Annotated in this window: 45 protein-coding genes (2 of these 45 only partly in view); 26 read left to right on the plus strand and 19 right to left on the minus strand. The window is 43.3% G+C overall.

From position 1 onward, the window contains the following. On the minus strand, positions 1-2,041 hold the 5' portion of the coding sequence (locus BWD47_RS03720) for a DUF3427 domain-containing protein (protein WP_075593402.1). Its footprint begins 1,112 nt before the window's first position; the window shows 2,041 of its 3,153 coding nt (coding positions 1-2,041); its start codon is at positions 2,039-2,041; its stop codon lies beyond the left edge, outside the window. A 98-nt stretch (positions 2,042-2,139) separates the two neighbouring features. Beyond that, positions 2,140-2,619 carry a PD-(D/E)XK nuclease superfamily protein gene (locus BWD47_RS03725; RefSeq protein ID WP_075593403.1) on the minus strand — a complete coding sequence of 160 codons (480 nt, stop codon included), beginning with the start codon at positions 2,617-2,619 and terminating at the stop codon, positions 2,140-2,142. Positions 2,620-2,783: 164 nt separating this feature from the next. On the opposite strand from BWD47_RS03725, the gene BWD47_RS03730 reads away from it, so the two are divergent. After that, the gene (locus tag BWD47_RS03730; protein ID WP_075593404.1) at positions 2,784-3,488 is read left to right on the plus strand and encodes a hypothetical protein; all 705 of its coding nucleotides are present in this window, start codon (positions 2,784-2,786) and stop codon (positions 3,486-3,488) included. 919 nt (positions 3,489-4,407) lie between these two features. Here the strand turns inward: BWD47_RS03730 and BWD47_RS03735 are convergent. Continuing rightward, the gene (locus BWD47_RS03735) at positions 4,408-5,262 is read right to left on the minus strand and encodes a LysR family transcriptional regulator (protein WP_075593405.1); all 855 of its coding nucleotides are present in this window, start codon (positions 5,260-5,262) and stop codon (positions 4,408-4,410) included. A gap of 81 nt (positions 5,263-5,343) precedes the next feature. Between BWD47_RS03735 and BWD47_RS03740 the strand changes: the two genes are divergently transcribed. Beyond that, positions 5,344-5,565, plus strand: a complete 222-nt coding sequence (locus tag BWD47_RS03740; protein ID WP_065979259.1) for a DUF2798 domain-containing protein — start codon at positions 5,344-5,346, stop codon at positions 5,563-5,565. Further along, a complete protein-coding gene (locus BWD47_RS03745; protein WP_036972494.1) occupies positions 5,562-5,849 on the plus strand; it encodes a putative quinol monooxygenase in 288 nt (95 codons plus the stop codon). Before BWD47_RS03740 ends, BWD47_RS03745 begins: the two co-directional genes overlap by 4 nt. A gap of 120 nt (positions 5,850-5,969) precedes the next feature. On the opposite strand, the gene BWD47_RS03750 is transcribed toward BWD47_RS03745, so the two are convergent. Further along, positions 5,970-6,275 carry a hypothetical protein gene (locus BWD47_RS03750; RefSeq protein WP_075593406.1) on the minus strand — a complete coding sequence of 102 codons (306 nt, stop codon included), beginning with the start codon at positions 6,273-6,275 and terminating at the stop codon, positions 5,970-5,972. A gap of 113 nt (positions 6,276-6,388) precedes the next feature. Here BWD47_RS03750 and BWD47_RS03755 point away from each other — a divergent pair, with 113 nt between their 5' ends. Both BWD47_RS03755 and BWD47_RS03760 read left to right on the plus strand, forming a co-directional pair. After that, positions 6,389-7,303, plus strand: coding sequence for a LysR substrate-binding domain-containing protein (locus BWD47_RS03755; RefSeq protein ID WP_075593407.1), 915 nt, complete (start codon positions 6,389-6,391; stop codon positions 7,301-7,303). Positions 7,304-7,723: 420 nt separating this feature from the next. Continuing rightward, the gene (locus BWD47_RS03760; protein WP_143474470.1) at positions 7,724-8,413 is read left to right on the plus strand and encodes a hypothetical protein; all 690 of its coding nucleotides are present in this window, start codon (positions 7,724-7,726) and stop codon (positions 8,411-8,413) included. Positions 8,414-8,480: 67 nt separating this feature from the next. On the opposite strand, the gene BWD47_RS03765 is transcribed toward BWD47_RS03760, so the two are convergent. Together BWD47_RS03765 and dgt are read right to left on the minus strand one after the other, a co-directional pair. Continuing rightward, on the minus strand, positions 8,481-10,583 hold the full coding sequence (locus BWD47_RS03765) for a hypothetical protein (RefSeq protein WP_075593409.1): 2,103 nt from the start codon (positions 10,581-10,583) through the stop codon (positions 8,481-8,483). A gap of 113 nt (positions 10,584-10,696) precedes the next feature. Further along, a complete protein-coding gene (gene dgt, locus BWD47_RS03770; protein ID WP_065979264.1) occupies positions 10,697-12,154 on the minus strand; it encodes a dGTPase in 1,458 nt (485 codons plus the stop codon). Positions 12,155-12,359: 205 nt separating this feature from the next. On the opposite strand from dgt, the gene BWD47_RS03775 reads away from it, so the two are divergent. Genes BWD47_RS03775 through BWD47_RS03790 form a run of 4 tightly spaced genes read left to right on the plus strand, consistent with a single transcriptional unit; the run spans position 12,360 to position 19,098 of the window. After that, positions 12,360-13,787, plus strand: a complete 1,428-nt coding sequence (locus tag BWD47_RS03775) for a glycerophosphodiester phosphodiesterase family protein (RefSeq protein ID WP_230236217.1) — start codon at positions 12,360-12,362, stop codon at positions 13,785-13,787. An 11-nt stretch (positions 13,788-13,798) separates the two neighbouring features. Beyond that, positions 13,799-16,114 (plus strand): carboxypeptidase-like regulatory domain-containing protein, encoded by a 2,316-nt coding sequence (locus tag BWD47_RS03780; RefSeq protein WP_075593410.1) that lies wholly within the window; start codon positions 13,799-13,801, stop codon positions 16,112-16,114. Positions 16,115-16,131: 17 nt separating this feature from the next. Then, positions 16,132-17,892 carry a hypothetical protein gene (locus BWD47_RS03785; RefSeq protein ID WP_075593411.1) on the plus strand — a complete coding sequence of 587 codons (1,761 nt, stop codon included), beginning with the start codon at positions 16,132-16,134 and terminating at the stop codon, positions 17,890-17,892. A 12-nt stretch (positions 17,893-17,904) separates the two neighbouring features. Further along, the gene (locus BWD47_RS03790; RefSeq protein ID WP_075593412.1) at positions 17,905-19,098 is read left to right on the plus strand and encodes an alkaline phosphatase family protein; all 1,194 of its coding nucleotides are present in this window, start codon (positions 17,905-17,907) and stop codon (positions 19,096-19,098) included. 81 nt (positions 19,099-19,179) lie between these two features. Here the strand turns inward: BWD47_RS03790 and BWD47_RS03795 are convergent, their stop codons facing one another. Then, complete coding sequence (locus BWD47_RS03795; protein ID WP_065979268.1) at positions 19,180-19,716, minus strand: hypothetical protein; 537 nt, start codon at positions 19,714-19,716, stop codon at positions 19,180-19,182. Positions 19,717-19,911: 195 nt separating this feature from the next. Between BWD47_RS03795 and BWD47_RS03800 the strand changes: the two genes are divergently transcribed. From BWD47_RS03800 to BWD47_RS03810, 3 genes are all read left to right on the plus strand, one after another. Further along, positions 19,912-20,871 carry a RimK family alpha-L-glutamate ligase gene (locus tag BWD47_RS03800; protein ID WP_036972486.1) on the plus strand — a complete coding sequence of 320 codons (960 nt, stop codon included), beginning with the start codon at positions 19,912-19,914 and terminating at the stop codon, positions 20,869-20,871. Positions 20,872-21,033: 162 nt separating this feature from the next. After that, the gene (locus BWD47_RS03805; protein WP_075593413.1) at positions 21,034-22,182 is read left to right on the plus strand and encodes a benzoate/H(+) symporter BenE family transporter; all 1,149 of its coding nucleotides are present in this window, start codon (positions 21,034-21,036) and stop codon (positions 22,180-22,182) included. Positions 22,183-22,424: 242 nt separating this feature from the next. Beyond that, positions 22,425-22,736: a cupin domain-containing protein gene (locus BWD47_RS03810; RefSeq protein ID WP_036972483.1), complete on the plus strand. Its 312-nt coding sequence runs from the start codon at positions 22,425-22,427 to the stop codon at positions 22,734-22,736. 38 nt (positions 22,737-22,774) lie between these two features. Here BWD47_RS03810 and hemH read toward each other — a convergent pair whose 3' ends face one another. After that, positions 22,775-23,797 (minus strand): ferrochelatase, encoded by a 1,023-nt coding sequence (hemH, locus tag BWD47_RS03815; RefSeq protein ID WP_074988485.1) that lies wholly within the window; start codon positions 23,795-23,797, stop codon positions 22,775-22,777. 77 nt (positions 23,798-23,874) lie between these two features. Beyond that, entirely contained in the window at positions 23,875-25,182 is a 1,308-nt protein-coding gene (locus BWD47_RS03820; protein ID WP_074988578.1) for an HD domain-containing phosphohydrolase, read from the minus strand. 95 nt (positions 25,183-25,277) lie between these two features. Between BWD47_RS03820 and BWD47_RS03825 the strand changes: the two genes are divergently transcribed. The 3 genes from BWD47_RS03825 to BWD47_RS03835 all read left to right on the plus strand — a co-directional run bounded on the left by BWD47_RS03825 (position 25,278) and on the right by BWD47_RS03835 (position 29,822). After that, a complete protein-coding gene (locus tag BWD47_RS03825; protein ID WP_075593414.1) occupies positions 25,278-26,240 on the plus strand; it encodes a sensor histidine kinase in 963 nt (320 codons plus the stop codon). 72 nt (positions 26,241-26,312) lie between these two features. Next, positions 26,313-26,957, plus strand: coding sequence for a UPF0149 family protein (locus BWD47_RS03830; protein WP_075593415.1), 645 nt, complete (start codon positions 26,313-26,315; stop codon positions 26,955-26,957). A 321-nt stretch (positions 26,958-27,278) separates the two neighbouring features. Next, on the plus strand, positions 27,279-29,822 hold the full coding sequence (locus BWD47_RS03835) for a TonB-dependent siderophore receptor (RefSeq protein WP_075593416.1): 2,544 nt from the start codon (positions 27,279-27,281) through the stop codon (positions 29,820-29,822). Between the two features lie 207 nt (positions 29,823-30,029). On the opposite strand, the gene BWD47_RS03840 is transcribed toward BWD47_RS03835, so the two are convergent. After that, on the minus strand, positions 30,030-31,898 hold the full coding sequence (locus tag BWD47_RS03840) for a cation:proton antiporter (RefSeq protein ID WP_075593417.1): 1,869 nt from the start codon (positions 31,896-31,898) through the stop codon (positions 30,030-30,032). Positions 31,899-32,154: 256 nt separating this feature from the next. Between BWD47_RS03840 and BWD47_RS03845 the strand changes: the two genes are divergently transcribed. From BWD47_RS03845 to BWD47_RS03865, 5 genes are all read left to right on the plus strand, one after another. Then, positions 32,155-32,346: an alternative ribosome-rescue factor A gene (locus tag BWD47_RS03845; RefSeq protein ID WP_036972476.1), complete on the plus strand. Its 192-nt coding sequence runs from the start codon at positions 32,155-32,157 to the stop codon at positions 32,344-32,346. 472 nt (positions 32,347-32,818) lie between these two features. Beyond that, positions 32,819-35,986, plus strand: coding sequence for a glycosyl hydrolase family 18 protein (locus BWD47_RS03850; RefSeq protein ID WP_075593418.1), 3,168 nt, complete (start codon positions 32,819-32,821; stop codon positions 35,984-35,986). Positions 35,987-36,041: 55 nt separating this feature from the next. After that, on the plus strand, positions 36,042-37,640 hold the full coding sequence (locus BWD47_RS03855) for a lytic polysaccharide monooxygenase (protein ID WP_075593419.1): 1,599 nt from the start codon (positions 36,042-36,044) through the stop codon (positions 37,638-37,640). A gap of 65 nt (positions 37,641-37,705) precedes the next feature. Further along, positions 37,706-40,339, plus strand: a complete 2,634-nt coding sequence (locus BWD47_RS03860) for a glycosyl hydrolase family 18 protein (RefSeq protein ID WP_065979273.1) — start codon at positions 37,706-37,708, stop codon at positions 40,337-40,339. Positions 40,340-40,542: 203 nt separating this feature from the next. Then, positions 40,543-41,295 carry an ABC transporter substrate-binding protein gene (locus tag BWD47_RS03865; RefSeq protein WP_074988492.1) on the plus strand — a complete coding sequence of 251 codons (753 nt, stop codon included), beginning with the start codon at positions 40,543-40,545 and terminating at the stop codon, positions 41,293-41,295. Between the two features lies 1 nt (position 41,296). On the opposite strand, the gene BWD47_RS03870 is transcribed toward BWD47_RS03865, so the two are convergent. The 3 genes from BWD47_RS03870 to BWD47_RS03880 all read right to left on the minus strand — a co-directional run bounded on the left by BWD47_RS03870 (position 41,297) and on the right by BWD47_RS03880 (position 44,962). Then, complete coding sequence (locus BWD47_RS03870) at positions 41,297-42,802, minus strand: DUF2235 domain-containing protein (protein ID WP_075593420.1); 1,506 nt, start codon at positions 42,800-42,802, stop codon at positions 41,297-41,299. Between the two features lie 195 nt (positions 42,803-42,997). Next, positions 42,998-43,567: a manganese efflux pump MntP family protein gene (locus BWD47_RS03875; protein ID WP_036972950.1), complete on the minus strand. Its 570-nt coding sequence runs from the start codon at positions 43,565-43,567 to the stop codon at positions 42,998-43,000. Between the two features lie 90 nt (positions 43,568-43,657). After that, complete coding sequence (locus BWD47_RS03880; RefSeq protein ID WP_036972471.1) at positions 43,658-44,962, minus strand: NAD(P)/FAD-dependent oxidoreductase; 1,305 nt, start codon at positions 44,960-44,962, stop codon at positions 43,658-43,660. Between the two features lie 260 nt (positions 44,963-45,222). Here BWD47_RS03880 and BWD47_RS03885 point away from each other — a divergent pair, with 260 nt between their 5' ends. Further along, complete coding sequence (locus BWD47_RS03885) at positions 45,223-47,157, plus strand: ATP-dependent DNA helicase RecQ (protein ID WP_075593421.1); 1,935 nt, start codon at positions 45,223-45,225, stop codon at positions 47,155-47,157. A gap of 185 nt (positions 47,158-47,342) precedes the next feature. Here the strand turns inward: BWD47_RS03885 and BWD47_RS03890 are convergent, their stop codons facing one another. Continuing rightward, positions 47,343-48,797 carry a TrkH family potassium uptake protein gene (locus BWD47_RS03890; protein WP_036972469.1) on the minus strand — a complete coding sequence of 485 codons (1,455 nt, stop codon included), beginning with the start codon at positions 48,795-48,797 and terminating at the stop codon, positions 47,343-47,345. 186 nt (positions 48,798-48,983) lie between these two features. On the opposite strand from BWD47_RS03890, the gene BWD47_RS03895 reads away from it, so the two are divergent. From BWD47_RS03895 to BWD47_RS03905, 3 genes are all read left to right on the plus strand, one after another. Next, positions 48,984-50,288: a DUF4118 domain-containing protein gene (locus BWD47_RS03895; protein WP_036972468.1), complete on the plus strand. Its 1,305-nt coding sequence runs from the start codon at positions 48,984-48,986 to the stop codon at positions 50,286-50,288. Beyond that, positions 50,281-50,949 (plus strand): response regulator, encoded by a 669-nt coding sequence (locus BWD47_RS03900; RefSeq protein WP_075593422.1) that lies wholly within the window; start codon positions 50,281-50,283, stop codon positions 50,947-50,949. The genes BWD47_RS03895 and BWD47_RS03900 overlap by 8 nt, the downstream gene beginning before the upstream one ends. A gap of 80 nt (positions 50,950-51,029) precedes the next feature. Then, on the plus strand, positions 51,030-51,938 hold the full coding sequence (locus tag BWD47_RS03905; RefSeq protein ID WP_075593423.1) for a diguanylate cyclase: 909 nt from the start codon (positions 51,030-51,032) through the stop codon (positions 51,936-51,938). Positions 51,939-51,999: 61 nt separating this feature from the next. Here the strand turns inward: BWD47_RS03905 and BWD47_RS03910 are convergent, their stop codons facing one another. The 3 genes from BWD47_RS03910 to BWD47_RS03920 all read right to left on the minus strand — a co-directional run bounded on the left by BWD47_RS03910 (position 52,000) and on the right by BWD47_RS03920 (position 54,384). Further along, complete coding sequence (locus tag BWD47_RS03910; RefSeq protein WP_075593424.1) at positions 52,000-52,581, minus strand: hypothetical protein; 582 nt, start codon at positions 52,579-52,581, stop codon at positions 52,000-52,002. 105 nt (positions 52,582-52,686) lie between these two features. Beyond that, on the minus strand, positions 52,687-53,304 hold the full coding sequence (locus BWD47_RS03915) for a glutathione S-transferase family protein (RefSeq protein WP_075593425.1): 618 nt from the start codon (positions 53,302-53,304) through the stop codon (positions 52,687-52,689). 48 nt (positions 53,305-53,352) lie between these two features. Beyond that, on the minus strand, positions 53,353-54,384 hold the full coding sequence (locus tag BWD47_RS03920; RefSeq protein WP_065978549.1) for an NADP-dependent oxidoreductase: 1,032 nt from the start codon (positions 54,382-54,384) through the stop codon (positions 53,353-53,355). 185 nt (positions 54,385-54,569) lie between these two features. Here BWD47_RS03920 and BWD47_RS03925 point away from each other — a divergent pair, with 185 nt between their 5' ends. Together BWD47_RS03925 and BWD47_RS03930 are read left to right on the plus strand one after the other, a co-directional pair. Further along, positions 54,570-54,989 carry a hypothetical protein gene (locus BWD47_RS03925; RefSeq protein ID WP_065978548.1) on the plus strand — a complete coding sequence of 140 codons (420 nt, stop codon included), beginning with the start codon at positions 54,570-54,572 and terminating at the stop codon, positions 54,987-54,989. Between the two features lie 10 nt (positions 54,990-54,999). Beyond that, a complete protein-coding gene (locus tag BWD47_RS03930) occupies positions 55,000-55,842 on the plus strand; it encodes an SMP-30/gluconolactonase/LRE family protein (protein WP_065978547.1) in 843 nt (280 codons plus the stop codon). A 1-nt stretch (position 55,843) separates the two neighbouring features. Here BWD47_RS03930 and BWD47_RS03935 read toward each other — a convergent pair whose 3' ends face one another. Both BWD47_RS03935 and BWD47_RS03940 read right to left on the minus strand, forming a co-directional pair. Continuing rightward, entirely contained in the window at positions 55,844-56,077 is a 234-nt protein-coding gene (locus tag BWD47_RS03935) for a hypothetical protein (protein ID WP_036972450.1), read from the minus strand. A gap of 180 nt (positions 56,078-56,257) precedes the next feature. Further along, positions 56,258-57,671, minus strand: the 3' portion of a protein-coding gene (locus tag BWD47_RS03940) for a TonB-dependent receptor domain-containing protein (protein WP_075593426.1). It continues 1,322 nt past the right edge of the window; 1,414 of the gene's 2,736 nt are visible here — the last part of the coding sequence; its start codon lies beyond the right edge, outside the window; its stop codon occupies positions 56,258-56,260.

Below are 57,671 nucleotides of genomic sequence, written 5' to 3' on the forward strand. Positions count from 1 at the left end.
CGCGAAACTTATTGGCAAAGTCATATTCGGGGCGAGCGTTACCAACAAAGTCGAGTACGGTACAACATTGCTTTTGACTGTTGTCGGGTAAACGTAGGCCACGACCTAATTGCTGTAAAAATAGCGTTAGGCTCTCGGTTGGACGCAAAAATAGCAGGGTATCTACTTCTGGAATATCGACCCCTTCGTTAAAAATATCAACGACGCAGAGTATGTGTATTTCACCTCGTCTAAGCGCCTGCTGTTTGTGTTTTCGTTCACTAGTATTTTTACTGGTAAGTACGTCTGCACTTATACCTGCAAGGTTAAACTTACTGGCCATAAACTCAGCATGATCTTGGCTTACACAAAATGCTAATGCCTTAATAGCGTTAATATTTGTAACGATGTCGTTGAGACTCGATATGATTTTATTCGCGCGGTTATTCTCGCCTGTATATAGCTTACTAAGCTCACTAATATCGTAACGACCGCCTCGCCAAGTTACCGTGCTTAAATCTGTATCGTCATCAAGGCCAAAGTATTGGAACGGGCATAAATGGCGCTGATTTATGGCTTCTGGTAAGCGGATCTCTGCGGCAATAACACCACAGAAATCTTCTAATATATTTGCCCCATCTTGCCTTTCAGGTGTGGCCGTTAACCCTAATAAAATGTTTGGTTTGAAGTAATTAAGAATGCCACGGTAACTGTTAGCACTTACGTGATGCACTTCATCAATAACAATATAATCATAAAAATCAGCACTCAATTTTATGTTGTCGATTTGGTTGTTAAGGGTTTGAATTGAGGCAAATAATTGGTTGTATCTTTGAGGTTTGTAGTTGCCAACCCAAAGCTCGCCAAAATCATTATTTTTTAGCACTCCACGATATGCGCTTTGTGCTTGAGTGAGGATTTCTTCTCGGTGAGCAACAAATAAAAAGTTGGCATTTGGTTTTTTGTCGTACACGGTTTTAAAATCAAATGCAGATATGATTGTTTTACCTGTGCCTGTTGCTGCCACTACTAAGTTTTTAAAGCGATTGTGAACACTTCGTTCAACACTTAGTTTTTCTAAAATAGCTAATTGATGAGTTTTAGGGGTTATATCAAAATAGAACTGGTTACTTGCTTGTCCTTTACCACGCTGTTCATTCAGTGAGTTTATTAGCTTTTCTTTACATTCAACTTTACCACTAAACAGTTCAAAGTCTGGTGATTGCCAGTAGGTTTCAAAGGTGCTTTTGGTTTTAGCGATAATATGCGGAATTTCTTGCGCTGTAATTTTTAAATTCCATTCAAGGCCGCTGGTGAGTGCCGAATGCGATAAGTTAGACGAACCAATATAGCCAGTATGAAAACCGGTGTTACGCATAAATAAGTAAGATTTTGCGTGTAAACGTTCTTGCTGATTGTTATAGCTTAGTTTTACTTCAGTGTTTGGTAGGCTTGCCAAAAACTCAACCGCTTTAGCATCTGTTGCCCCCATGTAAGAGGTGGTGATAACTTTTAGTTTGTTACCACTTTTGGTAAAGGCTTCAAGTTCATTTTTAAATATTCTTAGCCCTGTCCACTTTATAAATGAAACTAACCAGTAAATAGTGTCGGCCGATTTTATCTCACGCTTTAATTCTGTCTCGAGCGATATACCCGCATTCGCGCCACTAAATAATTCGCTTTGGGTAAGCCCTGTTAATGGAAATATATTTTTGGTGTAGTCTTTGAGGTTTGCTGCAATTGGGTTTTCAGTATTGAATAGTGCAGTGAGGATTCTGCCTTGGCTATCTATTAGGTTTTCACTTATTAGCTCATCATCTCGAATATGATCTTTAAGCCAAAAAACTAAGTTATTTGCTAGATTGATTTGCTCTTGTAAGCGATTATTTGAACTAGGTATAGCATCAATCGCGTGAGCAATTAACTTACCTAAAAATCGAGACAGCCAAGTGGCAGCTTCTGCTGATTCAAGTTGGCGTTCTCCGACATAAAACTGTTCACGATCTAGGTGTTGCTCGATTACTTGCGTAATCAGCTGCTCGTAAATACCAACCTGTTCCATAACGACTCCCTGTTTTCGAACAGGCAGTTTACTAAAATGATTAATATAAACAAGCAGTAACTAAGACGTGTAGAGGGAATGCATCATGTTTTGATGCATTATTCGTTTAAAAGAAAATCAAGAAATAGTTCTTTACTCGGAAAAACGTTAAATGACTTTTTTCGATTTTGAGAAGTCTGATACATCAACCAATCGAAAGCTTCTTTTTTATATCCTTTCCCGTCGAAAACAATAATCACATTTTCCTCTGGGGCATTACTTAACGATTCATAAAAGAATGGAAACTTTTGATCAACAGAGCCACTCTGAACTTGTCTATGCGCTTCAACTCTTAGCAGTCCTTTTAACTTGTGATGAATTAAAAAAGTACTGTGTCTCGTGCCTCCATACATATCAGTGTATTCGGCTCTTTTAAGGTAGTGCATCGGGGAAGGTGATTTATCTTCACTTTCATTAAAACCCAACGAATTTAATTCTTCTTCCAACTCTGAGCAAAACCTTCTATTTGAATCTTGAGGTGAACTACTGTAGGCACCTGTTTCATTTATTTCTTTAAAGAGTGATAATTGGTTATCCATAACATTACCTTTTTAAAATTGAGTGTTTAATATACTAAATTATTATGTATAAATAAAAGCCACATCAAATAATTGTGCTACTAAAAATTTAATATGTTAGGTTACTTTTTCTAGGTTCTAAATTTGGTACAATGTAACTAACTTAATTACATTGATGTAACGTTATGAATAAATGGATTTTATTGCTCGCTATTTTACTCGTGGGCCAGAATGCGGTTGCTGTTGAGCAATATTATCAAAGCCAATGCGATAGAATTAAGGCTGAGCGCGAGGGCATTCGTAAAAGAATGAATAGAAGTTACACCGCTGAGCAAGGTGAGCGGTGGAATAAGCGCTCTGACGAGCTGTTTACCTTGCTTGCTAAGTATTGTAAAAACCCCAAAAGAACATCGGGTAATGGTGGCACCCATACCTATCAATCAAGCCCTACTGCACTTTTAAATACCAAAGTACATAACTCCACGGTTTACAGTAATTCGTTTAATGATGATAAAAAACGCATTGCATGGGGACAGTTTTATCAGTTACCTGAGCGATGCCGAGCTAAGAAAATAGAACAAGCTGATTTTGTATGGTGTAGTGAAAATAAATCGGAGCAAAAAGCCCTTTTTGAATCTATATGGGATGCAAAGCCTAAATCTGACTATAAAGATGTTGTCATTACAGTAAAGCCGACCATTACAGAAATAAACTCACCACAAAGCGCGGTTAAAACAACAGAAGAAAGTACACCCATTATTCAGCATAAAGTGCATGCTGTAACTCCTCAGTTAGATAAAATGAGCGAGACCAAAATTTGGCAGTTAATCGGGGTCGGTTTTGCGGCTTTACTGCTTGTATTTGGTTTTTATCGGTGGTTTAAGGATTAATTTTTCGCCGTTAAAACGGCTCCTAAGAGTGGCTTTTAGGTATGGCGGTGTTTTTGGATGTTGTGGCGATTGAAAAACGCGAGAAATAAATTTCACGCCTACAAGGGCGGAATAGCGCCGAGGTGCGAGATGCGAGCTTAGACTTAAAGATTCGAGCTTAAAGAGTAAAGCTTATAGCGAAGTTAAACCGCTGCGAAAGATTCACCGTTAAAGCGGCTCCTACGGGTGGCTGTTAGGTATGGCGGTGTGTTTTTGGGTATTTTGGCGATTGAAAAACGCGAGAAATAAATTTCACGCCTACAAGAGCGGAATAGCGCCGAGGTGCGAGATTTGAGATGCGATGTGCGAGCTTAGACTTAGAGATTCAATCTTAGAGAGTCAATATTAAAGAGCCAAGCCTAGAGCAAATACGCGCTATAAAATCGCTGCGACAGATTCACCGTTAAAACGGCTCCTACGGGTGGTGGCTGTTGGGTATGGCGGTGTTTTTGGATGTTGTGGCGATTGAAAACGCGCGAAATAAATTTCACGCCTACAAGGGCGGAATAGGCCAAGGTGCGAGATTTGAGATTTGAGATGCGAGATGCGAGATGCGAGATGCGATGTGCGAGCTTAGATATTCAATATTAAAGAGCAAAGCCTAGAGCGATACGCGCTATAAAATCGCTGCGAAAGATTCACCGTTAAAACGGCTCCTACGGGTGGTGGCTGTTGGGTATGGCGGTGTGTTTTTGTGTATTGTGGCGATTGAAAAACGCGCGAAATACATTTCACGCCTACAAGAGCGGAATAGCGCCAAGGTGCGATGTGCGAGCTTAGAGAGTCAATCTTAGATGTCGAGCTTAAAGAGCCAAGCCTAGAGCGAATACGCGATGTTAAACCGCTGCGACAGGCTCCCTCACAACATAAGCAGCAAGTGTTAAAGCGCTAATACTTCCCCTTGTAAGCTTGGTGACCCCGCAATACTGGTTTGTAGTTGCTCTATTAATAACTGCGCATTCGCAGAGGGGGTGCGCGAGTGAGCCCACAGAGCATAAATTGGCCTTGCTGGAATGCTGTGGGGCGTTTCTACATAACTAAAGTTGCGGGTGTCTTTTATACAGCCAATTTCACTCATGGGCAGTATGCCTACACCGTAGCCTGCTTCGATCATTTTTCTGGCGATTGTAATATCAAAACAAAAGCTTATTTGTTCAAATTCATTTTTTAATGCGGTTAATAATCCGCTAGGCAGCTGCGACTCTGAATAGGGCAGCACTAGGCGTGATGTTGGCGCCCCTTTCTTTACTATTAGCTTTATGGCAATTGCCCCTAGGCGTTTTTGAAAATAGCTTGAATCTTGTTGTTCGCCCACTCTAATCGCTAGGTCAAAACGCTTTTGGCTTAGTTGGCTATTGGCATTACTTGGGTAAATGTGGAGATTAAGCGCAGGGTTGGCTAAGGCAAACTGATTTATTGCGCTCATGAGTGGGCCTGCAATGATATTTTGTGGGCACAGGAGATAAAAGTCTTTTGCTCCCGACGAGTCATTTAATTGTTTTAATTGGCTATTAAGTGCAAGCACTTGCTGGCCGAGTTCATCGTAAAGGGTTTCACCTTTGGCTGTGAGTACAATGCCTCTGGCGGTGCGTTGCAGCAATGGTTCGCCAAGTTTGTCTTCTAATGCCTGTATGCGCCTAGAAAGGGTTGAAAGATTTAAGCCGAGATCTTTTGCTGTTTGGCTCATGCTTTTACGGCGTGCTATCTCAATAAACAAATGCAGATCATCCAGCATACGACTCCCTCAATCTTAGTTTGCATTTTCGTGACTGTTGTCACTTGCCCTGTGCAAATATAGTAACGCCAAGGAGGACATATGAAAATTCATTTTATTTTTACTGCGGCGTTTTCGTTCTTAATGTCGTTTTTATTATCGGCATGGGTTACATACGTGAATTTAGGCCTAAGCGATACGTTTATAGCAAGTTGGATGAAGGCCTTTGCGAATGCGTGGCCGGCTGCGTTTGTGGTGGCATTTACAGTGGCACCACCTATTAGAACATGGGTTTTAAAGTTATTTAGTAAGGAATCAGTATGATAAATATAGTTGCAAAAATCACCCCTAAAGCGGCGTTATTCGAAGAGTGTAAAGGGCGTTTACAGTGCATTTTAGCTGCCACTCGCGCAGAGCCTGGATGCAACCGATTCGAGTTGTTTGCAAGTAAGGAGCAGCGCTGTTTGTTTTTAGTGGAGCAGTTTGTATCGCAAGCTGCGCTTGATGCGCATTATGCTCAGCCTTATACCAAAGCGGTGTTCGCGTTTTATGAGAATGCGTTGGCAGAGCCGGTTGAAGTTGAGAAAGTGGAGGAAGTTATAAACTAGAAATTAGACGCTAGAAGTTAGACGTTAGAAATTAGACGTTAGAAATTTTGGGCGCTAAAAAAACTAGGCTACTGGGGAAGTACTGCTATTCGTAGCCTAGTTTTACAAGGTTGAAACAGGTTAAAGCATGGTTAAAATTTGTTTGGCTTTGTCACGTGTGAGGCAAGCGGCCATGGGGCGTTTGGCAAATAATTTTGCAGACACGGTGTGCTCTTTGCCATTGTATTGATTATGCAGTGTTTGCACATTCACGCGGCACGTTACGGTGTATTGGTTTTCAACGTATCTAATTTCAACGCGTTCTACTTTTTGAATTAAGTTTTTATAGGGGTAGCCTTCATCGGTATCAAGCTGTGTTACAGCGGGTTGGTTTGCATAGCTTGCACTCGAGAGGCAAATAAAGAGTAAAATGATGCAGTATTTCATAACAGTTATCCTTAATTGGTGGCGGTTGGCTGTATGAGTATTACGTGAGAGAACAATGCTGACAAACGATTAAAAATTGCCTATGCTTAAGTTTTTATTAACCATAAGCGCATATGAAACTTCCTCCTTTAAAGAGCCTTTGGTATTTTAAGCATGCTGCAAAGCTTGGCAGCTTTAAGCTGGCCGCTGAGCAGTTATATGTAAGCCAAGCTGCTGTGAGCCAACAAATTCGGCTACTCGAACAGCAACTGGGTTGTGCTTTATTTACCCGTCATACGCGTTACGTTGAACTAACGCGTCAGGGCGAGCAATTGTTGCCTCATGTACTCAAGGGGTTTGATCATTTGCATACGGGTGTGCAGTCATTAAGCCAAGACAGTCACCCAAATACGTTAAATTTATCGGTGCTGCCTTCGTTTGCTAGTGGCTGGTTACTGGGGCGTATCAGCGATTTTCAACACCAATACCCAAACATAAAAGTACGTATTGAGCCTAGCGATCAATTGGCCGACTTTTCAACGGGGCAAGTTGATTTAGGTATCCGCTTTGGTCTTGGTAATTACCCAGACTTACAAAGCGAGCTTTTAACCGACGACAGCTTATTTTTAGCTTATAAACCGGGTTTAATTGATGTAACTAAAACGCTTAAGCCGCAAGTAATGGCGCAAAAACTAATAAAAGATATTTGCCCCGATGCCGAACGAGGTTGGTTAACGTTTGCAGAACAACTAGGCATGAACGCCGATGCGTTACCTTCGCTCGAAATTGACAATGCGGCATTGGTTATACAAGCAACCCTTGCAGGGCAAGGTATTGCTATCGTTCGCCGACGCCTAATAGAAACACAATTACAACTTGGGCAGCTTGAAGTTTACCCCGACTTTGAATACCCATGCCAATTTAAATACTATTTAGCGGGGCCAGCAGAGCATTTTACATGGCACAAGGTGCAGGTTTTTAAAGACTGGTTAATGCGCCAATTTGAGCTTGACGACGAGCAATTTTATAAGCATCAGCAGTCACTTTAATGACTAAGCGGCATTATATTAATTCGCAAGAATACTTAATCGTTTTGAGGGATTAAACTTGTCGTTATCTTGCATTAAAAATGTTTGATTTACGACTGCATGGATGCAGGAGGTAGCGCAATGCAGGAGCAATTGCCGAGAACAACTCAATAACGACATGTTTGCCGTGTTATCAACGGGATTTTATTGCCTCAAGATTGCTCATTTAATTAAGTGAATAGGTAGTACAGTCTGTTGTAGCAAGAATGATTTAATAGTGGCAGTGCCCTGTGGGTAAATAATGAATACGAGGAGCGTATTCACCTTAGCCATTATTTAAAGAAGAGCGGATAAAGAAGCGCGGAGATTTAACGCAACCGTATTGAATTTTTAGCTAAAAATGGTACTCTGTTCCTCTCTATTTTACAGTGACGTAAATTAATGATTAAACGGATTTTATTCTCTCTGTTATTGTCGCCGTGTGTGTCATGGGCGCAAACAACAGCACCTTCAGTTGAATGCCACGCTATGGATGCTGAACGCAGTGAACTGCAATCGGCACTGCGTAAAACTCACCTGCTCGACGAAGTTGATGATTACAAACAGCGCATTCAAAACTTATCTGATCGCATTGCATCGAATTGTTTAACCGAAGAGCAAATAGCTGAGCGCAAGTTCGCATTTTATAACCATGATATTGCTTACCTTGAAAATTCGTTAGCTAAACCCTTGTCAGAACAAGCATATATTAGCAAGCAGGCCGCATGGGACCGTTTTTATGTGATCCCGTCTCGTTGCCTTAATAAGCCATTGTCAGTGCAATATTTAGAGTGGTGTATTGAGAATAAGCAAGTGCAGTTTCAGCAGTTTGATATGCTATGGCAGCAAAAGAGCACCCAAACGGTGCGTTCAGAAGTAACATCTAACGACTCATTTCATGAGTTTAAATTACCCAGTAAAGCCGAAAGAACAAAGTTAAGTGCTGAGCGCGAAATAAAGCGCCACACCTACAAGAGTGACTCGTTTTTGCCAAAAAACATTATTCTTTTGTGTGTGCTGGCCGTGGCTGTTTTCTTTTCGTTGATATTTGTTTTTCATTGGTTAATGCGCCCGCGCACCACACTGAAATAAAAAGGGAAAGCACGGTGCTTTCCCTTTTTTTATTTTAAAAAAACCTTTATTTAAAAAACCTTAGTCGCTAGTCGTCGGTTTTGAGTTGTTTGGCGCGTTCTTCGGCGTCGATCAAGGCTTGAGATTTAGGCTGTTTAGCTTTGCTCTCTAACGAGGGTTTTTCTGATGAGTTTGGATCCCACGCAGGGTCTAGCGACAAGTTAGCAAACGGATTGTGTGGCTTACTGTCGGTATGCTCGTCGTTATCATCTTGTTGTGCTGGTTCTTGCTCTTGCTCGGTTTCTGTTAGTGTTTCATCATCGTTTTGCTCTGTATATTCAACCTGAGTGTGCTTAGGCTCTTCGTACAGTTCTTGCTCAAGTGCTTGTAACGCTTTTGCCAAATCGTCGTCGCTAATATCGTCGTCGGTGTTTGATGGCTTAGGTTCAGTGACTAGCGATGGCTGGTCGTTAAATTGATCGGCAAATGATAAATCGTCACCCATTAACGATGATAAGTCGTACTCTGGTACGTCATCTTTTACAGGCTCGTCGTCTGCAAGTGGTTCTTGCTTTGCGTACTCGTCGAAGCCAAATGATGAACTGCTAGTAAAAGCCGGCGCTTGTTCGAGCTCGTCATTTTCAAGCTCGTCATTTGAAAGCTCGTCATTTTTAAAATCGCTGCTTTCAAAACGGTTACTTTCAAGCTCGTCATTAATAAGCTCATTGGTTAATGGCTCGTCGTCTGTAAGCGGTTCTTGTTTTGCGTACTCGTCGAAGCCAAATGATGAACTGCTGGTAAAGGCAGGCGCTTGTTCGAGCTCGTTATTTGAAAGCTCGTTACCTTCAAGATCACTGCTTTCAAGGTTGTCTCTTTCAAGAGCATCGCTTTCAAAATCGCTACTTTCAAGCTCGTCATTAATAAGTTCATTGGTCAATGGCTCGTCGTCTGTAAGCGGTTCTTGTTTTGCGTACTCGTCGAAGCCGAATGATGAACTGCTTAACAAGGTTTCAGCTTGTGTGGGCTCGGCTATAATTTTGGGCTCAGTATCTTTGGGCTCTGTCTCGTCGTTGTCGAGTTCAAGCTCATTAAACTGATCCGCATCGGCAAAATCAGTGTGTTGCTCGTGAAAGTCGCGTTCAGCACTAAAGCGGGCAAGTTCCGAAAGCTCATCGTTGTTGTCTTCGTTGTCTGTGGCTGTAAACGAACGACTTTGCTCTAATTCATTCTCTATGTCGGGGGCTTGTTCTGCGCTTTGCTCTGCAAGTATCGCGGCGGTGGCCGATTTAAGTTCTTCGGCTTCTTTATTTGCGTTTGCGGCGGCTTTTAGTGCTTGCGCTTCTAGTAAGCTGTGTTCAAGTTCAGGGTGTGTGTCTTGTTGTTTACTTTTGCGTAATCGTACAATAAACAAACCCGCCACAAGCAGCACTAATAGCACGATTAAGCTGGGCATAAGCAGTGACGTTGACGAACTAGGCGCAGCGCTTTGCACCGGGGCTGGTTGTGGTGTTGGTGCAGGCTCTGCGGGTATTGGCGCGGCATCGACTGGTTTTTCTGCCTCTGTTGCTGACACAGGGGGTGTATCAGATGCGGGCTCGCTTTCAAGGTTATCGGTTGAATTATTTGTCTGCGGCGCTGCTGTTTGTGATGCTGTTGTTTGCGGCGTTGCTGTCTGCGCCGTTGTTAGCGCTTCGTTAGTCTCGTTTTGCGGCTGCGGTACGCTCTGCACTGGCTCTGTTGTTTCGAGCGTTGATGCATTGGCTACAGGTTCAATGGCGGCTGCATCAGAAATGAGTTCTGGCTCTGATGTAGGCGGCGTATCTTGAGTTGCTTGCTCTAATTGCGTTACGTCGAGGTTTTGTGGCTCAGGTGCTGGGGTATCGTCAGCAATGCCTTGAATGGCAGCCGAGTGCTCTGTTGGGCTTACTGATTTGTTGGGGGTTATGGGGGTTGATTCTGCCGATTGCGCGGTTAACTTTTCAAATGCTTCGACATTGTGGACAGGCGTCGGATTTTTACAGTTCTTTTCATAGTTACGAGCTGCAGAGCGATAATTGCGATTACTCGTATTATTACGAAATTCATGCATTTGTTGTTTTAACAAAATGCACATGGCCTCATTATACTGCGCTTCGCTGGTGAAACTTACACTAGCAAGTATCAGTAAAAGTGTTGTTTTTATAATTGGCATAGTTTCCTGACCAGTAAGGTTAATCTGGTGACCCAAACAATGACTTAATTCTAAGCCTTGATAGGTTTTTTATCCACATTTTGTTAACAAATTAAAATAAATAGCTAAATGAATCAATCAATAACCATTAAAGCGCGGTACTCGTCGTAAGCAAATTGGTCGGTCATACCGCTAATGTAATCTTGAACAAGTCTGCAACGGTAATAAAACTCATAGGCTGCAAAGTGATCGGGCTCTGCTTTTAAGGCATCAATGGCTTTTTGGTAGCTGTTTATGTGTTTATTTGAGAGCTTTTTAACGAGCCGCGTTTCAATTAAATACTGAGGGTCGCCTTTTAAAACCCGTTTAAAGGCGTCGTGGTCAAGGGCAAGTAACGGTTTGTAGCAATCGAGCAAACCGCTAATGATCCGATAACCTTGCAGCTCTAGGCGCTCTACTTCTTTGTGGCAAAATACATGTTTAATGGCCACTTGTTTTAACGTGAGTGTGACTGCATGCAAGTGACTGCGATCTTCCAGTAAGGCTTGGTTAAAGTCGCCGTGGTAAATGGCTTCAATATTGCCAACAAAACGCTCTGCGGCATAATTTACCAACGGGTGTAGCAAGGTCACGCGTAGGTAAATAAAAAACTCGCTATTATAGTTATAGGGCTGCTCGGCGGCTTTACTCAGTGCGTAATCAATGGCTTTTTCGGCAAAGTCACTGTGCTTGGTGTCGTTAAGCGTGAGGTTTGTTAAGGTGCGCGTGTATTGCTCTTTTAATTTTTCGCACAATAGTTCAACGTTTATTATGCCTTTTTCTACAGCGTCTTCTATGTCGGCAAGGCAATACGAAATGTCGTCGGCTGCTTCCATTATGTAACTTGCGGGGTGGCGGCAATATTGCTCTATATCAAGCTCGGTTTGCAGTGCCTCAATAAAGGGTTTTTCGCTAAAGTAATAACCCACTTTTTTCATTAAGTAATTTTTGTCTTGTGGGATGTCTTTTTTAGCCATGCTGGCAGGGCGGGTGTACTTTAATATGCCGGCGCTTTGGCTGTATGTTAGGTTGAGTGAAAGCAAAGAATGAATAATGCGAATGCCTTGCGCATTGCCTTCAAAATTTTTGATGTCTTGTGCAAGGTGCTTAAAAATAACATGTATGCCACTGGCTTTGCAGCGCTCTGGCGTGAGCGACTCTAGGTGTTTTTCAAACCATTGGTTTATGGCGGCTTCGCCAAAGTGACCAAATGGCGGGTTGCCAATGTCGTGCATCAAACACGCCATTTCAACAAGGCTCTCTAAGGGCCTTTCTAGGCCTGCAAGGCCATACTCTTTTTGTTGGGCGTCGCTTAACTTATTAAAAATTGTTTGCACTATAAAGCGCCCCACTTGTTGTACTTCAAGAGAGTGGGTTAGCCGCGAGCGCACCGCTGCATTGCGTTCGAGTGGGAAAACTTGGGTTTTTTGTTGTAAACGACGAATGGCGGCACTGTTAATAATGCGCCCCCGATCACTTTCAAGGGCAGTGTGTAATGTGTTGGTTGAGCGCATTTCGCGCGCAGGGGTAATTTTTTTACGAAAGTCGATCATGTTTCATTCCCACGAGGCGCTTCCTATTAGGCTGCTCAGTGTTGTTATCAAAACTGCGATAGTTATTAAATTTAATCTAACAGCTTGTATCTTAAATTAAAATATTTGGATTAATTAAAGTTATTACTTTAAATCGGGACCTCTATTCATATATTATTCAGCTTTACACACTTCTTTATGAGCTCTAATAAAAAAGGAAAGCCTTTTGGCTGTAAATGCAATGATGCAAACTTCGTTTACTAAACCTTTGCTGCTGGTCGGCATTTTACTTATTTGTGTTGGCTTAACGGCCTGTAAAAGTACCCCAGAAGCGACTCCCGAAAGCACGCTCACTGTTGCACAAAAGCAAGCAGTGAAAGCCAAGCAAGAAGCACTGTTTGCCCGAGGCTTCTTTGAGAGCCAACTTGGCAATATTAACTATGTGTCGGCGCGACAATGCAGTGGATTTAACCTGCAAAGCCACCGAGGTTCGATTCGTTACGCCGAAAACTCAGTTAATGCAGTGATTGATGCCATTGATAATAACTTTGACGTGATTGAAATTGACGTGCGTATTACCCGCGACGATGTGTGGGTTGTACACCACGATGCGCGTACCGGCCGCGAAACGGGCACGGTCGACAACAAGCGTCGCAAAATTGAGTCGATGAGTTATAAAAAAGAGTGGGGGTATTTACGCCTGCGCAATCAAGATACAGGCTTACTGAGTGATGACTTGCCTGCCTCTTTTCGTGAGTTAGCGTCGAGCTTTGCGCGTTATCGTAAACCGCATCAAAAGCTTAATATTGAAATTAAATCAAACGCTTCGATCAACGATCTTAAAATGCTCGACTACTTGGCGTATGAATACATTGGTGGCGGTAATTACTTTTTTAGCAGTTTAGAAATGCGCAATTTAACGCGTATGCGTGACATTAACCCCGACATTTATTTAGCGTTTATTCAGTCGCCAGCTAAAGCGTCTATGAACAAGCTTGCGAGTGACTTAAAACGCGGTGCAGGGAGTGACCCTATTTATGAGCGCAACAAAGAACAGCTCGAAAGCTTGCAAGCATTAGGTAATCGTTATCACCGTGAAAAGCGTTACGACAGCCCATTGCAGCTCGACAAATTAGCAAAACAGCTGAAGCGTAACTTTGGCTACGTGCTTGATATTCGACACTACAAGCAAACCGCTGCTCGTTTAAAGCCTAGTGCCAAGGCGCGTGGCATTATGATTGCGACTTATTCAATTAACGGTCACGACTATCATGAGCGCAGTTTACTAGCTCAGTCGCGCTCGGTGCGTCCCGACTCCGTGATTATTGACGACACGGTGTATGGCTTTTGCTCGGTGTTTGAGCTGCCAAACGTGACCCCTTATTTTAGCGATGAAGCCGACGCTAAGTTAATTGCAAGCATGCCCGATGATCTTGATTTAGAGCGCCTAGACGAGCTTAAAGCGTATCAAAGTAACAAGCTTTATCCAGCTGTTGGAGGCACGCTTAAATCGACTCAAGCAGTGAGCTATGTTCCACAGGTTACACAGACGCCTAAAGCACCCAATCTCGAAATTGGCACACGCCAAGCCGATGAAGACTTTAGCTTGGAAACCGACCCAGCGGTTGAATTAGAACTACGTAAAAAGCAATAAAGAACAATACTATGACTACAATAATAAAGCCGTTTTGGTGGCGCTGTCTGCTGCTTGTTTTAGCTACTTTATATTTATTACCCGAAGCAATTTTTAATGCGCAACTTGTGTCGCTCGTAGGGTTAGGCACCCCTTCTGCGGCAGATTTAGAGCACCTCGAAATTTATGGGCGTGCGGTGTCGGGCGTTGGTGTCGCACTGTTATTAGCCGACTTTTTACCCAAAGCCATGGTTGCTAAAGTTGGCCGCGGTGTTGTTTCGTTTATTGCGCTACTTTGCCTTGTGTGGCCGGTGGTGTTTTTTGGGCAAAAGTACGCCATCGAAAAAACGTTAATAGAACCCTCAACGGCTGAGCAACGCCAGTTTGCAACCTATAGCGCAGCGCTGCGTGATGCCTTGGCAATTAACTCAATTAAAGTAAACGACCTTGATTACAACCCCGAACAGTTGCACAGCTCAGAAAACCTGACTTTTTTAGCGTTGTTTGGTGGCCTACTTTATAGCGATGCGGCACTGTCTGATAACCTTGAGCAAGATAAGCGTAAAATTATTGCCTCTTTCGTGCAAAAGAAAGCGTATCAAGACTTTGATAAACATTATAAAAATTACAGCCAGTTGTACGATGAGCTGGTGGTTAAGTACAAAGCCTACGCACAGGGCAGTAAAAAATATAACCATACTTTAGCCAGCATTGGTGAGCGCGAGCAAGGTTATTGGCAACAGGTTGAGCAAGAAATCAACAGCGGGTGGAATAAGTATCAACAAGCGCAAAAAGCCCATATTGCTAAAGCCTCTGCGCGTGCACAAAAGTACGGCCCTAAAATATACGATTACCACAATAGTATTGCAAAGTGCCGTGAGCGCTACGATAAAAGCAGCGAAAAAGACCGCCGTAATCGCTGTTACGAACGTGAAGCGGCCGATTACCGAAGCACCATTTTAAAAGCCGGTATTGGTTACATTGAGCCAGACTATTGGTTAATTGAAGAAGATGTCTCGGTGGCAGAAAACGCCGCAGGCACTATTTTAATGGGTGTGCTAACGGGCGGTGTTTATACTGCATTGCAAGCGGCAAGTTTAGCGACCGGTGGCGACGGTGGCTTTAAAGATAAGCGGTATAAATACACCGACGATCCTGATCATTATCAATTACGTTTTTTACAGCATCCTAATTTTCATAAAATGTTTGTTAAAGAAACGGGTTACCCGTTTACCCTTGAAAACTTAATGGCGTTTCGTGCACACGACACCACGCAACAAAAGCTGCGTGCCCATTTTGCAAACAAAGGCCTTGAGCTTGATAGCACGTGGAATGTGAATCAACGTCAGGTATTTGCTAATGCCGTTGCGACTAAAGTTACACAAGAAGCGACAAACCAATGGCAAAGTGAAATGCGCAAACGGGGTATGAGCTTACAGCCTAACTTAAGCTGGGTTGAGTTTCAGCTACACCCAGAAATTCAAGCCAAAATCGCCGACCGTATGGGCGACTTATACGTGAAAAACATTCGCGCAGACTGGAATAAAAAGAACTTTAAAGATCAGGTGCTTGATCCGAATATTGAAAAACGCACCGACAAGTACGTAGCCATGCTTAATAGCGCTGAAGGTAAATTTGCCGATGGCGGTGAGTACGCGCAGTACGGTAAACAGGCGCTGCGTTCGGTGATTATTCCGCCTATTTCAATGTCGTTATCGTTATTTTTAATTTGTTTAACGTTTAGCAAGCTGCCGTTGAAATTATGGCAACTTATTAAACCTGCCCAAGAAAAGCAGCCAACAACATGGCTGAGCGTACTGCAAAAACTGATAATGCCTGCCGTGATTTTAATTGCCCCAGTGCTCTTTATTCATAATAGCTTTACCGAAGATGAGCAAAGCCCGGTTAACTACTTTTTAGACAAAGTGGATGAGTCGAGTAATCCGGTATTTAGCTACGCGATTCGTTGGACTCTTCATGCCCAGCCGGTACTGCATCCTTTAGGCTTAGCCTTTGAAGAAAAGCTGCATATATACGAGCGTTTTAGCCCGGTGAGCCATGCGCTGGCACAGGTTGATATTTTACGTCACGAGACGGCAAATTTAAGCGCCGAGCAACAATCTCGCAGACAATATTTGGTTGAGCAAAAAACCAAACTGACCATTGCCACCAATGCACCTAATGCCACGGTTCGTATTATGAATATAGGCCCTAAGTACCGCCCAGGAATGACTTTAAAAACGGGCGCGTACGATATTCAGGTGTCGGCACCGGGGTATAAAACGTATCGTCGTTGGCATCAAATAGAGGCTGGCGAGCAAACATTAACAATTGATTTAAGTAAATAATTAAGCAAGGAATGACTATGCAACATTGCCAAAATACGGTGTATGCCACCGATCTTCACTGTTGTGATTGTGGTGAAGCTCTTGAGCAAAAAAGACAAATGCACACGGTTGAAGAGCTCAACCCAGACTTGCTTGCTGAAGTAAAACACTACTCGCCACAAGCCTGCACTATTACCGGTGTTGTTAAATCGATGTACTACTATAAGCGCCGTTATAAAACCAATAATGACGATATGTTATATGGCTATTGGTGGTTAGAAGTTGAAGACAAACACGGCCACATTCACGAGTTTAGCGTGGATGCTGAAAAAGAGGTGATTGCTAATTTACAAAAGGGCAATGTGATCACTGCATTTCAGCCAAGCCCTTTGACACTAAATTACCGAATAGCAAACAACGACGCGATTAAAGTCGTGAAGAATAATCGCTTTATGCCAATTGTGATTGTGCACTTTGCTGATCAACAATACCGCAGTTGGGATAGCAGCATTAACCGAGCCTACACCGGCGGGACTGTGTTATGGCTTGTATTGGGCTTTATTACATTTTTAGTGATGCTATTTGCTGCCAAACTTGAGTTTGTGCCGGCATTATTAGCAACCTTGCCTGTCGCTATCGGGGTATTTATTGCAGAACATAAATACCATAAAAAAGCCAAGGCCAAAAAGGAAGCACATTACGATGCGATTTTAGCGGCCACCGATGTCATGTTATCAACCAGTCAAAATCAATTGGGGTATCACATGCTTGCTCGCTTGCCGAGTAAGTCCGATGTAATTTGTATTTCGTGTCAGCAGCGTATTAGTAAAGATGCCGCACACTGTTATTGTTGTGGTGTTAAGCAGCATGTTGAGCCGGTAGCATCGGTTTTGGCAGATGACGAGCAAAGCACAGAAAACCAAACGGTGAGTGCAGAGCGAAAGGCTGAATCACATTTAGTTAAACCAACCACTATTGCTGATCTTGAACACGCCATAATGGGTGAATACAGCCTAGACTACAAAACAAACTATGTGCATAAAAACGTGTGGGCGCGTAATGAAAAGGGCACTATTCGTCACCGTGCCGTGCTAGGTAAAGTATTAGACAAAGCACAAAGCGCGCACGCCAATGAAACCCGTGAAACAGTCACTACAACAGAAACCACCACCACCTACCGTGGCGGTAATTATGTTGGCACCGATGTGACAGAGCGCGTTCAGGTATACCGTAATCGTAGCACGACCCTAAAAGGTGAGATCATGCTCGAAACAGCCTCGGGCGAGCCGTATATTTTTAAAGCCGGTGAAGACTTGTTAGGGTCTGTCGATGTCGGTGATTGGGTTTACTATGCCTACAGTGATGTAGAAACACAGCGTTATTCAAAGTACTACCGTGAGTATGCGGTGAATGTGAGTAAAGATATTAAATATGATTACTCATCAGTTAAACGCTTTGGTATGGTGCATGGTTTTAACCGTATGGTAATGCTAGGCCTTACATCAATTGGCTTGGCTTGGTATTTAGACCCGCAAGATTTTTATCCACTGGTGAATGCGCTTGTGCCAGACGCAGGCATTGAGTTACTTGATCAATACCCGCAAGTCGTGGAGCATTTAGATGGCTTTCCTGTGGTGGTATTTATTGTGTTAAGTGTGGTTACTGGGCTGTGGGGATTTATGTATAGCTTAGCAAATGGTACACGTTTAAAACGCAGTGTGAAAAAGCTTGAAAGCACGATCACAAAATTTTCAAAAGAGTACGGTAACATACTCGAACGAATCAAAAAATTAAACTAACAAGGGTTTTGTATGCGTATTTTTCAGTTACTTTTAGCAGGTTTGTTAATCATAAGTGGAACGGTAAAAGCCGATAGTGAGCAGTCTGTTGTGCTTATTTCGATTGATGGGTTTCGCTGGGATTACATTGAAAAACACCGCGCATCTGCGTTAAAAGCAATCAGTGAACAGGGTGTAAGGGCAACCAAAATGCGCCCTGTTTATCCAACTAAAACTTTTCCTAATCACGTGTCGATTATTACGGGGTTGTTGCCAGTAAACCACGGTATTGTTGATAACCGTTTTTGCGATACACAGCGCAATGAGTGTTACAGCATGGGCAAAGGCAAAGACGACAGCACTTGGTTAAATGGTATTCCGCTTTGGAACCTTGCACAAATGCAGGGGGTTAAAGCGGCAACCTATTTTTGGCCAGAGTCTGATGCCCGCTTTAACGGCATGTTGCCTGATTACTTTTATCACTATTCTAAGCACAGTGATTACCAAAAACGTGTTGATCAAATTATTCAATGGTTAAGCTTACCAAAAGAAAAGCGCCCACGTTTGGTGGTGAGTTACTTTTCGTTGGTAGACAGTATGGGGCATGAGTATGGCCCTGATGCAAAGCAAACCTTTGATGCAGTACAAACCTTAGATGCCCTAATGGCAGACTTGCACACACGCTTAAAAGCGCTTGATGAGAATATTAATTTGGTGATTGTTTCTGATCATGGCATGTCGACAGTTGATCCCCAACAGAGCATCAAAATTAGTCAGCTACCAGAGGATGATAACTTCATTGTTAAAAACACCGGTCCGCGCGTGCTTTATTACGCCAAACCAGATAGCCAAGCCGATATTACGGGGTTTAGCAAAAAGCTTGCTAAGGCGGCAGATGGCCGATACATCGTTTTAAATGATCAACAAAAGCGTGATTATCATTACGATAAAGGCCCGCGAGTGGGGGATATTATTTTACAAACGACTGCACCGCGCGTATTCACCGACAGCAAAATGGCGCCTTATTTAGGCACCCATGGTTACGCATACACCGATGATATGGCCGCCACATTTATTGCCACCGGCCCTGCGTTTAAAAACGGTATGCAACTTGATGAAGTGAGTAACTTAGATGTGTATCCGCTTATTGCAAATATATTAGGCCTGAAAATTTTAAGCCCTATCGACAGCGATGGCGCGACTTTGTGGCCAGTGTTAAACAAGTAGGCTTAAAAGCAAAGAGCGAGCGTGTAGTGCGATGTAAAACCGCGGCTACAAACTCGCCCTTTGTTGCTTCAATCTTGTCACTTACAGCTTGGTTACCCAACCATACTTGCCATAACTTTCAAATTGGTAGTTTTCGTTACCCGCATTAAACTGCCCGTGTAAGGTATTTTCTGTCAGGGTCATAACGGCTTGATGGTAGTTTTGTGCGTGATCATTTAGTTTACCAAACACACTGCGATCACCGTTGCTGGCTTCAATAATGTCGGTAATTTCGACGGTGTAGCTTAGGTATTCGTCTACCTTCAAAATATACTGATCACCGGTTTTTAAGGTTTTGAGTGTTTCAATATCAAATTCACTAAATGCGGTATCGCTCAGCGTTTTAGGTAAGCGCCTTTGTTTGTATAAGTAGTCGTGCGCTTTGTTTGAAAGCTGATTAAGGGGCGCGGTTAAGTTAACAATAGGCTGAGGTGCAATAAATTGCTCATCTGATTTGTATGCAATAACAGGCTTTTCAGCGCTTGGCGTAGATATAAAGCCATCGCTTTGAATATGCCATTCGTTAAGCGCAAATGCACTGATTGGAAGAATGAAGATTAATGCAAGCGTCCTGTTCACATGTTTCTCTTACGGGTTTTAATGTTAACTTAATGTAAGTTTTTACCTTAAATTAACTTAATGGTCAATAGTTGTTCTATCAATGCTGCTTTTGGTAATCGTGACGATAAAATTTATTTGTTTTACTCGGGCTGCAATGCTGCGCATAATCCGCGTTTTTTTGTCACTTAAACCCCAAGACTAGAGGTACTAACCATGCGTGGGTGGATCATTTATAAAGACAGTTCGGGCTTGTTAAAGCAAGAAACCTATGAAGTTGAGCGTTTACTTGCAGCTGCCAAAGAAGAGGGCATTGATTTACAAGTTTTTTCGCCTGATCAATTTGATTTAACCATTACCCGCGAAGATGGCAAAAGCATTTTGATTGATGGTCAATCAGTTGCACTACCTGATTTTGTTATTCCACGTATGGGCGCGAGCACAACGTATTTTGCTTTGGCTATTATTCGCCACCTTGAGCGTTTAGGTGTGTATTGCGTGAATAGCTCGCAGTCAATCGAAACGGTGAAAGACAAGTTATTTGCACAGCAAATTTTAGCTGAGTGTAATTTACCAACCCCTAATACAATGCTCGTAAAGTTTCCGGTAAATATTGATTTAGTTGAAAAACAAATTGGTTTCCCGGTGGTGATTAAAACGTTATCGGGGTCGCAGGGCAGTGGTGTCTTTTTATCAAAGTCGAAAGAAGAGTTTGATGATCTTATGCAGTTAATCGAGGCTGCAAACCCACAAGCAAACATTATTTTGCAGCAGTTTGTTAAGTCGAGCCACGGTCGTGATTTGCGTGTACTTACTATCGGTGGACGTGCCGTTGCATGTATGGAACGCAACTCGCAGGGTAAAAACTTTAAAGCAAATGTCAGTGCGGGTGGTACAGGTAAGTCATTCCCAATTACCCCCGAAATTGAGTGGCTTGCAACACAAACGGCCAACGTTTTAAAGCTCGATGTAGCGGGCATCGATTTATTATTTGACGAGCAGCATTTTAAAATATGTGAAGCAAACTCAAGCCCTGGCTTTGAAGGCCTAGAAGGTGCATTGGGCATTGATGTCGCAAAAGAAATTTTGCACTTTATTCGTATCCGCTTAGGTATTTTTGACAAACCCGTAGCGAAAGAAGTAAACGAAGAAGTGGTTGATCAAACAGCCGCTTAGTGATTACTTAACCGAAAGATGCACAAATACGGCCACCGCGACTAGGTGGCCTTCTGTATAGTAAATTACTCTTCAAATACTACAAAAGTGTACAGTGTCAACGTGTGCTTCTTGCGATAAGGTAGGTTTTTATCTGCATGTTTTGCAAGGAGTCTCCCCTTTATGAGTCAACTGATCAGTCGAGCAACCGCGGGCTTAGTGGCGGTGATTATTGGCTTTACCAGCTCAATTGCATTGATATATCAATTAGTGATGGTGCTAGGCGGTACCCCTGATTTAGTGGCCAGTTGGGTATTAATGCTGGGGCTTGCGATGGGAGTAAGCTCTATTGCATTGTCGTATTACTATAAAGTGCCCATTTTGGTTGCGTGGTCGACCACGGGCGCTGCATTACTTATTTCAAGCGCGCAAGGCTACACCTTAAACCAAGCTGTTGGGGCGTTTATGTTCTCGGCGGTGTTGGTGTTTTTATGCGGTATCACCGGTATTTTCGAAAAAATGATGAACAAAATTCCCAGTCAATTGGCCTGTGCTATGTTGGCGGGTGTCTTGGTGAATTTTGGCATTGATGTGTTCAATTTTATGAACGAATTGCCCTTAGTGATTGGCGTGATGGTGGCTGTTTATTTATGTGGTAAACGTTATTTCCCCCGTTTTGCGATGTTAGCCGTTGTTGTGGTTGGCTTTTTAATGGCAGCAATGACCGGACAAATTGATACAAGCAGTTGGCAATGGAAATTAAGCAAGTTTACATTTATTGCGCCAGAGTTTGATTTAAATGCCATGGTCAGTGTGGGCTTACCGCTGTTTATTGTGACGATGACATCGCAAAACTTACCGGGCATCGCTGTGTTAAAAGCACATCATTATAAGGCTCCGGTCTCGGCTGCTTTAAATGTTACGGGGCTTTTAAATGTGTTTATCGCGCCATTTGGTGGGTATTCGATTAACCTTGCGGCGATCACTGCGGCAATTTGTATGAGCCCCGAAGCCGATAAAAATCCCGATAAGCGATATTGGGCAAGTATTGCTGGTGGTGTGTTTTATATCATTATGGCGTTACTGGCTGCGACATTAGTTGGTTTAGTCGCCAGTTTACCGCAAGCACTTATTTTAGCATTAGCGGGTATAGCCTTGTTTGCCACGATTGCCAGTAGTTTACAGCAAGCGTTAACAGAGGCTTATTATACCGAGGCAGCCATAGTGACATTTTTAGTGACGGCTTCAAACCTGACCTTGTTCACGGTTGGTTCGGCATTTTGGGGGATTGTTGCAGGGGTAATAACCTTAGTGATGACACGCAAAGATTAGGGGCTATTTAAACTAATCCGCAATGATGCTTAATCATTTTGAGGGATTAAACCTGTCGCAAGCTGTGTTAAAAATGTCTGATTTACGACTGCATGGATGCAAGAGGCTGGAGGCAGAGCAATGCGGGAGTAATTGCCGAGAACACCTCAATAACGACATGTTTGCCCAGTTATCAACGAGCTTATATTGCCCAAAATAGATCACTTAATTAAACAAATTAGTATTAAAGGTGAAAGTAACAAATGAAAGTAATACGAAGTCATGAATTTACTGCCGACCGTGCATGGGGCGCATTAGATATCGCCACAATGAACGGCATTACAACCCGTTTGCATTGGACGAATGAGCCTTACAAGTGGCACACCAACGATGGTGAAGAAGTGTTTGTGGTGTTAAGTGGTCAGGTTGAGATGCTTTATAAGCAACAGGGTGAAGTATGCGCTGAGCTGTTAAATGCCGGAGATATCTTTTATGCCAGTGTTGGCACTGAGCATGTGGCTCACCCAAAAGGTGAAGCGCGTATTTTGGTGGTCGAGACACAAGGCAGCGTGTGAGTATCAATTAGGCCCTAGTAACTAGGGCCTAACTATAATTACTTAAGCAAAGGCTTAATAACTTCATACATGGCGTTAATGTGGTCGTCGCGCGTATTAAGTGCAGGAATATAACGGTATTTTTCACCGCCTGCATGCTCGAATATTTCGCGATTTTCGCCTTCTATCTCTTCTAATGTTTCTAAGCAATCGGCGCTAAACGCAGGGCTAATTATGGCAATATCTTTAATGCCTTGTGCGGGGTAACTCTCAAGCGTGGCATCGGTGTATGGTTTTAACCATTCTGCTTTACCAAAACGGCTTTGGAACGTGGTCACCGCTAAGTCTTTGTCTAAGCCTAGCTTTTCTGACACTAAACGCGTGGTTTGCATACAAAAACAGTAGTAAGGGTCGCCATTTTCTAAAAATAGTTTTGGCATACCATGATACGAAAATACCAGTTTTTGCGGTGTACCATGGGCATTTAAATCTTCGCTGATACTGGCTGCTAACGCATCAATGTAAATAGGGTGGTCGTGGTAGCCGTTTATAAAGTGAAGCTCGGGTACCCAGCGCCATTTTCGTAATACGTTCGACACAGCATCAAACGTTGAACCAATCGTTGTACTTGAGTATTGCGGATAAAGTGGCAGCACAATAACGCGGGTAATGCCTTTTTCGCGCAGTGCTTCAAGCCCCGCTTCAATCGATGGATTACCATAACGCATTGCCATAACAACGTCGGTATCTTGATGGCCTTTCTCTTTTAAAATTGCGGCGAGTTTTTCGCTTTGTTGGCGTGTGATATGCGTTAATGGCGAACCGTTTTCTGTCCATATACTTTTATAAAGTGCAGCAGAGCGCTTTGGGCGAAGCGTGAGTACAAAGCAATACAGGATGATCATCCAAATGAAGCGCGGGATTTCGACAATGCGTGGATCAGATAAAAATTCGCGTAAGTAGGTTCTGAGTGCCGCTGTGGTTGGGGCATCAGGGCTGCCTAAGTTGGTCAATAAGATACCGGTTTTTTTATTAAATCGGCCATCATGAGGCTTATCTGTTATAGCGGAAAATCGCGACACTGATCGCTCCTTTAGAAGTAAAAGTAATATAAATCACATTGTAACGAAGTAGCGATAATAAGTGATCACTTTATTCGTTAATTTTTGATCATGATCCTGAAAGGATTCGGTTTTTTCGCTTCGAGCTGCTGTAACTTACTTATCGATTTAGGGCCAAATACATGCCCTTTAGGTAAGAGCAAAATTCCGTCGTAGTTTCTCAGGGCATGCCCAAGCACCATGCCGTTTTTTAACTCATTTGCATTAATGATTTTCATGCTGCCAACGACTTGGTTACTGGCGCAGCTAATTTTTAATCCGCTTAAAATCTCGAGCAATTTAGGGTGGTAGTAGGTGCCACTGTAAAGTTGTAATTGCCCCAGTGCATTTTCGAACTTGCTGTTTCCCAGCGAACTGACTTGAGCCACGGCTTGCCAAAAGTCGCGAGAAATAGCCAAAATCATGGCGGTTATCGGGATGTCGGCGCCTTTTAATCCTTTTGGAATACCATTGCCATTGTATTGCTCAAATTGGTAATAAATGGCTTCGGATACATCGTGTAAATGCGTTGCGGGCATTAACATAAGTTGCGCCGTGCTTGGGTGCGTATAAAAAAGCTTTTTTTGATTTTCGTTTAATTCACGCGTGGGCTTTTTATACAGGGCTGGCTCCATTGCCAATAAGCCAATTTGCGCTAAATAGCCTGCCATTTCGGCCATTTCTATGTGTTTTTTATCTAACCCAAGTGCCTGCGCAATTTGCTTGCAGGTGTTCGCTATATTTTGCGCTTGAATACCATCTAGGTATGGGTTGGCGTTGATAAAATTATATAAAATCTCGAAAGTTGTGCGGTGTTCGTGTTTTTCACGTTCATTTGCTTCTTCAAGCTGTTTAAGCACTTTACGTATTTGTTGGGTGCGTTTTTCAACCATCTGCTCAAGGTTATTATTGAGCTCTTTTAGTTGGCTGTTTTGGGCTTTAATTTTTTGCTCAAGTTGCTTATTTTTACGTTTTAAAGAGGTTTTTTCGATACCGTCATGAATGTTGCGTAACAACAGCTCATTTTGCCAAGGCTTTTGAATATAAGCGTGAATTTTTCCTTTATTTACAGCGGCAATGGTATTGTCGATATCGGAATAGCCGGTTAATAAAATACGCTGTGTATCGGGGGCAATGTTGATTGCTTGTGCAAAAAAGTCTGCGCCATCCATACCGGGCATGCGCATGTCACAAATGATCACATCAAAGGTGAAACTGTCTAAAAGTTTTAGTGCTTCAATGGGCGAAAGGCTGGTTTTAACCGAAAGATTATTTGCCGTTAACAACCTAACTAAGGTGCGTAAAACAATTTCATCGTCATCAATGCATAAAACCTGAATATGTTCTTTATTAAGTTGTTTTGCCATACCACATTGCTTTGAATCATCTTTAATCAATAACATAGCCTTAAATTAGGGCTTGTGCTAGGTTTTATAAGAGATGAGCTAAGTTTGAGGCTAAAATGGGTGATTTTAAACAAGCCTATTTACTAGAAAAAGCGGCGCGTGAACAAGCGGAGCAATTGTTAGCAGATAAAAGCCGGCTGTTGGTTGCATTAAACAGTGAACTTGAACAAAAAATTGCTGATTTAGAGCATCATCAGGCGATGTTTATTCAGGCCGAGAAAATGGCAACACTTGGCACGCTTTGCGCGGGTGTTGCGCATGAAATTAATAATCCACTGGCTTACAGTATTAGTAATGTTGACTGTTTAAAAGATTACTGTGATTTTTTTAGTGAGTTGCTTAGTGCATGTGACAAGTTTGCCAAGCGACACATTGAAAGAGATGTTTTTTCTGAGCAATTGACGCAACTGAATAAAAAGCATGAATTTAATTATGTAGCCAACGACTTGCCCGAGCTAATTAGCGACACTGCCCAAGGCTTACAACGGATCCGTAAAATAGTTGCAAACTTGCTCGATTTTTCGCGGCCTAAAGGGCACGAAAAGCAATTTGCCGATATGACTGACGCGGTGAAAAGTGCCGTAAAACTGTTAGCAAATCAGTTAAACGATTACCACTTACACACTCACTACAGTCCTATTTCGATTAGCTGGTGTAATTTGCCTGCGATAAGCCAAGTTGTCGTTAATATTTTAATAAATGCCAAGCAAGCATGTGACAGTAATCGCTCAGAGGCACAGATTACGGTGTCGGTGTATGAGATTGAGCATCATATTTACATTGATATTGAAGACAATGGCGAGGGAATGTCGGAGCAAACAATGGCTAAAATTTATGATCCCTTTTACACCACTAAACCTGTAGGCGAGGGAACCGGTATGGGCATGACCATGGCATACGCTATTGTGCATGAGCATCAAGGTCGGATTGATATTCAAAGTACACAAGGTATGGGAACGCGTATTAGCTGTGTGTTTCCGATCCTCAGTCATGTAAGGCAAGTTGTTGACAATATCTAAGTTGTTGCAAAAAAATGTGGATTCGCTAGTGTAGGAATACACCCTAACAAAGGCAAAATATAAAGGCTCAATATGCTTAATAAAGAAAGTGCAGATGTATTTAAAAATTATCTCGCAAGTCAAAGCGAAACACAGCAGGTTAGTTTAGACCAAGTAATCGGTTTTATGAGTGGCTTGTTAGCGTGTTCTGAGTTTTTTGGCGAGTCTGAATTGGCTAATTACATAGCCGACGGCGACGAAACGGTGTTTAACACGTTAATGACTGAGTCAGCCCCTCGTGATGCGATGATTGAGCTGCTTGATAATGTAACGGAAGCACAAGTTGAGCAAAAAAAATTACTCGTACATATATACCCAGATGAAGTGAAAGCCAACGAGCCAAGCCAAGCATTGCAAGATTTTTGCAGTGGCTATATTGCAGCCTATATTGTTAACCAAGATATCTGGCATAGTGATTTACAATTTTTGTTGAAAGCCGATGAACAGAATGACAACGCAGGTGATGGTCAGCTGTTTATTGATAATTTTGAAGCAACGCTTGATTTACTCACAACCTTAGCCATGTGGGATCAGGCGCTTGCAAATCACCCCGAGCCTGATAAGTTAGGAGAAGGTTTTGCGACCTTTTTTACCGCGTTAGATGAAAGCTTGTCTGAGATTGCAACGATGGCGCTGATGCTTGAAGATGAAAAACTCGCGATGATAGAGCAAGAATAACCTCACCCTGTTAATAGCAGATATTAGTGTGTGGTTGCATTTTCTTGCTTATTTCTGCTCATTAAATAATCAAAACCCATTTCTTTAATCACTTAATAGTACAAATAGGTATAATTATACCTAAGTCGTAGCTAATTTTTCTTTCTTTTCATTTTTTTGTTGATAGGATGTTTTGTAAAGGTTAACTCGCAGGCTTGAGTTAGCTTTCAAAATTAAGATTTTATAAATCTATAACACGTGCTTAATGCTTTTCCTTTGTTTCTCCCTGTGGGGCGCTTTATTTTTTAGCTTTGGAAAAGCCAGAATATCAACAGGATTCACATGACAACACATTCTTTTAGTATGCTGGCTATTGCCGTCAGCGTCGCTGTGTCGGCGACTTCATTGCAGGCTGCTGAACAAGCAACAGACGTTCAAGCTGATAAAAATATTGAACAAATTTCAGTTTTGGGATCGCGAGTAGCAAACCGCACTGCGACCGAATCAAGCTCTCCTATTGATTTAATTGATGCTGATACCCTGAATAAAGGGGGCTTCACTGAACTTGGCCAAAGTTTACAAGCGACCGCACCGTCTTTTAACTTTTCTCGTACGCAAGTGTCAGATGGGTCTGATTTATTTAGACCCGCGACTCTGCGCGGTTTACAGCCAGATCAAACGTTGGTGCTTATTAATGGTAAACGTCGCCATAATCAGTCTATTTTTGGCCTAAACGGCACTGTGGGCGCGGGTGCAGCGGGAACCGACATGAACGCTATTCCGCTTAGCGCATTAAAAGGGGTTGAAGTATTGCGTGATGGCGCAGCGGCGCAATATGGCTCTGATGCAATTGCAGGGGTGATTAACTTATCACTTAACGATTCTACCGGTGTGACAACGGGCTATGTGCAAGCCGGTAGTACGGGCGAAGGCGACGGCGATACGATTTCGATTGGTTTAAATCGTGGTTTTGATTTAGGCGACGAAGGGGGGTTTATTAATTTTTCGGCTGAATACCGTAATGCTGATGGCACTAATAGAGCCGAGCGTGATACGGGTGGGTCGTTAGATGTTCCTGCTGGCACATTATCTGACGATGTCCGCTGGGGACAAGGTAATGCTGACAGCGAGTTTACGTCACTTTTTTATAATATGGCACTTCCGCTGGGTGACACAGAACTTTACTCATTTGGTGGCTATTCAAACCGAACAGCATTAGGGAATGGTTTTTACCGTAACTATAATCAGGCCGCAAAGAATGTGGTGCAAGTATACAGCGATGGCTTTTTACCTCGTATAGACAACGAAGCCGAAGATATTTCATTTGCAGTGGGTCTGCGTGGCGAGCTGAACCCTGACTGGGGTTATGATGTGTCTGCTGTGTACGGTGAAAATAGCTATGATTTCACTTCAAAAAATACCTTAAATGCCTCTTATGCTGCTGAATATGTAGCTAATAACCCAAATGCGAGTGATGCAGATATTGCTGCTAATGCGGGCCCACGAGGCGGGTATTCGGGCGGGTTTAGATTTGATCAAGCCACCGTTAATGCCGATTTAAACGGCGTTGTTAATATTGGCCGCAGTGAGCCTGTGTATGTGTCGGTGGGGGCTGAGTACCGCAAAGAAAACTATCAAATTGTCCCAGGCGAAGAAGCATCCTATGCGTGCGGCCTTGCTAATACAGACACTTCTTACCCAGCCGTAAACGATGACAGCGTATTTGCTGAATGTGGTTTTCAGGCTTATAACGGCCTTCGTCCTGAGGCATCAAACAAAGAAAGCCGCGACAGCTATGCATTTTATGTCAATGCTGAAACCTTGCTGACAGATGCATGGCAAGTGAGTACGGCACTGCGCTATGAAGATTTCTCTGATGCGGGTGACGACATCATTGGTAAATTAGCGACACGCTATGAAATCTCTGATGATTTTGCAGTGCGTGGTGCAATCTCATCGGGTTTCAGAGCGCCTTCATTACAGCAAAGTGCTTACACGGCTTACACCACTAACTTAGGTGCGGGTGGGGTATTATTGCAGTCATTTACTGCAACGGCAGGATCTGATTTTCCTTCAGCACTGGGCGTTGATAATCTTGGCCTTGAAAGCTCAGAGAACCTAAGCGCAGGTTTTGTTTATAACGTGAGCAGTGAACTGTCGTTAACCGTTGATTTTTATCATGTTGAAATTAAAGACCGCATTACGCTTGGCAGCTTAATGTCTGCGGATGATGTTGCCTTTAGCCCTGCGGCTGTGGCTGCATTGAACGCCACTGGCGCACAGCAAGCGAACTACTTTTCAAACTCGGTAGACTCAACCACGAAAGGGGTTGATATTATTGCCTCGTACCGTACTGATTTGTACGACGGTAATTTCTCAGCAACGTTTGCTGGTAACATTAACGACACCGAAATTGATAATGTTAATGCCCCAGAGGGGATCCCTGAGTCGATTGCACTGGATGATTTGCAGCGTAGCTTTTTAACAGATGGTCAACCTGGTGAGCGTGCAACGCTTACGTTTGAATATGATCGTGGCGACTTTAACAGTATGTTGCGCTTTAATTATTATGGCGAAACAGACGTTAAGTACTTTGGTAATGACCACATAGGCTTACCAGATGAGCTTTCACCTACAGGCGAATTTAAAGATACCAGTACGGTAGAGTCTGCGGTTTTAGTTGATATTAACCTGGGTTATCAGTTAACTGATGAGCTTATGCTGTCGGCAGGTATTGATAATATCTTCGATGTAACCCCTGATGAGTTAGGCGAAGATGAAGCACTTGATTTTATCACTAACCAAGCGTTTAAGTACCCTGTACGTGCCTTGCCTTATGGCTTTGATGGCATGACCTACTATGCAAAACTTAGTTTTAGCTTTTAATTCCTATATTGAAATGAAGTTTAAATAGCGCCGAAAGGCGCTATTTTTTTGTCTTTGCGAAGGTGAATACTAATACTTAATTAAGCACAGTGGTATACGTATAGCGCCCTGCATTTATAAAACGCAGCAGGGGTAAAGCAAAGCGTATAGCAGCGGTTTAATTCACTTTGAGTTATACCGCATAAAGCCGCTGTTACATGTAAGCCTTTATTGTTTTGAACTACTGGCAGCCCGTTCGCATATGTCGCGCATTCGCTGTTTAATCTCAGGCTCTTTTTCGTTGAGTAGTTTACTAATGCAGTCGATATACGCGTTGTTTTCTTCAAATGGCACACCTATTTCGTAGGCGTCTGCGGCTAAGCGCAGCATTTCTTTGTCAAATTCGCTGAAGATATTAACCAGCTCTTGTGCTTTTTGTTGCTCAATGCCGAGTGCTTCAAATGCGCTGCGACCCATGCGAAGGGAGCTGTCGTAGGTTTCTCTTATAATGTCGCGACACCCGTATGCCCACAAGTCATAAACATGATGGCGGTCTACAGCACGCGCAACAACATGAAGGTGCGGATAGTTTTGCATTGCATAGCGAACCAGTTTGGTTATTTGCTCGGCATCATCGAGTGTAACAACCAGTAATTTTGCATTGTCTATTCCGGCGGCGCTGAGTAAGTCGGGTCTTGTTGCATCACCAAAAAAATTGCGGATCCCGACACGCTCTAATCGATCAAGCTGTTTGTAATTGTAATCAATTACGGTGGTGTTAAAGCCGCCCGCTTTTAAGATTAAATCGACAACCCCTCCAACACGACCAGAGCCAGCAATGATGACGTGGCTATCTTCAGGAAAGGTTTCTTCTCGGTGAGCTTGCTCGCCAATATAGCGAGGGGCAATGAAACGTTGATACACAATGTATAATACCGGTGATAACAACATAGAAAGTGTGACAACCAATAACAATTGGTCGGCTAAAGCCGATGGAAGCACATGATTGCCCACGCTGTAGCTTAATAGCACAAACCCAAACTCACCGGCTTGAGCAAGCCCTAGCGCCAGTAACCACAGGGCGGCTCCTTTTAAGCCAAACAGTCGCCCAAGTATTAATAACGCCGCTGTTTTAGTAAGGATCAGTATCGCCGTTAAAAGCACAATAGTCGCGAGGTTATCAGTTAATAACTGAAAATTAATACTGGCGCCAACCGTGATAAAAAAGAGCCCTAACAGTAACCCTTTGAAAGGATCGATATTGCTTTCAAGCTCGTGTTTATAGGGGGAGTTTGCAAGCACCACGCCTGCTAAAAATGTGCCCAATGCGGGTGAAAGGCCCACTAACGACATCATCAATGCTATGCCAATAACAAAAAATAGCGCCGTGGCGGTAAAGAGTTCACGAAGCCGTGCTTGTGCTACAAACCTAAAAAGTGGGGCTGTGAGATGGCTTCCGCCAAACACCACAAGCGCAATCATACCTAATGTCACTAAGGCTGCTTGCCAGCTTTCAAGCCCTGCTACGAGGCTAAGCCCTGTATGACTGTTATTGCTGGTGCTTGTTATTCCTGTTGCCAGCTCTGGTAGGGCTAATAATGGAATAAATGCGAGCATGGGAATAACCGCAATATCTTGTGTGAGTAACACGCTAAATGATGCTTGGCCGCCGTCTGATTTTAATAACCCACGCTCTGACAGGGTTTGCAGCACAATCGCCGTGGAAGAAAGCGATAAAATTAAGCCAATAGTGAGAGCTGTTTGCCACGGGTGATCCAACATCATAGCCAGTGCAGTAAATGCTGCACTGGTTAATAAAACTTGCCCTCCGCCAAGACCTATTAGCTGTTTGCGCATTGACCACAGTGTTTTAGGTTCAAGCTCAAGACCAACAATAAACAGCATCATCACCACACCAAATTCGGCAAAATGCTGAATGGCAATCACATCCACATTTAAGGTGGTTAGCAAAGGAGAAATGGCAATACCAGCCAGTAGGTAACCCAGTACAGACCCGAGTCCCAGCTTGGTGGCTATTGGCACGGCAATAATGCCTGCAATGAGGAAAATATAGGCTATTAACAGTAAGTCAGTCATTATGATCCTGTTGTTCTTTTTGATTCTTAGTCATTATTTTTTAATAACTATGGTTGTTTTAATCAGTATTGCCAGCTGTTGGTATGTGAATGCAAATAAAAAACACGCTTAACCATAAAAATGGCAAAAATGCATGGCAGCCATTGATTTAAATTACGACAAAATAAGGGTGAAAAAAGAGCCATATTTTTAATAAAACTACTTGCGTAGCAGTATTAACGGTATACAATCGCGACACATTCATGAGGAGTAAAAAATGAGCAAAAAGAAACAAAAAAACCAAAGCCAAGTTGATATTGGCCGCGGCGTAATTAACGACAATGCCTATGCTGCATTGGTTACCTCTAAGCTGTTTCAGGCTAAAGTTGAAAAAGCTAAAAAAGGCAAAGGTGCATATCAGCGTAAGGCAAAACATGCAGGACGAGAGTCCTATTTAATCGCTGCTTAATTGAGTTGTGATCAAATAGGATTTTTTATAAAAGCAAACACCCGCTGTTTGCTTTTTTTATCTCAAACATCTTCTAAAAAAGTCACCGCGTTTACTTTTTACACAATTTTTATATATGTTTTTACAATAAAACTAATTTATTCGCTATATACCCAAAAAAGATACATTTTTTATTAACGCTATTTACCGCTATTTTCCCTCGCCAAATTCTAAATGCCTTGTAAGTCGTACGCTTCAAGGTTAAAAACTTGTTAATTTTGTGTTCATTTTTACGCTGTAGAATCGAGCGAGTTTTAGTCGCAGCTCAATAATTTTTATCAGTTTTGACAGAGATTAACGGTATTTTTCAGTAAAAATAAGAATGTATTTACCTTTATTGGGTAAATTAGAGGTTGACCTGATTATTTTTTATGTTACTTTTAGGTTGGAAATGTAAAATAATTGTTATAACAACATTGGGCGGAGGGAGCGAATGAGCTCACATCAATTAATAAAAAATGCCTTTAAACTAAGTGCGCTGTCACTCAGTGTATTTGGCTTTACAGCACAGGCTGCAATTGATTGCAGTAACTTAGAAGTATGGCAGCAAGGCCAAACACATGTCGGTGGCGATCAGGTGCAAGCACAAGACAGTGCCTATGAAGCTAAATGGTGGACACAGACTAACCCCGTGGAGACATCGGGTGTTGATCAAGAGTGGCGTTTATTGGGTGTTTGTGACAGCGCTGTCAGTGAGAATCAAGCACCACAAGTAACAAGCTTAAACCCTGCTGAGGGTTCTTTGTTTACCACTGGTGACAGCGTTGTCATAGAGGCTGACGCCATTGACACTGATGGCACAGTTGCGAGTGTTGAATTTTTTGTTGATGGAACATCGGTGGCTGTTACAAGCAGTGCGCCATATTCAACAAGTTGGCAGGCAACCGTCGGAAGCCATGTAATAAGTGCAGTTGCAACGGATGAGTTAGGGCTTGCATCAACAGCGGTGGCACATTCGGTGAGTGTGTCTGATGCTGTCGAACCGGGTAATCAAGCGCCGACAGCAAGCATTGAATTTAGCACTGTGGCGAGTCAAGTTACCGTGGGTACAGATATTGTATTTGCACTTTCGGGCAGTGATAGCGATGGTCAGGTGACCGGGCTTAGTTTGGCAGAAAATGACAGCGCTGTTTATCAGGCAAGTAGCGCGTCATCAAGCTATACATGGCAAGCACCGGCACTGGGTCAATTTACCTTTACGTTAACCGTGACAGACAATGAAGGCGCAACTGGCACTGCCACTCACGTTGTGAATGTGGTTGAAGCGACGCCGCCAGGTGCTGATTGTAAGCCACACGGTTTATACCAAACACCGGGTGTGAATACACCGTATTGTACAGTTTATGACAGCAATGGCCGTGAAAAAATGGGCGCTGATCATCCGCGTCGTGTGATTGGTTATTTCACTAGCTGGCGCAATGGTGCAAATGGTCAACCGAGTTATTTAGTGAATGATATTCCGTGGGACAAAATTACCCATATTAACTATGCCTTTGCGCACGTTGATGCCAATAACAAGGTGTCGATAGGCGATCCGAATGCTGCGGGCAACCCCGCAACAAATATGACTTGGCCGGGGGTAACAGGGGCCGAAATGGATCCTAGCTTTAGCTACACAGGTCACTTTAATCTACTGAATAAATTTAAAAAACAGCACCCAGATGTAAAAACATTAATCTCTGTGGGTGGCTGGGCCGAAACCGGTGGTTATTTTGGTGCTGATGGCTCGCGCGTAAACAGCGGTGGTTTTTACACAATGACAACGAATGCCGATGGCTCGGTAAACCAAGCTGGTATTGATGCGTTTGCGAAAAGCGCCGTTGAATTCATTGAAACGTATGGTTTTGATGGGGTTGATATTGACTATGAATACCCATCGTCGATGAATGATTCGGGCCATCCTGATGATTTTGCTATTTCGAATGCGCGTCGAGCAGGCTTAAATGCCTCGTATCGTGTGCTGATGAAAAAATTGCGTGAAGAGCTTGATATTGCGGGTGAAAAAGCCGGTAAGCATTACCTACTCACGATTGCATCACCGTCTTCGGGTTACTTACTGCGTGGTATGGAAACTTTCCAAAGCGTGAAGTACCTAGATTACGTGAACATTATGTCGTACGACTTACATGGCGCATGGAACTCACACGTAGGTCACAACGCAGCATTGTATGACACTGGCCTTGATTCAGAGCTTGCACAATGGGGCGTGTATACAACAGCTGAGTTCGAAGGCATTGGTTACTTAAATACCGATTGGGCTGTACGTTACTTCCGTGGCGCGGTGTCTGCGGGTCGCATCAATATTGGTATTCCTTACTACACGCGTGGCTTTAAAGATGTGTCGGGTGGCACACATGGCCTGTGGGGACAAGCTGCGTTACCTGATCAATCTAACTGTGCAAAAGGCACTGGAGTCGGTGAGAAAAACCTATGTGGCAATGGTGCGCTAGGCATTGATAACCTGTGGCATGACAAGAACGATGTAGGTGAAGAAATGCCTGCAGGTTCTAATCCTTTATGGCATGCGAAAAATTTAGAAAACGGGATTAATCCGTCTTACCTTGAAATCTACGGCTTAACGCCAGATACCGACACAGATGATGTTTTAACAGGCACTTATACACGTTATTACGATGATGTTGCCGTGGCGCCTTGGTTATGGAACGCAGATAAAAAGGTGTTCTTATCAATTGAAGATGAACAGTCGATGGCAACCAAAGTTGATTACGTTATCAACAATGGCTTGGGTGGCATCATGTTTTGGGAACTGGCGGGTGACTTTGATTACGACTCGGCAAAAGGCGAGTACTTTATGGGGTCAAGTTTAACGACGCTGGCTTACGATAAGTTTAATCAAAGCGGTGTGGCATACGACACACATCAAGGCAATGTTGATTTTACCGTGCCCAGCGAAGCTGTAGATGTGAGCTTTACGGTTAAAGACTTCCCGATTGGTGATGATAACTACCCAATTTCACCGACTTTCTCATTTACTAATAACTCAAATATTGATTTAAGCGGCGCGAAAATTAGCTTTGATGTGCCGGTATCGACATCAGCCATTTTCAAGTCGAACTGGAATGCGCAAGAAAAGCTCGGTATGGCGGTTGAGGCAAATGGCTCGAATGCTGCGGGCAACAATATTGGTGGTTATGAGAATGAATTCCATCGCTTTTCAATCACTCTTGTAAATGAGTGGGGTGGAATTGAAAAAGCCTTTAACACCGGTGAAACCGTTGATGCACAAGTCATGTATTACATGCCTATTACTGGCCCAACTAATTTCACTATTGAAAAAGAGGGCAAAACCTACGCATTTAAATACGAGTACCCAATGCTTCCTGATGCCGTGCCGGGCACCACAAACCCAGGCGGTGACAATGGCGGTGACACAGGGGGTAACGATGCAACGTGTGACGGTGTCGATGTTGCCAGCATTGCGGTCTATCCAAATTGGCCGCAAACAGACTGGGCTGGTAACCCAAGCCATGCCGTTGGCGGTGATCTGATGAATCACAACAATGTGATTTACGAAGCTAAGTGGTGGACAAGCACAGAGCCAGGCACATCAGCTGATTGGACTGTGAGCTGCACGCTTTAACTCAACAAAGCGGGGCACGCAATGTGCTCCGCATTTCTACAGCGAGAATACAACAATGAAAACAACTAAATCGAAGGCATTGTCTTTATCGGCAGTGGCAACCAGCATGCTGCTTGCCTGTGTATCAAGCCATGTGAATGCCCACGGATTTTTAGAAAGCCCTAAAGCTCGCCAAGCATTTTGTCAGGCAGACGGCGGTTATTGGTGGCCCGCTGATGGTAGCGCTATTCCTAATCTTGCTTGCCGTGCAGCATTTGCAGAGGCAGGACATGTGCAGTTTGTGCAAGATATTGAATATTCAGCGAACACGATTGATTACACCAACCTAGCAGCGGTAAAAGACAGTGTGCCCGATGGCCGTTTATGTGCGGCAGGCGACAGTGAAAAACGAGGCATGGATTTACCCTCAGCTCACTGGCAACGTACCGAGGTGGTGCCCAACGCGAATGGCGATATTTTAGTGCGTTTTTTAGCAAGTACGCCTCATAACCCAAGTTTTTGGCAGTTTTACCTGACAAAGCCCGGATTTGATAGCGCCACAGACGTTCTCACGTGGGACGATTTAGAGCTGGTTGAGGAATACGGCAATCTTGATTTTGTGATTGGTGATAATAACGACCGTTACTATGAAATGAGCGTGTCTATTCCTGCTGAGCGCAGTGGCGACGCTATTTTATATACTCGCTGGCAGCGTGATGATGCAGGTGGCGAGGGCTTTTATAACTGTAGCGATATTACCATTGTTACAGACACAGCACCGTCTGATCCGAGTGAATGGTCTGCACTGACGTATTTTGTGCGCCAAGGTCAAAATGCAGAAGTGGGTGACAGTGTGTCTGCGCGTTTGTTTGATGAAACAGGGCAAGAGCTGTTTACGCAACAAATGCAAGTCACCAGCGATAATCAGGCTAATTGGCAAGCAGAGTTTGCTCAGCTGCTTAATCTGAATTACAGCCATTTACTACGCATTGGTGTGCAAGATGCTGGTGGCACAATCGCTTTTAATGCCAGCGATATATTAACCAATCAGGTGTTTGCAACAAACGCCAACTACAGTTTTGCACTGAGCGTAAAAGCCGCACCTGAAAATACTGCCCCTATTATCCATCAACCTGAAGCTATCACCCTGAATGAAAATAGCACGGCAGATGTGCACTTACATGCCTTTGACGATCAGCAAACCGCATTAACATACCGCTGGAATGTACCGGCTCCTCTTCGCTTTACTGGGGCGGGTGCCGACATCACGTTAATAGCACCAGAAGTCGATGCAGATACCTCTTTTACTGTCACGGCCTCAGTATCTGACAGCATGCTTACCAGCGAAGCCAGCTTTACGGTCACGGTACTTAATAGCAGTGGGGTTGAGCCAAACCCCGATGCGCCCGCGTGGGATAACAGCGCGCAATATAACACTGGCGATAAAGTGAGCTTTAACGGCGGGATCTACAGTGCGAAATGGTGGAACCAAGGCGCACAACCCGACAGCAGTGATGCATGGCAGCTTGAATCAGGTTCGGCATCGAGCGAATGGAACATCGGCAAAGCCTACCAAGGCGGTGACGAGGTGACCTATCAAGGACAGCGCTATCGTGCGCAGTGGTGGACTCAGGGCGATACACCGAGTACCAGCCAAGTATGGGCAAAAATCTAAAGTTTTGTAGTTCAAACTTTATCAATAACAGCAAACAGCTAAATAAAAATAGATAAGAGAGAATCATGAATATAAAACAATTAAGCGCAGCCATTGGTGTTGCATTATGTGCCAGTGCAGCGAATGCTGCACCATCGACACCGACCATTATTTGGGAACCGCAAGAGTACTCGTTTGTTGAAGTAAACCTTGAAGGAACGGGCTCGTATAAAAGCCTCGTTAAACGTGTTGATCAAGTAACGATTAACATTGAGTGGAATGCATGGAGCGGTGATGGTGGCGATAGCTACAAAGTGTATTTTGACAACATGCTGGTAAACGAAGGCCCTTTGGCTGCGGGCACTAAAAGCGGAGTGATTAGTTTCCCTTATGATAAAGCGGGTCGCCACACTTTGTATGTTGAGCTTTGTGAAGGTGGCACAACGTGCGCGCGCAGTGAAGGCAAACCCATTGTTATTGCCGACACCGACGGTGCGCACTTAGCCCCATTACCCATGGATTACGATCCAAATAATAAAGACATTGGTACAAAAGAAGGGTTGGTAACAGGGGCTTATTTCGTTGAATGGGGTATTTATGGGCGTGACTACGATGTCACAAATATTCCTGCACAAAACTTAAGTCACATTTTATATGGTTTCATTCCAATTTGTGGTCCGAATGATTCACTGACTGGAGGCCCTAAAAACGCGCTAAATACTGCGTGTGCGGGCTCTGAAGATTTTGAAGTCGTTATTCATGATCCGTGGGCGGCGATTCAAAAAGCCCTTCCGGGTGTCAGTGCAGACGACCCAATCCGTGGTACTTACTCACAATTAATGGCGCTAAAACAACGCTACCCTGATTTAAAAATATTGCCATCTGTAGGCGGTTGGACGTTATCTGACCCATTCGCATATTTTACTAATAAAGCAAACCGCGACACGTTTGTCGCATCAATGAAAGAGTTCTTAAAAACATGGAAATTCTATGATGGTGTCGATATTGACTGGGAATTCCCTGGTGGCGACGGTGCTAATCCGGCGCTAGGTGACCCAATTGCAGATGGCCCTGCTTATGTGGCATTAATGCAAGAGCTGCGAGCTATGCTTGATGAGCTTGAAGCCGAGACTGGTCGTCAATATGAGCTAACATCAGCAATTGGTGCAGGCTACGACAAAATTGAAGATGTTGATTACCAAGCAGCAAGCCAATATATGGATTACATTTTTGCCATGACGTACGATTTTTACGGCGCGTGGAGTGGAGTAACAGGCCATCAAACCGCCTTGTACTGTTCATCGCATTTCCGCCCTGGTCAATGTGATGGCACGGGTGTTGACGCCCAAGGCGTACCATACAAAGGACCTGCTTACACCACCGATAACGCAGTGCAGTTATTACTTGCGCAAAATGTTCCATCGAAGAAAATTGTTGTGGGCACAGCGATGTATGGTCGTGGTTGGGAAGGGGTTTACCCAGCAGGCACGACTATTGATGGTAACCCTATGACTGCAACAGGGTCGGGTCCTTTAAAAGGCAGCACTGCGCAAGGCGTCTGGGAAGACGGTGTTATTGATTATAAAGGCATAAAAGCACATATGATCGGCGCAGCAGGCACCGGTATTAATGGCTTTGAAGTGGGCTACGATGAGCAAGCAAAAGGCGCATATGTCTGGAATCGCTCTACAGGTAAACTGATTACGTATGACAGCCCTGCCTCTGTTATTGCAAAGGGTAACTATGTTAATCAACATGACTTAGGGGGATTATTTGCATGGGAAATCGATGCCGATAATGGTGATATCCTGAATGCGATGCACGAAGGTTTAGGTGGTGCGGTTACAGAGCCTAGTAACAGAGCGCCTGTGCTGTCAGTATCAAGCACCGTAACTGTAAACGCCGGTGAGTCTGTTTCAGTTGTCGCATCAGCAACCGATGCTGATAACGATGCACTGACTTATAGCTGGACAGCAGACGCCGCGCTGTCTGTAACGGGTGAAAACTCAAATACACTGGTTATTGCTGCGCCATCAGTGACAAGTGATGCGCAATACCTAGCAACGGTGTCGGTCACCGACGGTAAAGCCGTGGTGAGCCGTAATGTAACAGTGAATGTTGTGGCGCCAAGTACGGGCGGCAATTCAGCGCCTGTCGTGGCTGCAATTTCAGATAAAACCGTTGCTGAAGATGCAAGCGTTGCGGTATCAGTGTCTGCTACGGATGCAGATAATGATGCACTTAGCTATAACTGGACAGTGCCTGCGGGCTTAACATTGGTGGGTTCAGGTGCAAATATTAGTTTGCAAGCGGGCAGCGTTGATGCAGATACAAGCTATGTTGTAACGGTAGAGGTATCTGACACACAAGCTACGACATCGGTAAGCTTCAACGTGACAGTGACTGACTCTGGCACAACAAACCCACCGGGTGGCGATACAACATGGGATGAAGCCGCCATTTATGTGGGCGGTGACACGGTAATCTATAACGGTGTTGAATATACTGCAAAATGGTGGACACAAGGAAACCGTCCTGATTTAGGTGGCCCGTGGGAAGCAAGCTCAAAACCAACAGACGGTAATGGTGATGTGGTTTGGCAAGCTGCTGGTATCTACAACGGGGGCGACCAAGTCGTTCACCAAGGTACAAAATACGAAGCGAAGTGGTGGACTCAAGGAGAAGAGCCAGGCGTTGTGGATGTATGGAAAGCACTTTAAACCTACCTAGCTACATGTAGTGTATTTTATTAAAATGTGATTTCCCTACAAAGCAGCCTTCGGGCTGCTTTTTTAGTGTCTAATCTCTAACTTTTCCTTATTTTAATTGCTCACTTTCCTCCTCGCTTAGTTTTTGTGTTTCACCTATTATGAACCATACTAAAAGAGTGATGAGTTTAGGCTCTTAAACTACAGGTGTGTTGATGACGATGAAAGTGCTTTTCTTATTGGTTTTTGCTGCGTTAAGCACTGAAGCGTTTAGCTGCGATAGGGTTTTAAAAGTCGGGGTGAGCCAATCGTGGCGACCCTATGTTTTTAGCCAAAATGATCAGCTCACTGGGATTGATATAGAGATTACTGACTTGGTGTTAAAAGAAGCAGGGTTTTGCAGTCAATTTATCGCAATGCCTTCGTCAAAACGTGGATTTGCTGAATTAAAACATGGCACTGTTGATTTACTTCCCGCAGCCAGCTACAGCCAACAGCGAGATGATTTTAGTACTTTTTCAGTGCCTTATCGTAACGAAGTTATGCGTCTTTTTTGGTATCCGCACAGCCATTTGGAATCACAAGACTTAAAAGGTTTACTCGACCATAAACAAACTATTCTTACCAATAGCGGCAGTTATTATGGCGATGAATTGACACGTTTAAGTAAGAATAAAAAATATAAAGATCAGTTTGTTACTGTCCCCTCGTTACGACAGCGCTTAGCAATGCTGGTGGCCAAACGCGTTGATTTTTTTATTGACGATGAACTAGCAGGCTTAAGCTTGATTCAACAACATCAGGCTAACAACGTAAAAATTCATCCGTATATTATTAATAACGATTATATTTATTTTATGCTAAGCGACTTGAGCCTCTCCGAGGAGGAACGACAGGCTATTAACCACGCGATTCAATTCAACAAGCAAGCAATAACCGATATTATTAGTTCCTATAAAACACAGTGAGTTAGCCTAACCGCGTAACACGCAACTTGATACGTCCGGCATTGGCACCATAAAAACGATTTAAGTCATTCGCAAAGGGGCAAAACTCGCCTGACTTTGTAATGCGAATATCGGCACCTTCAGCAATTTCAAATAAATGCTCATCGTTGTCATCAATCGCGCCAATAAGTGCAAACCACTGTGCATGCGCTAAGCGTCTAAATGGCTCAAGCACAGCCATGGGAATTTCTTTTACACCTAATTGCACGTTATCACGATGCCAACCCGCGGGGCCGCAACTAATGCCATCGTCATACCAAGTTTGATCAGGATAAGGCGTAAACCGATAGGTCGCCCCTTGCGCTAACATTAATCCGGTGTGGTTATATTTTTCGGCGCCATAAACAAATACATCTTTACTTTGACCAATACTGAGTACGGTCATGTTTTGTTTATCAAGCGCAATATGTGGGCTTAAGCCGTTGAAGGTTAAGCGGCTTTCATCATTGTAGAGCACATCATACGTAAGGCTTTTTAGCGACTCAGGACGATAACTGGTTAAACGGTTAATACGCTCTGCCACGGTGTAATGAATTGTGGGAGGATGTTCACTTTGCTCATTATCAACCAATACGCAGCACTCTCGGTCAACAAGCTTAAATAAAGGATTAAACCAAAAGTAATTTTGTTGGTGACTAAGCGCCAACGGATCGGGGGTGACAGTGACATCGTCTTGGGCAATTAAATTACGGTGCTCATCGGGCAGTAAACTATGGTAATTAATATCAGCACTGGTCAGAAGGTTAAGTGAAATAGTTTGTTCTATTAACCACTCAATAGCATAACGCAGACAAATGTCGGCTAAGCCATCACGGTAATACCCGCCACCCACGTCAGAGTGTGCGCCCGCAAACCATACCTCTTCTATATGGGGCGCTTTGTTTATGAGTGTTGGCTCAAACGCGCGGCGCTTTTCATCCAGTGCAACACAATGCAGGGCTGCGTTAATATTATTGGCTAGGGTGTAGTTTTCAAAAATAACGTGTTCAGCGCCACGTGTTGCTTTGGTCACTTTTGAAAAACCAATGGATGCCACGGTATCAAATACGCATAAAAAAACATTGTCGCTTATTAAGGGCTCAAGGCATTTTGCAAAACGCCTTGCCAATGCTGCACCACGACTAAAACCCGTTAGCAAAACCCGATCGCCCACAGCGTAATATTGTTTAAAGTCGTTTATTGCGCGGTTTAAAATACTGGCGACATCGTCGCCTCTTGGGGCTAATGCTTGATTGAATAAACGTCTGAAGCGACTTCCTTGAGTGCCTATGCCTTGATAATAAAAACTAAGTTGGCTTGGGAATGGCGTTTCGGGTTCACTGTTGAGTGTGCCGCCAAATAACAAGTGAAGTTTAAGAATATTGGAAATACTGGCGTCTTCTTTGAAATGAGCGGCACTAAATTGTTCTGCATCACGGGGCTCACTGCCTGTGCCATCAAAGTTGAAAATCAGCGTTTTAGGGGTCATAGCGTCATTCCTTTAGTGGTTTGTCATAACATACAAGGCATTTATTAAAATTTGAAGACAAATTATGCGTGATGGCACTCTTTTTATATCAGGCTTTTTATATCAGGCTTTTTATGAGAACACAGAAGACAGGAGAGAGATTTGGGCAAGGTGTGTGGTTAACCTTGCCCAAAATAGCTGTTTGAACAGCTAAAATTAAGCGTAAGTGTGGCTGTATAGAATGCCTGAGCCAATTAAGATAAGGGCAATACCGCCAATGGCTTCAGCTTTTTTGCCAACCCAGCCACTCATCACATTCCCCAGTAATGAGCCGATAGTCACCATTACGGTTGTGGCGAGACCTATCATTGCGGCAGCAACATAAATATTAACTTTCATAAACGCAAGGCTTATGCCCACGGTCATTGCATCAATACTGGTGCCTACTGCGGTCAGCAGGGTTGCCATTAATGAGCGCTTATTGCTTGGCACTTCGTCGGCGTCGTCATCGTCGTCTTTACGACTTTCAATGATCATGTGTATGCCAAGGCCCACCAATAATACAAACGCAATCCAGTGATCATAGGCTTCAACGTACTCGGCACCCGCACTGCCAATTAACCAACCTAAAACAGGGGCAATTGCTTCAATGCAGCCAAAAATTAAACCCAATTTAATGGCACTAAGAATACGTGGGTTTTTAAGTGAACTGCCTTTGGTGATTGATGCAGCAAACGCGTCGGTTGACATTGCAAGCGACAATACGCTGAGAGTAATAATATTCAATTTTTGCGCCCCACAAAAAGTGGGCATTATACGCGTATAAGCCGTAAACAGGTAGAGTAATTTACGGCTTAGGGTGAGTCTCGCTGTTTGTTAATGCAGTTTCATTTTGGGTCTTACCACGCGGAGTACTTTTTCGCTGATCCACAATGCAAAGGTTTTGGCACTGCCATGAATGGCGCGCTGGTGCATGCGATAAAGAGAAATATACATAAACCGCGCTATTTTCCCTTCGATAAAAAAGCTATTACTGGTTAAGTTACCCATTAAGCTGCCCACGGTGCTGTAACGTGACAAATTCACCAAAGAGCCATGATCACTATAGGTAAACACGCTTAACGGGTTGTTTTTGAGTGTGGCTAGTAGGTTTTTTTCTACGCATTGTGCCATTTGATGCGCTGATTGTGCGCGTGGTGGAACCTGCGAGCCATCGTCTTGAGTAAACGCGCAGCAATCACCAATCACAAAAATAGTCTCATCAACACTGCTTTGTAGGTATTGATTTACCTTAATTTGGTTGTTACGTGTAAGCTCAAAAATACCAATATCTTTGATAAAATCGGGGGCTTTTACACCTGCTGCCCATACCATGATATCGGCCTTTATAATGGCGTCATTGTTAGTGATAAAGCTGTTTTCTGTGGCTTCTTTTACTTGCGTGCTTTCGCGCACCGTGACCCCTAATTTTACCAGTTCTCGTTTTGCCGAGTTGGCTATGCGTTCAGGCAAGGCAGGCAAAATACGAGGACCTGCTTCGATTAAATCAATGTGTAGGCGCTTGGCTGTCATTTTATCTAGGCCATACATTTTTAGCATGTCGGATACATGATACAGCTCAGCCGAAAGCTCAACGCCCGTCGCTCCACCGCCAACAATGGCAATTGTTAGAGCCTGCTGTGGGTCGTCATCTTGGTGCAAGCGAGTAAAGTTATCGAGTAATGCATGTTGAAAACGCTCGGCCTGTTGGTTTGAATCAAGGTAAAAGCAATGATCTTTTACGCCGGGGGTATTAAAGTCGTTACTCACACTGCCGATGGCGAGCACTAGGTAGTCATAGCTGACATGTCGCTGTGGCAAAATACGGTGGCCAAGCTCGTCTTTTAACTCGCTTAAGGTAATGGTTTTGTTGGTTGAATCTAAGTGGCAAAAACTGCCGAGTTGAAAATTATAATGGTGTTTTGCTGCATGAGCAGAGTACACAACGCCGTCTAAATCGGCATCAATCGACCCCGTCGCTACTTCATGAAGTAACGGTTTCCAAATATGGCTACGGTTTTTATCGATTAATAAAATATCTGCTTGGCGTTTTTTCCCGAGTTTATGTCCTAATTGTGTTGCAAGCTCTAAGCCGCCTGCGCCACCACCGACTATCACGATTTTAGGAGGTTGGTTAGTCATTACGTTGCCCTCAAAAGTATAATACCTAAACACTCTCGATTTAAAAGCGCTTAGGTATTGCAAATCCATTCTTCAATACCCCATGGCAACGGGTCTATTGTGCGCCTTTTTGCTGGTTTTGTCAGCAGATCTTACGAACAATATAGTGTATTTAGTGATATTAATGGCCTTGGGTGATGAGCTTAAACACGTTAACATGGCTAATTCGCACTAAGGCACCTATCATTACCTAATACAGGGAAATGAAACAAGGGATCAGGATGACTACAGCACTCCACACTTCGCTAAATCAATACTTTGGCTTTACTGAATTTCGCCAGGGTCAGCAACAAACGATTGAACAACTGTTAAATCAACAATCATCATTGGCTATCTTTCCGACGGGGTCGGGCAAGTCGTTGTGTTATCAATTAACTGCATTGCATTTGCCTAATTTGACCTTGGTGGTTTCACCTTTGTTAGCGCTGATGAAAGATCAAATCAGCTTTTTGAATAGCAAAGGTATATATGCGGCCAGCTTAGATTCGAGTCAAACGAGCGAACAAAGTCATACCGTGATGAGTGATGTGCGAACCGGAAAGGTTAAAATTTTAATGGTGTCGGTGGAGCGTTTTAAGAACGAACGCTTTCGCGAGTTCATCAAGCAAGTGCCGATTTCAATGCTGGTGGTTGATGAGGCGCACTGTATTTCTGAATGGGGGCATAACTTTAGGCCCGACTATTTAAAACTGCCACGTTATCGCGATGAGCTTAATATTCCTCTGGTGTTGCTATTAACTGCAACGGCAACCAAAAAAGTAAAACGTGACATGTGTGAGCGGTTTGCCATTGCACCTGAATGCGTTGTGCAAACAGGGTTTTATCGTGCGAACCTTGATTTATCGGTGTTAAGTGTGGCGAGCCAAGACAAACAATCGCACTTAACACGCGTTATTGCTGAGCAGCAGGGCGCAGGCATCGTGTATGTGACACTGCAACACACTGCCGAGCAAGTGGCCGCAGCGTTAGCGCAGACAGGACTTAATGCAGTGGCGTATCATGCGGGTCTTGACGATGATAAGCGCTGGCAAATTCAAGATGACTTTATGGCAGGTAACATTAATATTGTGGTTGCCACCATTGCGTTTGGCATGGGCATTGATAAGTCGGATATTCGCTTTGTTATTCATTATGATTTACCTAAATCAATTGAAAACTACAGCCAAGAAATAGGCCGCGCTGGGCGAGATTCTAAGCAATCAAATTGTTATACCTTGGCAAATCTAGATGGCCTGAACACAGTTGAAAACTTTGTCTATGCCGACACCCCCGAGCAAAGTGGTATTGAATATGTGATCAACAATATTCGCACGGAGCAAACGAATGGTCAGTGGGAAATGCAAGAATACAGCTTGTCGAGTGACAGTAATATTCGTGCATTAGCCTTAAAAACGTTATTAGTACAGCTTGAAATTCATGGCGCTATCACGCCGTTGTATGCCTATTATGCTGACTTTAAATATAAGTTTTTAACAGAAAAGGACACACTTCTTCAGCAATTTGATGAGCAGCGCCAAGTATTTTTACAGCAGGTATTTAATCATACTGAGTTTAAGAAAATTTGGGGCACTCTCAACTTTGACGCCTTAACACATGCCACGCAAGTCGATAGAAAACGGGTGGTTGCTGCGCTCGATTATTTGGCCGAAAAAGGTCACATAGCCCTTGAAACTAAACGCATTACACAAGTGTATGAGGTGAATAACGAAGTCATTAATGCAGACAATTTAGCGTCGCAATTACATCAGTACTTTATTGAAAAAGAGCAGGCAGAAATAAAACGCATTGCTGCATTGGTGCGCTTTTTTGAGCTTAATAGCTGTTTGAGTTATAACCTTGCACGTTATTTTGATGATCATAATGCCCCAAAAGGGTGTGGCCATTGTTCTGTGTGTCGAGGCCAGTCTGTAAAACTTAGTTATTCACTTGAGCACACCATGCCAGACACTGCGGTTATTGCAGCTAAAGTTACACAGCTAAAAGAGCACTTAGCCACTAAAGGGGTAACTGAAATCAGTATTGATACTCAATGCCGTTTTTTAGCGGGAATGAGTGTGCCACTGTTTACCCGCAATAAAGTTAGGCAGCTTTCAGGTTTTGGGGTGTGTGAACACCTGCGTTATAGCGATATTAAAGCGGTGCTACAGCAGTTGTAGCATCGCTTTAAATTTTAAACGCATGTGCTTAAGCTTCGGTAGCTTAGGTAACCATTTTGACGAACTTGTCTTGAATAACTCTGTCAGTGTACTTTGTAAGGACAACTGAAAGTTTTCTTTGTCAAGTGGTAACTATTGCAACGTGCCACTTATCAGTTTTGGGCTGAGTATTTAGGCGCTTCTTTTTATTGCTTCCAAAACGTACGCGTAAAAAGGGCAAAAACAGTAAAATATTCCAAACGACCCACAAGCATTGCGCTGGTTAATATCCAGGTTCCTGCGTCTGAAACTGGTGCAAAGTTAGCGCCTACTTCACCAAACCCCGGTCCGAGCACATTGACACATGCGGCGACTGCTGAAAACGCACTCCAAAAATCCAGCCCAGTAAACATGAGTAATAATGTAAACAGCATGCTTGATCCTGCGGCAAAAGTCATAAATGCCATAACGGCATGAAGTACATCATCTTTTACAGGGCTGCCTTGGTACTTAATGGTGAATATAGCGCGGGGATGAAGAAGTTGTTTAAAGTTATTATTGAGCATTTTAACCACTAGAATATTTCTGATGATTTTATTTCCGCCAGCCGTTGAGCCCGCGCATCCCCCTAAATAGCCGGTGATAATAAGTAAAAATCCGACAGCTTCGGGCCATTCAGTAAAGCTTGCTGCACCAAATCCGGTGCTGGTTATAAACGACACTATATGAAAAGTTGAAAAACTCAATGACTCAAAAAAAGAGGAGTAGGTATCGTGACTGTATAAAATTACGCCCGACAACACTGCAAGGGTTGTAATGATGTATATAAAATAACGCGTTTCTTCATCAGCATAGTAACTACCGAGCGCTCGTTTGTGGACGACTCTAAAGTGCAGTGCAAAATTAATAGCACCTGCAATCATAAATAAGTTGGCGACCCATAAAATTAAATGACTTTTGTAAAACCACATACTGGCATCGTGGGTCGAGAACCCTCCCGTTGAAACGGTTGTCAGTGCATGAGCCAGTGCATCGTAAAAAGTCATGCCTGCAAAATAGTAAGAAACAGTACACAACACGGTTATGCTTAAGTATACACTCCAAAGGTAATGCGCCGTGTTTGCAATACGAGGTGATAGCTTTTCATCTTTAATTGGCCCAGGTGTTTCGGCTTTTAAGAGCTTCATGCCACCTATATTTAGCATGGGTAAAATAGCCACCACGAAAATCACAATGCCGAGCCCTCCCATCCATTGTAAAAACTGGCGGTATAATAAAAACGTACGCGGCATATCATCTAAGCCCGACAGTATTGTGGCGCCGGTGGTGGTTAATGCGCTTATTGATTCAAACATGCCATCTGTAAAGCTCACTTTGGTGACTAAAATGATTGGAATTGCCCCCAAAAAGCCTGCAATCACCCACGTGGCTGTCGCGTAAATCAGTGCATCCCTAAAGTTGGCCAGTGATGAATCAACATGCTGGGTTTTTAACAATATGACACTTGCTGTAAAAAGCATTATTGACGCAGGCAATAGGAATGACACGGATACATTATCTTTAAATAAAAATGCAGATAAAGCTGCAAATATCAATTGCACTATACTCATCCACAAAATAGGGAAAGCGAGTAATCGAAATGTGATTTTCCAATTGATCATACGTCTACTGATTTAATGAACGGCTCTTAAATCAGCATGCTATTGAAATAGGCGTAGATGTCTTTAGAGAGAGTGAAAGCTTTATAAAGATTTTATGCCGAGATAAAAAAACTTTATAAAAACTTTATAGTGACAAAAATAAAAACACTTTAATCTAATGACAATTCGTTAGATGAGCATAAACAGATGATGCAGTCAGTATTCAAACCCCCGTTATTTAAGGCCATATTTTTAAGTGTATTGATGCCACTTGTGGTGGTGCTTGCTATTTTTCCGTTTCGTGAGCTGTTTACTACCACCGATATTGTGATGTTACAGCTGTTGTGGGTGACGTGGGTGGCTGTACGAAGTAATCGCCGTGTTGCAGCGCTGACAACCCTAGTGAGTGTTGCCTGCACCGACTGGTTTTATGTGGTGCCGTACTTTACCTTTCATATTGAAAACATTGAATATGTGGTGACATTTGTGGTGATGCTTATTGTTGGCCTAGTGATAAGCCATTTAGCCGGTGAGCTCAATACTAAAGTGCGCGATGTGCAAGAACACGCCAGCAATAGCCGACTGCTCTATGAGCTTGCGAAAAAATTAAATGAACTCGACAGTTTAGATGAGCAAAAGCAATTATTTATAGCCGCGATGACGGCACATTTAAAGGTTAAATGTGATTGGCATGTATCGCAGACAAACAATGTTATGTATTTAAATGAGCAGCAGCCTGAATTAGGGGGGATCGCGTTTGCAAAACCCTTGACGAGTGAGCAACAAGCGCTGGCAGATACGGCGTGCTCTTTATTGTATCAAGTTCACGAAAAAACGTTATTGCGTCAACAGTCTGCGGCCATTGCAGTACAAGCTGAACTTGAACGGTCAAAGAATACCTTGCTGCGCAGTTTATCGCATGACTTGCGAACTCCTTTGGCAACCATTATGGGGGCATCAAGTATGCTGGCTGATGAGGAGATTGAATTAAGTCGTGACGTGGTTAAAGAACAAGCCAGTAATATTTTTGAGCAAAGTAAAATACTTAATCAGCATTTTGATAAGGTAATGGAACTAAGCAAAGTCAATAAGTTAGGTGAGAATATTACATGGCAAAAACTCAACGTTTCGAGCCTCATTAGCGAAGCAAAAGCGCGTAGGCAACAGCAATTAAGCGACTTTAAATTAACCATTAATGCTGCACAAAATAGTGCCTGCTATGGTGATGAAACACTGCTAGAAATTGCCTGTGCTAATATGCTCGAGAACGCAGCGCGTTATGGTGACGGAACGGCGGATATGCAATTTATTGAACGAGATAATGAGTATCAACTCGTGCTAATAAACTCGATTAATCGCAATAATGAAACCAGTCAAGACGAAGGCGTTGGTCTTGGCAGTATTATCTGCGATGTGGTTGCTAAGTGTCATCAAGGTCAATTTGAGTTAACCCTTAATGAGCAAACAGGGCAGGCGAAAGCCCAGTTGATTTGGAGTAAACAGCATGGCTAACATTTTAGTGTTAGAAGACTCACCTCCACTGCAAAGTTTTTTAAAAACGTTGCTTAAAGCCAGTGGCTATGATGTCAGCCTATGCGCAAAGGGCTTAGATGGCTTTGCACTGTTAAGTGAGCAACAGTTTGATTTAGTGCTACTTGATTTAGGCTTACTCGATATGGATGGACAAAATTGGTTGCTTGAGTTTAGGCAATGGAGTTTATTACCGGTACTGGTTTTATCTGCGCGTGATGGCGAAACAGAAAAAGTAACCGCACTGGATAATGGCGCAAACGATTACATAACGAAGCCCTTTAGTGCCAACGAACTTCTTGCCAGAATACGGGTTTTATTACGCGCCCAATCTTCGCCAAATATGACATTGCAATGTGGTGATATTCATATTGATCCCCACAAACATGTTGTTAAAAAAGACGGGCAGAGCATCAAGTTAACTAAAAAAGAATACGCTATTTTACTGTTACTCTTTCAACAAAAAGATAAAGTATTAACGCATAACGCTATTTTATCTCAAGTATGGGGGGAGCAATATATAAATCGCCCTGAATACGTGCGTGTTCACATAGGCCAGTTAAGACAAAAACTCGAAGATAATGCAGCAAACCCTAAACACATACTTACCGAGCCCGCCGTGGGTTATCGGCTAATTGATTAAGCTTTATGTCTTTTTCGTTGAGCATACCCCATTTATTGATTACTCTTTTAATATTAAAAACAATAAATTGGGGTATTTGATTGACGTCTAATTCAAAGGGCAGCAAAGGGCTTAATACGCTGTCCAATAAGCAGCTAGAGCGTATTATTGCAGAAATTGATCAAGCAATTGAATGGCACCAATCTTGGTATAAGCAGTTACTACGCAGCCTAATCTCAAATGTCCCTGCCAATAAGCATGACCTTAGCGACAATGCGCATACTTTTTGCGAGTTTGGTCAGTGGTTTAATAAGTTACCAACCGACACTAAAAAGTTGCATCCTCATTTTTCTGAGATGGGCACGGCGCATCAAAAAATGCATCAAGGTGCTAAAGTGCTTTTGTCGTTAAATGAAGCTAAATCGGCTATTCCAGTGAGCTTACTCGATCAATTTCATGCTGATTTAGACACACTCAGAGATTTATTTGAAGCGGTGAGCGATGAGTTTTCCGACGTTTTACATACCCGTGATCCACTTACTGGAGCGACTGATCGCACCAACTTACTGAGTCACCTGCGCAAAGAGCACGAACGCTGTAAGCGTCACTCGCTTGAATGTGCAATTATCATGATAGATCTTGATCATTTTAAACGCGTAAATGATGAGCATGGTCACGCAGCTGGCGATAAGGTATTGGTTGCCTTAGTAAAATGTATTCAATCGCATTTACGAGAGTACGATCAACTGTATCGTTATGGGGGGGAGGAATTTTTAGTGTGTCTGCCAGATACAGAGCTTGAAGGGGCCAAGTCATTTTCTGAGCGTTTAAGAGCGAGTGTCGAAGAGTTAAACATTAATATTGGGACCAGCACGCCTATAAATGTGACAGGCTCGTTTGGTATTGCCTCTGTCAGTGTTTACGATGATATTGAGCAGGCAATTGAAAGAGCAGATCACGCGATGTATCAAGCTAAAAAGTCTGGCCGCAACAGAGTCTGCGTGACGTAAGGATATTAGCGACGCTTGCCTCTTCTTTACTGATTATTTTGGGCGATGAACATGGCCATGCTTACTTTACCTTAAGCCCAATCAACACAGACGACTTTGCATTGCGTGAACTAAATAAACTGGCACATAAATAGCCGCTATCAGCGATATAGGCAGAAAGTTGTTGTGAGTGTTTTGTGAAAGTTTCTAAATCAAGGTGAGTCGATGCTAAGTACAGGCCATTGCTAACGATAGCGTTATTTACGGTGTTTAAAAATGTCACCGCTGCTTGAAAGGAATCAAAGCAACATAATGTGTCTGCTTCATTATTAAGGTTTATGATATCTGCAAGGTCTATATTGCTCGGCATTTCATGACTGTAAAGCTTGGCAGCAATATTTAAAATGACATTTTGTATCACGCTTGTGTCGTTGCTTGGGTGGGTTATTTCAATGAGTGGTGTGCCATACGATGCACAATAATCAGTAAGCTCTTTTGTGTTAGAGCAATCAAGCCCGCCAACAAATACGGCATCGAATTGAGCAAAATCTGTTGCCTGAAATGTCTGTGGGTAAAGCAATGTTGCATGCTCTGAGGCCGTTAGGTTTGGTACTAATATGGCGATGTTTAAATCGTTAGATAATTCGTGAATAGGTGCAAACATTACTTATTTACTATTTAAAAAATGCCCAGTAAAACCACGGCTATGCCCTCCATCGTAATAATATAGAGGCAGTAAAGGCACCAAACAGTGCCCTTACTTTTTACGCTAATCGTATTTTGCTTCTAGCTCATTGGCTGTGTGATAGCTCTCGTGAGTTTTTAGCTGCTCAAAGTAGCGTTCGATTTCAGGGAAGTGCGACAGCTTACCCGCCTGAGCAACCTGCTCTACAACAAAAGACATCATGAAATCAGCGCCTGTCAATGTGTCATCGACTAAGTACTGCTTACCTTGTAATTGCTGATTAACATAGCTCAGTATTTTAGCAATTTCATGGTCGGCATAGTCGGCAATAAAGTTAGTTTTACAGCCATCTTTAGTAATAAAGAGTTTTAGTAGAAGAGGCACCATGGCAGAGCTTTCAGCAAAATGCAGCCATTGCTGGTAATCAACATAGCTGTCGCTTTGCTGACTTGGCATAAACTTGCCTTGCCCGTACTGGCTAATTAGATAATCAGTAATTGCACCAGACTCGGTAATTACTTTACCGTTATCTTCAATAACGGGCGATTTACCCAGCGGATGAATTTGTTTTAGTTCATCAGGCGCTAAGAACGTTTCTTTATTGCGTTGATAGGCAACAATGTCGTAATCGACACCAAGCTCTTCCAGTAACCAAATAATACGTTTAGAACGTGATTTATTTAAATGGTGTAACTTAATCATTCGTTATCCTTATTAGTGGCGCAGCATGGGTTGCTACGCCTAAAAAATTTACATTGGCTGCTGAACTTGCACGACAGTTTTGCCAAAATTCTCACCATTCAACATAGCATTAAAGGCGTTAAGTGTATTTTCGAAATTAGCTTCAAGGTGCTCTTTATATTTGATTTTTCCTTCGCTTAGCCATGCTTGCATGTCTTTTGCGAACTCCTCATAACGATGAGCGTAGTCATCAAAAATTATGAAACCTTGCACTTTAATACGTTTCTTTAAAATTAAGCCCATAAGCATAGACAAACGGTCTGGACCCGGTGGCAGCTCGGTTGCATTGTACTGTGATACTAAGCCACATAATGGAATGCGTGCTTTGGTATTTAACAGTGGTAATACGGCGTCGAGTACATGACCACCGACATTTTCATAATAGACATCAATGCCTTTATTACAGGCTGCGCTTAACTGTTCTGCAAAATCATCCGCTTTGTGGTCAATACAAGCATCGAACCCAAGGTTTTCAACGGCATGTTGGCATTTTTCTTTACCGCCAGCTACGCCAACGACCTTACAGCCTTTTAATTTAGCTATTTGCCCTACCGTTGCACCGACAGGTCCTGTGGCCGCAGCAACAACGACCGTTTCGCCTGGTTTTGGTTCACCAATATCCAAAAGCCCCATGTACGCCGTAAACCCAGGCATACCCATAATACCTAACGCATAAGAAGGGTTTTCAGGGTTCTTACCCAGCTTCATTAAGCCTTTTGTGTCGCTGATTGCGTATTCTTGCCAGCCCGTATACGCCAACACCCATTCACCTTCTTGGTAGTCAGGGTGGTTTGATTGCTCAACTTGGCATACGGTTGCGCCCACCATCACATCACCAATTTCAACAGGGTCAGCATATGACTCTGCATCGCTCATTCGCCCACGCATATAGGGGTCGAGTGATAAATAAATAGTTCTTAGCAGTACCTCACCGTTTTTTGGTGCGGGTACTGAGTGTGTTTTTAATACGATATTGCTTTCATTTGCGACGCCATTTGGGCGAGACTCAAGAATATATTGACGATTTTGAATATCAGACATACTTTGTTCCTATTACTAGGTTTATGAAGTGGTGCATATAGATGAAGTGCGGGCGCATTCATAAAATTCAATGATTAAATTGTCACTGTGAAAATAAACACAATTTCAGTCACGCAATAATCGATTTTGCAGAGGGCATAGAAAGGTGTATGCTCAAATGCAACAGATAAGTCAAAAGGATTGATATGAAACGTATTTTATTGTTAACGACGGCGCTTTTAACTGGCGCGTTTAGCGCTCAGGCTAACGCGAATGATGAGGTATTATCGGTTGACCCTGTCTCGCTTTCGGGCGGTGCGTTTGCATTTGAAAACGACGCCAAACGTTATCCCAAACAAAGCCAATTTAGTATTTTGCATAGTGTGATGATGAGTAGCGAAAGTGGCCGACGTCTCGCCGTGGTTACTATCGAAAACAAAGCATCTGGCTCTCGTATTTTACAAGCCGACCATATTATGGCGTTGTTTGCAGATGGCAGCCGATTAAACCCACTCACTTTCGATGAAGGCATTAAGCTTGATGATGGAGAAAAGCGCTCTCTTACACTTTCGTTTGGTGAAAATGAGTACCCAATTTTAGCTGTCTATACCAGCCTAGATAAATAAAAGGATGATCATGAAATTTCGCACTTTAGCAGCTGTCGTTGCGCTTTTTAGCTCACAAACCGTTATGGCCGTTGATAGCCAAGACTTTGTAAAAGACAATGTGTTTACGCAAGGCATTGAAGGACCTACCATGTTCAACGGCACTTTGTATGCCGTTAACTATGCAGAGCAAGGGACGATAGGCCGAGTCGATAACATGGGCAAGTCGTCATTATTTGTGCGCTTACCAAATGACAGCGTTGGTAATGGTTTGCAATTCGATCAACATGGTAACCTTTATATTGCCGATTACGTTAATCACCGTATTTTAAAAGTGCCTGCGAACAGCCAACAAGTCGAAGTATTTGCCCACAACAGTGAAATGAATCAACCTAATGATATTGCGATTACGCAAGGAGGCAGCTTTTTTGCCAGCGATCCTAATTGGGCAAAAAGCACCGGACAGCTGTGGCGCATAAACGCAGACGGTAGCACACACCTTCTCGAAAAAAACATGGGAACCACTAACGGGGTTGCCGTGAATAACGACAACAGCAAGCTGTATGTAAATGAAAGTGTGCAACGCGTTGTATGGCAGTATGACCTTGACGATGCACTGAATATTAGTAATAAACGCGTGTTGATACGCTTTGATGATCATGGCCTAGATGGCATGCGCGTGAATAACCAAGGGCATATTTTTATTACCCGTTACGGAGCGGGTAAAGTGCTGGAGGTTTCACCTGAAGGTAAGGTTTTAAAAACCTACACGCTTAAAGGCCAGCATCCCACAAATCTAACCTTTAACGACGAGCAGGATACTCTCTTTGTTACTATGCAAAAGCGCGGTGCGATAGAGGTCATTAAACTTTAAATTAGCCTTGCTTAGCGCGAGTGATAGCGGCGTTAATCGCCGCTTTTGCCTGCGGGCTATTTTTCCAACAGCTTGAATGCAGCATTGAGGCAACTCGCTCAGCAATTGTGTTTGCATCGAACCCTGCTAACTGCTCAAATGAGTCAATCCCTATTTCTTCAAAGCGTTTTACTACTGTGGGGCCGACCCCTTTAAGCGCTAATAAAGCCGCGCGTTCTTGTTCATTAAATGGCATGTATACATTCCCTGTTTATCAGTTTTTATTTAGGTACTTTGACCTAATTATTAAGGCGTTAAAATTAAATATTATACTAATTCGCTTAATTAAGTGGTCTATCTTGAGGCAATAAAAAAGCGCACCGGGCAGGGTGCGCTTGAGGGGATTAATCCTGTGTAGCTAAAACAGTAGGACTAATTAAAAACTCGGAGCGTATCTCAGTGAAACACCGACAGAGCGGCCAATCACACTATAATCACTTACGGTATTAAAGTGGTTAGCACCGATTTCAGGTGTTGGTGGTTCACGGTCTAATAAGTTATCGACACCAAAATTAACAGCAAGTTCCTCATTAACTTGCCATGCTGCTGCGAAATCAAGATAATTTTGTGCTGAGATTGTTTCTGAACGGTCTACAGCATACTCTACTTCCCCGATTCTGCGCCAGCCAAGTTGGAAATTCATGTTATCTAATTGCCAATCAATGCTTGCACGGTGTTTATAGTCTGCTTGTAGAATACTCGCAAAGTCACCAGAACACGCACTGCCATAGGTGCCTTTACAGTCTACTTCTGCCACGGTGCTGTTATTTTGGCGAGTTTGTTTAGTAACAAAGTTACCTTGGTACGAGAATCTAAAGCGACCGCCCATTTGAGCTGGGGCATCAATAACGTAGTTAGCCGCAACGTCAATACCTGCTTGCTCAATTGCTGCTAAGTTAAAGTCGTTAACAATAGCTGTGCTAATAAACCCGGTATTCGGATCGCGAAGTACTGCACCACACAATGGGTTATTCGGGTTAGGATCGTCAATGTAACAGCTTTGCAGTGCCGCACCTGGTTGAATTTGACTTACCGCATCCGTTACGCGAATGCTGTAATAATCTAACGATAAATCAAAGCCTTCTAAATAGCTAGGAGTGTAAACAATGCCCAAAGTATCAGATTCAGCTTGCTCTGGTTTAATATTTGGGTTTCCGCCGTACGTGTATTTTGCTGTGCTTGAGTCAAACTCAGTGCCAACTGGCGGCGCACCAAATGCAGCACATTGGCTTGCATCGCCCGTACCTAGCAAACAAGGATCGCCGTTATAACGGCCCGCTAATCGAGGGACAAATTGATCACTGTTTTGATCAAATAACGACAGCGAAAGTGCCGTAATAGGGCTGGCAAATTCACCTAAGTTAGGTGCTCTAAACGCCGTTAAGCGGTTTGCACGAATACGAATATCGCTGTTAATTGCCCAGTTTATACCCAGTTTATAGGTGTCTTCTGCTTCAGTGTTTGAGTAGTCAGAAATGCGATAAGCACCTTCAAAGCTAAGCTCTTCGGCAAAGGGCTGATCAACTAAAATAGGCACTAATACCTCAGCATAAAACTCTTCTGAGCTGAAGCTTGCGTCCATATCAAATGCACTAATTGACGCAAAGCTGGTGCCATTTCTAAACGCATCGCCCGGTGTTTGTTTACCGGTTTCTTTACGGTATTCGTAACCAACGGCAAAGTCGACAGGGCCAGCAGGAAGCTCAAACAAGAACCCTGAATCACCCGATAAGGTTGCTGAAATCACACTTTGTGTACGGTCGCGAGTGGTATAAATTAGTGGGTCGCTG

The organism is Pseudoalteromonas sp. PAB 2.2 (genome assembly GCF_001938575.1).
Taxonomy (GTDB): domain Bacteria; phylum Pseudomonadota; class Gammaproteobacteria; order Enterobacterales; family Alteromonadaceae; genus Pseudoalteromonas; species Pseudoalteromonas lipolytica.

Coding starts and splice junctions, on each gene's coding strand:
- BWD47_RS03820 (WP_074988578.1), bottom strand. CDS start 25,182: ATGGCAAAACAACTTAATAAAGAACATATTCAGGTTTTATGCATTGAT.
- BWD47_RS03810 (WP_036972483.1), top strand. CDS start 22,425: ATGAAAGTAATACGAAGTCATGAATTTACTGCCGACCGTGCATGGGGC.
- BWD47_RS03845 (WP_036972476.1), top strand. CDS start 32,155: ATGAGCAAAAAGAAACAAAAAAACCAAAGCCAAGTTGATATTGGCCGC.
- BWD47_RS03750 (WP_075593406.1), bottom strand. CDS start 6,275: ATGAAATACTGCATCATTTTACTCTTTATTTGCCTCTCGAGTGCAAGC.
- BWD47_RS03930 (WP_065978547.1), top strand. CDS start 55,000: ATGAAATTTCGCACTTTAGCAGCTGTCGTTGCGCTTTTTAGCTCACAA.
- BWD47_RS03840 (WP_075593417.1), bottom strand. CDS start 31,898: ATGACTGACTTACTGTTAATAGCCTATATTTTCCTCATTGCAGGCATT.
- BWD47_RS03900 (WP_075593422.1), top strand. CDS start 50,281: ATGGCTAACATTTTAGTGTTAGAAGACTCACCTCCACTGCAAAGTTTT.
- dgt (WP_065979264.1), bottom strand. CDS start 12,154: ATGATCGACTTTCGTAAAAAAATTACCCCTGCGCGCGAAATGCGCTCA.
- BWD47_RS03920 (WP_065978549.1), bottom strand. CDS start 54,384: ATGTCTGATATTCAAAATCGTCAATATATTCTTGAGTCTCGCCCAAAT.
- BWD47_RS03865 (WP_074988492.1), top strand. CDS start 40,543: ATGACGATGAAAGTGCTTTTCTTATTGGTTTTTGCTGCGTTAAGCACT.
- BWD47_RS03835 (WP_075593416.1), top strand. CDS start 27,279: ATGACAACACATTCTTTTAGTATGCTGGCTATTGCCGTCAGCGTCGCT.
- BWD47_RS03830 (WP_075593415.1), top strand. CDS start 26,313: ATGCTTAATAAAGAAAGTGCAGATGTATTTAAAAATTATCTCGCAAGT.
- BWD47_RS03805 (WP_075593413.1), top strand. CDS start 21,034: ATGAGTCAACTGATCAGTCGAGCAACCGCGGGCTTAGTGGCGGTGATT.
- BWD47_RS03870 (WP_075593420.1), bottom strand. CDS start 42,802: ATGACCCCTAAAACGCTGATTTTCAACTTTGATGGCACAGGCAGTGAG.
- BWD47_RS03745 (WP_036972494.1), top strand. CDS start 5,562: ATGATAAATATAGTTGCAAAAATCACCCCTAAAGCGGCGTTATTCGAA.
- BWD47_RS03730 (WP_075593404.1), top strand. CDS start 2,784: ATGAATAAATGGATTTTATTGCTCGCTATTTTACTCGTGGGCCAGAAT.
- BWD47_RS03725 (WP_075593403.1), bottom strand. CDS start 2,619: ATGGATAACCAATTATCACTCTTTAAAGAAATAAATGAAACAGGTGCC.
- BWD47_RS03910 (WP_075593424.1), bottom strand. CDS start 52,581: ATGTTTGCACCTATTCACGAATTATCTAACGATTTAAACATCGCCATA.
- BWD47_RS03885 (WP_075593421.1), top strand. CDS start 45,223: ATGACTACAGCACTCCACACTTCGCTAAATCAATACTTTGGCTTTACT.
- BWD47_RS03735 (WP_075593405.1), bottom strand. CDS start 5,262: ATGCTGGATGATCTGCATTTGTTTATTGAGATAGCACGCCGTAAAAGC.
- BWD47_RS03890 (WP_036972469.1), bottom strand. CDS start 48,797: ATGATCAATTGGAAAATCACATTTCGATTACTCGCTTTCCCTATTTTG.
- BWD47_RS03785 (WP_075593411.1), top strand. CDS start 16,132: ATGCAACATTGCCAAAATACGGTGTATGCCACCGATCTTCACTGTTGT.
- BWD47_RS03765 (WP_075593409.1), bottom strand. CDS start 10,583: ATGCCAATTATAAAAACAACACTTTTACTGATACTTGCTAGTGTAAGT.
- BWD47_RS03760 (WP_143474470.1), top strand. CDS start 7,724: ATGATTAAACGGATTTTATTCTCTCTGTTATTGTCGCCGTGTGTGTCA.
- BWD47_RS03790 (WP_075593412.1), top strand. CDS start 17,905: ATGCGTATTTTTCAGTTACTTTTAGCAGGTTTGTTAATCATAAGTGGA.
- BWD47_RS03915 (WP_075593425.1), bottom strand. CDS start 53,304: ATGATTAAGTTACACCATTTAAATAAATCACGTTCTAAACGTATTATT.
- BWD47_RS03825 (WP_075593414.1), top strand. CDS start 25,278: ATGGGTGATTTTAAACAAGCCTATTTACTAGAAAAAGCGGCGCGTGAA.
- BWD47_RS03855 (WP_075593419.1), top strand. CDS start 36,042: ATGAAAACAACTAAATCGAAGGCATTGTCTTTATCGGCAGTGGCAACC.
- BWD47_RS03800 (WP_036972486.1), top strand. CDS start 19,912: ATGCGTGGGTGGATCATTTATAAAGACAGTTCGGGCTTGTTAAAGCAA.
- BWD47_RS03740 (WP_065979259.1), top strand. CDS start 5,344: ATGAAAATTCATTTTATTTTTACTGCGGCGTTTTCGTTCTTAATGTCG.
- BWD47_RS03850 (WP_075593418.1), top strand. CDS start 32,819: ATGAGCTCACATCAATTAATAAAAAATGCCTTTAAACTAAGTGCGCTG.
- BWD47_RS03860 (WP_065979273.1), top strand. CDS start 37,706: ATGAATATAAAACAATTAAGCGCAGCCATTGGTGTTGCATTATGTGCC.
- BWD47_RS03780 (WP_075593410.1), top strand. CDS start 13,799: ATGACTACAATAATAAAGCCGTTTTGGTGGCGCTGTCTGCTGCTTGTT.
- BWD47_RS03925 (WP_065978548.1), top strand. CDS start 54,570: ATGAAACGTATTTTATTGTTAACGACGGCGCTTTTAACTGGCGCGTTT.
- BWD47_RS03755 (WP_075593407.1), top strand. CDS start 6,389: ATGAAACTTCCTCCTTTAAAGAGCCTTTGGTATTTTAAGCATGCTGCA.
- BWD47_RS03880 (WP_036972471.1), bottom strand. CDS start 44,962: ATGACTAACCAACCTCCTAAAATCGTGATAGTCGGTGGTGGCGCAGGC.
- BWD47_RS03895 (WP_036972468.1), top strand. CDS start 48,984: ATGATGCAGTCAGTATTCAAACCCCCGTTATTTAAGGCCATATTTTTA.
- BWD47_RS03935 (WP_036972450.1), bottom strand. CDS start 56,077: ATGCCATTTAATGAACAAGAACGCGCGGCTTTATTAGCGCTTAAAGGG.